Source organism: uncultured Bacteroides sp., assembly GCF_949298305.1.
Lineage (GTDB): Bacteria > Bacteroidota > Bacteroidia > Bacteroidales > Bacteroidaceae > Bacteroides.
The window spans coordinates 1-57,671 of record NZ_CASFWU010000013.1 but is presented as its reverse complement, the minus strand read 5'-3'; the positions used below and the strand labels follow the sequence as shown (position 1 = coordinate 57,671).

35 protein-coding genes (1 of these 35 running past the window's edge) are annotated in these 57,671 nt (G+C 54.0%); 17 read left to right on the top strand and 18 right to left on the bottom strand.

Features of this window, described 5'->3' with window-relative positions; genetic code table 11:
- The 9 genes from Q1Y74_RS02990 to Q1Y74_RS02950 form a co-directional block, all read right to left on the bottom strand.
- Nucleotides 1-3,391: the 5' portion of a glycosyl hydrolase gene (locus tag Q1Y74_RS02990; RefSeq protein WP_300812240.1), read on the bottom strand. It extends 158 nt beyond the left edge of the window; 3,391 of the gene's 3,549 nt are visible here — the first part of the coding sequence; it begins with the start codon at nucleotides 3,389-3,391; the stop codon falls past the left edge of the window.
- A 25-nt stretch (nucleotides 3,392-3,416) separates the two neighbouring features.
- Entirely contained in the window at nucleotides 3,417-5,186 is a 1,770-nt protein-coding gene (locus Q1Y74_RS02985; protein WP_300812239.1) for a hypothetical protein, read from the bottom strand.
- 186 nt (nucleotides 5,187-5,372) lie between these two features.
- Nucleotides 5,373-7,271, bottom strand: a complete 1,899-nt coding sequence (locus Q1Y74_RS02980) for an arabinan endo-1,5-alpha-L-arabinosidase (RefSeq protein ID WP_300812238.1) — start codon at nucleotides 7,269-7,271, stop codon at nucleotides 5,373-5,375.
- Nucleotides 7,272-7,287: 16 nt separating this feature from the next.
- Entirely contained in the window at nucleotides 7,288-8,538 is a 1,251-nt protein-coding gene (locus Q1Y74_RS02975; RefSeq protein WP_300812237.1) for a DUF4998 domain-containing protein, read from the bottom strand.
- 11 nt (nucleotides 8,539-8,549) lie between these two features.
- A complete protein-coding gene (locus Q1Y74_RS02970; RefSeq protein WP_300812236.1) occupies nucleotides 8,550-9,776 on the bottom strand; it encodes a DUF5000 domain-containing lipoprotein in 1,227 nt (408 codons plus the stop codon).
- The gene (locus Q1Y74_RS02965; RefSeq protein WP_300812235.1) at nucleotides 9,770-11,710 is read right to left on the bottom strand and encodes a RagB/SusD family nutrient uptake outer membrane protein; all 1,941 of its coding nucleotides are present in this window, start codon (nucleotides 11,708-11,710) and stop codon (nucleotides 9,770-9,772) included. The genes Q1Y74_RS02970 and Q1Y74_RS02965 overlap by 7 nt, the downstream gene beginning before the upstream one ends.
- Before the next feature lie 10 nt (nucleotides 11,711-11,720).
- Nucleotides 11,721-14,885: a TonB-dependent receptor gene (locus Q1Y74_RS02960; RefSeq protein WP_300812234.1), complete on the bottom strand. Its 3,165-nt coding sequence runs from the start codon at nucleotides 14,883-14,885 to the stop codon at nucleotides 11,721-11,723.
- A 324-nt stretch (nucleotides 14,886-15,209) separates the two neighbouring features.
- The gene (locus tag Q1Y74_RS02955) at nucleotides 15,210-16,850 is read right to left on the bottom strand and encodes an alpha-L-fucosidase (RefSeq protein WP_300812233.1); all 1,641 of its coding nucleotides are present in this window, start codon (nucleotides 16,848-16,850) and stop codon (nucleotides 15,210-15,212) included.
- Nucleotides 16,851-17,245: 395 nt separating this feature from the next.
- Nucleotides 17,246-19,780, bottom strand: coding sequence for an alpha-L-arabinofuranosidase C-terminal domain-containing protein (locus Q1Y74_RS02950; RefSeq protein ID WP_300812232.1), 2,535 nt, complete (start codon nucleotides 19,778-19,780; stop codon nucleotides 17,246-17,248).
- Between the two features lie 307 nt (nucleotides 19,781-20,087).
- Here Q1Y74_RS02950 and Q1Y74_RS02945 point away from each other — a divergent pair, with 307 nt between their 5' ends.
- Together Q1Y74_RS02945 and Q1Y74_RS02940 are read left to right on the top strand one after the other, a co-directional pair.
- On the top strand, nucleotides 20,088-20,945 hold the full coding sequence (locus Q1Y74_RS02945) for an AraC family transcriptional regulator (protein ID WP_300812231.1): 858 nt from the start codon (nucleotides 20,088-20,090) through the stop codon (nucleotides 20,943-20,945).
- Nucleotides 20,946-20,982: 37 nt separating this feature from the next.
- Nucleotides 20,983-21,315, top strand: coding sequence for a hypothetical protein (locus Q1Y74_RS02940; protein ID WP_300812230.1), 333 nt, complete (start codon nucleotides 20,983-20,985; stop codon nucleotides 21,313-21,315).
- Between the two features lie 122 nt (nucleotides 21,316-21,437).
- Here Q1Y74_RS02940 and yaaA read toward each other — a convergent pair whose 3' ends face one another.
- Entirely contained in the window at nucleotides 21,438-22,202 is a 765-nt protein-coding gene (yaaA, locus tag Q1Y74_RS02935; RefSeq protein WP_300812229.1) for a peroxide stress protein YaaA, read from the bottom strand.
- Nucleotides 22,203-22,768: 566 nt separating this feature from the next.
- Here yaaA and recJ point away from each other — a divergent pair.
- Together recJ and Q1Y74_RS02925 are read left to right on the top strand one after the other, a co-directional pair.
- Complete coding sequence (gene recJ, locus Q1Y74_RS02930; protein ID WP_300812227.1) at nucleotides 22,769-24,490, top strand: single-stranded-DNA-specific exonuclease RecJ; 1,722 nt, start codon at nucleotides 22,769-22,771, stop codon at nucleotides 24,488-24,490.
- Nucleotides 24,491-24,510: 20 nt separating this feature from the next.
- On the top strand, nucleotides 24,511-26,451 hold the full coding sequence (locus tag Q1Y74_RS02925) for an ATP-dependent DNA helicase RecQ (protein ID WP_300812226.1): 1,941 nt from the start codon (nucleotides 24,511-24,513) through the stop codon (nucleotides 26,449-26,451).
- 9 nt (nucleotides 26,452-26,460) lie between these two features.
- On the opposite strand, the gene Q1Y74_RS02920 is transcribed toward Q1Y74_RS02925, so the two are convergent.
- Nucleotides 26,461-27,813, bottom strand: coding sequence for an alanine/glycine:cation symporter family protein (locus tag Q1Y74_RS02920; RefSeq protein ID WP_300812225.1), 1,353 nt, complete (start codon nucleotides 27,811-27,813; stop codon nucleotides 26,461-26,463).
- Nucleotides 27,814-27,944: 131 nt separating this feature from the next.
- On the opposite strand from Q1Y74_RS02920, the gene Q1Y74_RS02915 reads away from it, so the two are divergent.
- The 8 genes from Q1Y74_RS02915 to Q1Y74_RS02880 all read left to right on the top strand — a co-directional run bounded on the left by Q1Y74_RS02915 (nucleotide 27,945) and on the right by Q1Y74_RS02880 (nucleotide 39,381).
- On the top strand, nucleotides 27,945-28,904 hold the full coding sequence (locus Q1Y74_RS02915; RefSeq protein ID WP_300812224.1) for a tetratricopeptide repeat protein: 960 nt from the start codon (nucleotides 27,945-27,947) through the stop codon (nucleotides 28,902-28,904).
- A gap of 92 nt (nucleotides 28,905-28,996) precedes the next feature.
- The gene (locus Q1Y74_RS02910) at nucleotides 28,997-29,995 is read left to right on the top strand and encodes a Gfo/Idh/MocA family oxidoreductase (protein WP_300812223.1); all 999 of its coding nucleotides are present in this window, start codon (nucleotides 28,997-28,999) and stop codon (nucleotides 29,993-29,995) included.
- A 355-nt stretch (nucleotides 29,996-30,350) separates the two neighbouring features.
- Nucleotides 30,351-31,199, top strand: coding sequence for a prephenate dehydratase (locus Q1Y74_RS02905; protein ID WP_300812222.1), 849 nt, complete (start codon nucleotides 30,351-30,353; stop codon nucleotides 31,197-31,199).
- Nucleotides 31,174-32,397, top strand: a complete 1,224-nt coding sequence (locus Q1Y74_RS02900) for an aminotransferase class I/II-fold pyridoxal phosphate-dependent enzyme (RefSeq protein WP_300812221.1) — start codon at nucleotides 31,174-31,176, stop codon at nucleotides 32,395-32,397. Before Q1Y74_RS02905 ends, Q1Y74_RS02900 begins: the two co-directional genes overlap by 26 nt.
- Before the next feature lie 146 nt (nucleotides 32,398-32,543).
- Nucleotides 32,544-33,611: a bifunctional 3-deoxy-7-phosphoheptulonate synthase/chorismate mutase type II gene (locus Q1Y74_RS02895; protein WP_300812220.1), complete on the top strand. Its 1,068-nt coding sequence runs from the start codon at nucleotides 32,544-32,546 to the stop codon at nucleotides 33,609-33,611.
- Between the two features lie 177 nt (nucleotides 33,612-33,788).
- Nucleotides 33,789-34,532, top strand: coding sequence for a prephenate dehydrogenase/arogenate dehydrogenase family protein (locus Q1Y74_RS02890; protein ID WP_300812219.1), 744 nt, complete (start codon nucleotides 33,789-33,791; stop codon nucleotides 34,530-34,532).
- A 232-nt stretch (nucleotides 34,533-34,764) separates the two neighbouring features.
- Nucleotides 34,765-36,882: a DNA primase gene (gene dnaG, locus Q1Y74_RS02885; RefSeq protein WP_300812218.1), complete on the top strand. Its 2,118-nt coding sequence runs from the start codon at nucleotides 34,765-34,767 to the stop codon at nucleotides 36,880-36,882.
- Nucleotides 36,883-37,872: 990 nt separating this feature from the next.
- Nucleotides 37,873-39,381, top strand: a complete 1,509-nt coding sequence (locus Q1Y74_RS02880; protein ID WP_300812217.1) for a hypothetical protein — start codon at nucleotides 37,873-37,875, stop codon at nucleotides 39,379-39,381.
- A gap of 9 nt (nucleotides 39,382-39,390) precedes the next feature.
- Here the strand turns inward: Q1Y74_RS02880 and meaB are convergent, their stop codons facing one another.
- From meaB to Q1Y74_RS14010, 4 genes are all read right to left on the bottom strand, one after another.
- Nucleotides 39,391-40,494 (bottom strand): methylmalonyl Co-A mutase-associated GTPase MeaB, encoded by a 1,104-nt coding sequence (meaB, locus tag Q1Y74_RS02875; protein ID WP_300812216.1) that lies wholly within the window; start codon nucleotides 40,492-40,494, stop codon nucleotides 39,391-39,393.
- A 2-nt stretch (nucleotides 40,495-40,496) separates the two neighbouring features.
- On the bottom strand, nucleotides 40,497-41,567 hold the full coding sequence (locus tag Q1Y74_RS02870) for a DUF1573 domain-containing protein (protein ID WP_300812215.1): 1,071 nt from the start codon (nucleotides 41,565-41,567) through the stop codon (nucleotides 40,497-40,499).
- A gap of 320 nt (nucleotides 41,568-41,887) precedes the next feature.
- Complete coding sequence (locus Q1Y74_RS02865; protein WP_366914071.1) at nucleotides 41,888-47,347, bottom strand: alpha-2-macroglobulin family protein; 5,460 nt, start codon at nucleotides 47,345-47,347, stop codon at nucleotides 41,888-41,890.
- Nucleotides 47,331-47,690 (bottom strand): hypothetical protein, encoded by a 360-nt coding sequence (locus tag Q1Y74_RS14010; RefSeq protein ID WP_366914070.1) that lies wholly within the window; start codon nucleotides 47,688-47,690, stop codon nucleotides 47,331-47,333. The genes Q1Y74_RS02865 and Q1Y74_RS14010 overlap by 17 nt, the downstream gene beginning before the upstream one ends.
- A gap of 419 nt (nucleotides 47,691-48,109) precedes the next feature.
- Between Q1Y74_RS14010 and Q1Y74_RS02860 the strand changes: the two genes are divergently transcribed.
- Nucleotides 48,110-48,307: a hypothetical protein gene (locus tag Q1Y74_RS02860; protein WP_300812214.1), complete on the top strand. Its 198-nt coding sequence runs from the start codon at nucleotides 48,110-48,112 to the stop codon at nucleotides 48,305-48,307.
- Nucleotides 48,304-48,714, top strand: coding sequence for a DUF5053 domain-containing protein (locus tag Q1Y74_RS02855; protein WP_300812213.1), 411 nt, complete (start codon nucleotides 48,304-48,306; stop codon nucleotides 48,712-48,714). The genes Q1Y74_RS02860 and Q1Y74_RS02855 overlap by 4 nt, the downstream gene beginning before the upstream one ends.
- A gap of 1,269 nt (nucleotides 48,715-49,983) precedes the next feature.
- Here the strand turns inward: Q1Y74_RS02855 and Q1Y74_RS02850 are convergent.
- Nucleotides 49,984-51,441: an aminoacyl-histidine dipeptidase gene (locus Q1Y74_RS02850; protein WP_300812263.1), complete on the bottom strand. Its 1,458-nt coding sequence runs from the start codon at nucleotides 51,439-51,441 to the stop codon at nucleotides 49,984-49,986.
- A 302-nt stretch (nucleotides 51,442-51,743) separates the two neighbouring features.
- The gene (locus tag Q1Y74_RS02845; protein WP_300812212.1) at nucleotides 51,744-52,730 is read right to left on the bottom strand and encodes a lysylphosphatidylglycerol synthase transmembrane domain-containing protein; all 987 of its coding nucleotides are present in this window, start codon (nucleotides 52,728-52,730) and stop codon (nucleotides 51,744-51,746) included.
- 128 nt (nucleotides 52,731-52,858) lie between these two features.
- Between Q1Y74_RS02845 and rsmA the strand changes: the two genes are divergently transcribed.
- From rsmA to Q1Y74_RS02830, 3 genes are all read left to right on the top strand, one after another.
- A complete protein-coding gene (rsmA, locus tag Q1Y74_RS02840; RefSeq protein WP_300812210.1) occupies nucleotides 52,859-53,650 on the top strand; it encodes a 16S rRNA (adenine(1518)-N(6)/adenine(1519)-N(6))-dimethyltransferase RsmA in 792 nt (263 codons plus the stop codon).
- Nucleotides 53,651-53,785: 135 nt separating this feature from the next.
- Nucleotides 53,786-55,129 (top strand): magnesium transporter, encoded by a 1,344-nt coding sequence (mgtE, locus tag Q1Y74_RS02835; RefSeq protein ID WP_300812262.1) that lies wholly within the window; start codon nucleotides 53,786-53,788, stop codon nucleotides 55,127-55,129.
- A 156-nt stretch (nucleotides 55,130-55,285) separates the two neighbouring features.
- Complete coding sequence (locus Q1Y74_RS02830) at nucleotides 55,286-57,142, top strand: DUF349 domain-containing protein (protein WP_300812209.1); 1,857 nt, start codon at nucleotides 55,286-55,288, stop codon at nucleotides 57,140-57,142.
- 402 nt (nucleotides 57,143-57,544) lie between these two features.
- On the opposite strand, the gene Q1Y74_RS14005 is transcribed toward Q1Y74_RS02830, so the two are convergent.
- Nucleotides 57,545-57,671, bottom strand: a 127-nt coding sequence (locus Q1Y74_RS14005; RefSeq protein ID WP_366914073.1) for a DUF3874 domain-containing protein, incomplete at its 5' end; no start/stop codon positions are given.

Here is a 57,671-nt window from a genome sequence, read left to right as displayed (position 1 = left end):
CCAACCGATAAGGAGACTGCATCAGCACATCCACCGGATTGCCGTTTATCCGAACCTCGCAGGTAGCATTCACACCTCCCAAATCAAGAACAGTCTTCATCCGGGAAGTTTCTTCCGAGATACGGATTTCCTTCCGATAAATGACACCGCCCGAATAGAACTTCAGAGCACCATAACCGGCCCAATTGCCCACGGGCATCTTACCACCCCTGCAATCCAACTTAACCGGCTCTGCAAAACAGGCAGCGCCGACAAATCCCGGCTCCGGTTCGACCGTCATGGTCACCATACAGATGCCGGACGAGTAGTTCTTGCCAAAATCCAGCAAATAAGAATCTGCTGCCGTCTGTTTCAGCCGACGTAACGAAACTTGGCTGCCGTCTATCCACAGTCTCCGCACTTTCCCTTTCAGCTTTATCGTCATCCGTTCCGTACCAGGAGCCGTCTGGAAACGGAATGCCCACACCCCTTTACTGCCACCCTGTACGCTATACTGAAGATATCCCGTCCGATACCACTTCATGGCCACAATTGTGTCGTAGGGATTGTTCTCTTTCGGAGCAAGGCAGTTTTCCGGATAAAACACGACCGCACTGCGCTTGCGGGTGTCGATGCTGTTGCTCTTCTTTTCGGACAATACGTAACTGCCCTTCGGAGTATGCTCATAGACCAGCAACAAGCTGTGCCAGCCTTTTGTCAGAACCGGCTTTTCTGTCTCCAGCAGTTCTCCGTCCAGATAGCAATAGCCGGGTTCCTCGCCTTCCTGCCGAATCCGATACACGCCGTCGGCAGGAACATAAACCTGCGTTCTGAAGAGTTGCAGTCCGTCTTTGTCCAAAATCAGGAAACAGTTGTCCACCTTCCCTTTCAGCCCGTGATAGCCCTGACTGCCCGGCTGATCGAATACACCATATTGCCATGAATAACAATAAGGCTCCCAAGAGCAATCGGGTATTCCGGCCAAACAGCCCCAATGCCAGGAAACCGTATCGGGCAGGGTTACAGTCTCCATGTAGGGGGCATAGCCATAGATAGCGGAACAGTCAGCCTCCATCTCCGTATCTGCCGCAAACCGCTCGTCTGCCGGAATGAACCGGTAAGTAAACTGACGTACCTCGGGACCTATACATTCATCGGCAGCCGGCAAACGGAAGTCTCCCCACTTGTTGTTCATAGTAGGCAGGAACTCAACGTCCCAATCACCGTCAAGCAAAGTTTCATCGGCCAGCCGATATTCCGGTCCTTCCGAACCTGCATAGACCGCTTCACCCGGAGAAAAGACAAACAGCTGCGACTCGTTATATTCGGCATCATACCTGATCCATGTGCCCTGTTTAGTCTGTCGGAGAATGGGCACTTGCGAACAAAGACCGTTCTTCGCATTCCAGCATTCGAGCCGTCCTTTGCTTCTGAAAAACACTTCTTCCCCCTTACGGACATTCATCACCATATAGATATCCTGATTGCCCACCCGCCGATGGAGCACCCGTCCTTTGCCGTCCGAGGTCCGGAAATCGGGAACGGCAAGCAACGAAATCACCAATTCCGGCATCCGGTCGGCATCGGACAACAGACGACCGTTGCTTCCGAACATTTCCTGCAACATCGCACTGACTTCGCTATTCTTCTCGCCCGTCAAGGTTGTAGCCTCGGGCAAAGTCCCGACAGCCAAGACGATGCCGCCCTGTTTATAGAAATCATAAACCTTCTGCAACGTTTCGTGGTGCATGGCACGCATGTCGGCCAAGACCAATATCTTGTATTCCTCGTCTGCCATACGTAGAATACCGGAATCCACCTCTGCCCGTTGCAGCGATTGATAATCGATAAAATCGTAATCCAGTCCGTGTTCACCCAATAAGTCAGCCACTTTCCAGAAATTATCCACCTGTGCGTCCGGATATGCCTGCAGCGATTCGGTGGGGTACATCACAGCAATGTCGCACACATGGCTGCCCTGACTCAGCAGGAAACACATGCGCTGCGCATACTTCAGCCAACGCTTCATGTGCGGCCAATAAGGCATACGGAAATGAAAACAAGGTGGAGCCCACTCCCACCAGCCACCGTGGGTGGAGTAATAGAGTCCATGCAGGCAAAGCAGATTGCCGCCTGCTATGAGGTGAAGATCCAGTTGAGAGGTAAGCCACTCGCCGTTGCTGTCCCATCCCATGCTATGAAAGGCTTCCAACCAGGTGCGCGGACGGCCATACAGATGCGTCACCGAGCTGGAGACTTTAGTCTGCCGATAACTGGAGCCACGGGCAGGAGCATCATTGCCCGGAGCGGTATACCAACTGATGGCCCTGAAATAATCAAGATACTGCAAAGGTTCAAGTCCGCGGCCATTATTGTCACAGCCGTATATCAGTCCGCGCTCGTTGTGCCAGTCGAAAATGGGTTTAAAATAACGTTCTTCGGCCAGTTCCGTCACCACTTGGGCATAATCCAAACGCACTTTAGGAGTAACTTCGCCTACATGTTCCCATAAAGCAGGCAGGTAGGGAAGCACATCGTACCCCTTCCGTTTCAGGAACTCGCCGCGCATGTCCTCGCACCAGGAATAGAGGTTTAAGTCGTAATGCAATTCGTCTTGAAAAAAGTAGTTCAGTCCTTTCCGTCCCTGTTCGTCCAGTTTCTCCTCGAAACGGTTGAAATAAGCCTCAACCAATCGCTTGCCGTAGTCGGGATGCAACTCTGGCGAAGCAGAGGTGGAAATGATAAATACTTTGCAGTCCTTACCGGTAGGAGCCGTCCATTCCAGCTTTCCCGATTTCACACAATCGGTCAGATTGGTTTGTTCGGGATAGGCAACAGCCAGCAGTGTATGTTGGGGCACATCTGCCTCCAACCGTTCGCCAGCCGCCACGGAATAACTGCGGCAATGCAAGCGTCCCTGGTAATCACGGAATTCCTCCGACTGAAGGACTTCATCTACATAGAAGCCGTTTCCAGCCCAACCTACCACATAATCGTCCACTCCAAGGCCTATCCCGCGACGGGCACACTCACCCGAGAATCGATTCCACAGGTTCCACCATTCTTCCGAGTAAAAGGCTGGAATACCTGCGTCGGCACGGCCGAAACTACCATACCCTTGCGCATTGATTTCAACATCCACCAGCGGATGGGTATGAATGTAGCTGACGGAAAGACCATCCGTCGTAGCATCGTCCAAAAGAGATAGCTGTTCAACCAGACGCTCGTACTTCAGCGAATCACCATTCCACCAATAAAAAGGAACATTGCCATACCCACGCGGAGGATTGGCAAACCCCGACCTCAACCCGACATATTCCTCGTATGACGGAAGCGGCTGGGCATTGGATGACAAAAACATACTTCCGAACCCCAGCATACATAAACAAACATACAGAGCAGCCCTTTTCATAATTTCTTATCTTCTTTATCAGATTTCAATCTTTACTTATCCGCTCTCTCCACGCATCGACCAGTTCACCGATGCTGCCTTTCTTCTGATTGCGGAAAGCCATATCGGTATAAAGAGTGGCACACCAACGGCTGGACAGCTTCAATGCCCTCCACTCCTGCCACAAGCCGTCGTAACGGTTAATGACTTCAGCCACAGTTTTCATATCCATCGGCTGCCCAAGCCGATACCGGCCTTCTTCCAGCATCAGCCGCCACATCTGTTCTATCAGCTGGTACTTGATACGTCCATAGGTGCAAGACACCCTTACAGCTTCCTGCAAATCGGCATCGGTACAACAGAACTGCTGCGAGAGTGCCTCTATCTGCTGCCAGATGGCTACGGCTTCACGTTTTTCTGCCAGGACCTTATCTTGAAGGTTGTTCTTCAGCATATCGTTCACTATCGGCGCGTTGGCGACAGCACTGAAGAATTCGTCTCGCGTCCACCAGACATCATTCCAGGTATAACTGTTGCAATGTCCTTTCCGCACACCCTCTACACTGAGCAAGGCAATTTGCCTGAAAAGGTCGGCATTGAAATCATCCAGCCCGAGGCTGTCGGTAAAGGCGCGGAAAAGTTCCTCCTCTGTGCAGGCAGGATTCTGCGCCCAATGTGACACCACGTATGTATTCAGGTCGGTCCAAATCTCGTGTGTGATGTAAGGCCCTTGCCAACCGCCTCCGTTGGACCATGTCATGACTCCCTGCAACTGGTCGCCAGACAGTATGTCGCGGATGCCCCGCGGAGCACCGGCTTCGTTCAGCCTGCCCGTGAAGCAGTGACGGCCAAACTCAATCTCATACCTTGTTTCCGGCCAACCTTCGATGACACCTTTGGCCGTATAGTAAGGATGCGCCCCCTTGCCATAAGCCTCCATGCGCGACTGCGACTCCACAATCTGCTGATGTCGGCCGATACCCAACGTTGGATTGAAAGGCGTCATGCGATGATAGTCGTCCTGCTGGTACTTGACGGAGAAGATGAGATTGGGATGCGGTTCTACCCGTTCGGTAACGGCCAGATAATACTGTGGATTGGTATGAAAATTGTAACCGAAATCCCAAGTGCGATAAAAGAGTTTCTTGTTGTGCTTCACGCAAATTTCCTCGCGCAAGATGTTCAGCAACAGAATATGGTCTTCAATACCAGCCTCGCCCACACGGATCGGACTGCCTCCCATATGATAGGGCGTATCGTGCAGATAAGTTTCGCCAAAACGCAAGGTAAGTCCGTCCAACTGTGGGAAACGACGGAAAATTCCGTCAATCTGCGCTACGAGCAGTTCCTGCGTCCGCTTGCTTTGCAAGTCGGGCTTACGGGCTCGTTCGTCCGAACCTCCGGTCCCGACAACAGCTCCCTGCCCGGTAATCTCGCCACCGTACTCCTTCCACACCGAACGGGGGAAGACTATAAAGTCGGTAAAAGGATAAACGGCTATGCCTGCCCGATGGAATTCGGCCAGCTTCCGGTCGATGTCGGCCGCACGTGACTCAATCCATTCCCGCTCCTCGCCTTGCGGCAAAAGGTTCTTCCGATAATTGTCGTACGTAATGGCGCAATTGATGTGCCAGTGCGTAACGGCTCCCGTAAAACCCTGGCTTTTCAGAAAATCCGGGTCGTTGTATTTGGTCACATAAGGTTTCTCACCCGGATTGTTATGAACCATATCGAGGATGTAGGGCAGGGAGTTTTGGGCAATTAAATGCTGAACACTGAAAAGAAACAGAAAAGTAAACAAGTATTTCTTACACATAGATGTTTATATTCTATTTACGTAGTTTTTTTAATCATATAACTATATACACTAATTGAGCCATTTTATTCTGCTGAGCCGTGCAAGTGTCGAACATATGAATCGCAAGTGTCGTTCACAAGCCATGCAGATACCTGTCCCAATACGTTCATACAGCTACACCCCGCAGGGCAGCAAGAGGAGCCTTTACTTGTTCCTCTTGCCCCAGTGGGTTGTCTGGCCTTCGTATCCGGCAAAGACAATGGTATGTGTACGGGGCTGGCGTTCCCAATCGACTTCGCGCACGACGTACAGCTTGACAGCATTGTCAATCAATAGCATCTGTTTCGACTCGTCAAAGCTCCACGATTTGCCTTCCCACGGACCGGCAGTCACTTTATGGTCGGCAGTCAAAGTCAGTCTGACTGAAGTCTGTTGGGTGCCATACTCATATTTCAGTTCGATATACTCCCAGTTTCCGGCCAATTCGTACTCCTCGACGGGAATGTCGGGAACGGCACCGTAGCGTTCGGGCATCACAAGCGGCCATCCGTCTTCTGTCCAAAGAATACGACGAACATGCCCCATCATTACGGCATTCGATGCATTGATGCCCGGTACGTCTTTGGGCAACCGCGCTTGTGAGGCATAGAACCAGTTGTCGGCCTCATCGCTGAATACACAGCAATGCGAGATGCCTACCCAGCCATTGCTATCGCTGAACTTGTATGGGTGAGTCACCAACGGGAAGGCTTCTCCCCCACTGGCCTCGCTCACATTCGTACCATCGATGCCATAATAAGGCCCCAGAATGCTGGTAGAACGCACAACGCGGGTGTTATAAGGCACATCTACCGCATCGTAAGCCAGGAACAGGTAGTAATAATTGTCGCGATAGACAATGTCCGGTCCTTCGGAACCCTGCCAGCGCGAGTCGTTGCGGCGGGCAATGGTAGTACCGTATGGAACGATGTCGTCAGCCGTTCCCCAAGGCAACGGAAGGGCTTCGACCGGCTTTCCCGTTTCGGGATCCAGTTCCACGGCAGCTATTCCGCTGTGCCATGAGCCATACACCAGCCAGTGCTGGCCTTCGGGCGTGATAATGTAAGAAGGATCTATCGCATTCCACTTGAAGTAACCGCTCCAATAGTCGTTGGGATTATGATACCAGTCGGTACCCTTGTCCGACGACGAGCATATCACAAAGCCCTTGTCCTGCCATACGTTCGAAGCCGGGTCGGAAGTTTCCATCAATCCGATGAAAGCCCGTTCGCCCCATGCCTCCGGATTGTGGTCCGGCTCAATCGGATTGTCAATCACAATGGAGTAATACAAACGGTAGAGCCCGTCGCGTACCTTCCTCGCCACAGGTGCCCAATAGCCATAATTAGGCGATTCGATAGGATCAAGTCCCAAGGTAGAGCGGTATTCATTCAGTTTCTCTTTCACCCAGGCGGGAACCTCTGGCATAGAGCCTCCTAAGTATTCCCAATAGACCAGATCCTTTGAGCGACGGCAATAGAAGTGCCCTCCGCCCTTCTCGGCAGCACCACCATAAGAAGCATCGGTCTGATACATATAGTAGTAACCGTCTTCGGCTTTGAAGACTGTGGGATCGTGCACATTGGCCAGATTCCATTGGTCGTGGTTGATCCAGTCGGCAATAGGCGTATAGTCGTCCGAATAAGTAGGCGGCTCGTAGTTTTCGAGTTCGTCGGGGATACCGGGGTCGAGAGTTGAGAAGGTCTGCACTTCGGAATAAACCAGTCCGGACTCCTTGTCAATAACGTATGCCTTGACGTAGTACATCGTATTCACCGCCAGTTCCTCCAGTGTGACGGAGAAACTGTCCTCGGTGCCAGTGTATTTCACCACGTTGCTCAATGTGTTCGGATTGGGAGCCGTGCTATAACAGACTCCTCTTTCGGTAATGGAAGGAGCAGAAGAAGATATCGTAACACTGACCCGGGCAGAGCTATAAGTGATGTCCTCCACTACAGGTTTATCAACTGCTATTACGACATCTTCCACCACTTCCACCTTGTCACTGCATGCCCCCAAAAGGAGCATGCAGCCTGACAAAATGATGTATAAAAAGGTTTTCATGGTATAGTTTCTATTTTTATTGAGCAGATGCCGGATCTACCACTCCATAGAATGTCACTTCCTTTACATAACAGGACGACATATTGCCAAAGTTCTCCAGTAGTTTAAATCGAATGTAGCGGACAGCCGGCAAACCTTCTGGGAAAATAAACTCGTGTCCCTCCTTGGCAACCTCAATATCTTCATCAGTCACAGTGCCGAGAGGTGATCCGGAAGGTTTCGTAATCTCGCATGTTGCCAGTTTGGTCCATCCGTCCCAACTTCCGTCTTCAGCAGGAGTTTCTTCACATCCCCATACTTCCCACTTCTTGAAGTTGGCTTTGTTGTACAGGTAGACTGTTCCATCAACCAAGTCATAGCTTCTTTGCCAAAAGATGAAACGGGTCAGATTGGACACGACACCCAGATCGAACGTGAACCAGATGGGCAATTCGCTGAAATCATTCGAGTGGTTGATGTCATCCACATCGTACGAATACTCGCCGTTCCACATGTTGCTCATGCTTTTGCCCCAGGCATTCATCGGCATGTCGCCAGGCAGAATAACTTCCTTGAATTTAGACTTATCCAGTTCTCTTTCTACATAGAAAGAATAAGTCTCTTCATCATATTCCGAATAAAACTCATCAATGGCATCAGTTTCGGGTAAATATACCGTCCGCCAACGGATGCTTCCTTCGTAAGCACAATCGGTAATGCGGGTTTGTGTTTCGGCAATGGGCACTTCGATCATCTTCTCTTCACCGTCCAAACCAGTATAATAGACCTCACTCTTCAAAGCGTCGTCTGCCGGACGCCAGGTGATTACAATATCGGTACCGTCTACCACAAACTGATCCATACGACGATTAGTCAGGTTGCTTTCATATAATTCGCCATAAGCATAACCTTCGATAATCGATTCAATGGAGGAATTGCCTTGTGCATCGTAAGTCACAATAGTAAATTCGTATTGGCCTTCATCCAGATTGTCAATCATAGCTTCAAACGGTTCCACACTCTCCACACGATTCACTTCCAATTCCTTTTGCTGCAATTCATTGTCCTGCGAATACCAACTGACGACACACTTCTTCTGTGTTACGCCATACATGTACAGTCCCTTCAATAAAATCCGGTTCTTACCCGAAAAAGCTTCCAAAGAATCGACTTTTCCCACATAAATCTTTTCACCTTTGTCCAAATACGGCTGGATATTCTCAAGCATATCGCCACAAGAGGAAAGCAGGCTTACAAGTACACATATCAATAAATATATCTTTTTCATAACACTACCTTTTAATTTTCAACCGGAATACCATAGAAAGTCACTTCCATCAGATGAATAAACGCAACTCCTGTAAATGTGCTCAAAGCTTTGAAACGAATGTATCTGACCGCCGGAGCATCAACAGGGAACATAAACTCCTCACCAGCTGTAGCATACTCTTTATCTTCGTTCGAGAATTGTCCTACCGGAAGTCCTGAAGGCTTATAACTCTCGCAAGTAGTAAGCAAAGTCCAGCCATCCCAACTACCATCCTGTGATGGTTTGTCAGCTCGTCCCCAGACTTCCCACTCTTTCATATTACCGTGCTGATACAAATAGTCATCATCCAAACGCTGCCAATACAGATAGCGGCTCAAATGTGCTGTTACACCTAAGTCGAATGTGAACCAGATGGGCATCGTAGAATTTTCCTGAGGCGAATGAGCCATATCTCCCCCATCACCATAGTTATGCGAGCCGTTCCATATTTTTGCCATCCAATGCCCCCATGCATTCATCGGAATATCATTATCCAAAATCACTTGTTGAAATTTATTTTTATCCAACTCATATTCTTCCCACGGTATTACAGATGTAAACACCGTATCAGTAGAATTATCCCACCTGTCTCTTACAATCACTCCGAATACTCTTTCTACAGATTCATATCCGCGCACAGTGATACTGATATTTTTAGCCGAAGTATAATTCGTTTGAGCTGTAGTCCACTGGTTCAGTGAATCGGTCGTAATGATTTCTACTGTCAAATCACTTGCTGAAGGATTTTCCATTGTAACCGCTATACCACCAAAGGTTTCAGAAGTTTCCAATGTATTGTATGCTTCTAAATAAGAAGGTGTTAAAGGTTGTATGGTATATTTAGTTGTTTCACCGGCATTCTCCATACGGTCAACCGCATAAAAAGTTATCTCTTTCGGTTCTGTATCACCAAATCCTTCCACTAACAATTTGTTGGAATAAGCCGAAGCACGACTTTCCATTTCTTGTCCGGATGCTAATGTATATTTAGCAACAACGTACATCAAATCTTCATCAGCCGGACCACGGAAATTTATTTCAGCTCCTCCAGCCAACGGAGTATAAGAAAGAATCTCCACTTTTCCGGGAGGTACATTATCATTTGGTCCATAAGGGACGTGCAAATCATCTTCTTTACAACTCATCAGTGAGACTATCATAATCAGTCCCAATAAACAGATATTTTTCATTTTTAATCCTCCTGTTACTTTTACCATCCCGGATTTTGTTTCAAATTCGGATTAATAATTATATCATCATACTTCAACGGCCACAAATAATCTTTTTGCGAATATTTCATTTGGGCAATACTTTGAAGTACATAATAATCTTCGGTAGCTTCCTGATCGACACTCCAACCTTTAACAACAGCATTATTATAAGTATCACGCGCCAATTTCCAACGACGTAAATCATGATAACGTGAACCTTCCAAAGCCAATTCAATCTGTCTTTCCTTACGGATAATCTCTCTCATACCCTCTTTTGTTGAAGGTTTATTCGGATTTATAGAATATTTCTTCCACGACTCCACCACTCCTTCCAAACCGGAACGTTCGCGCACAATATCAATATTATCATATACTTCTTGTGGAACATATTCTCCATTATCGGTCGCTTCATTCAGAGCTTCGGCATACATCAGATACAAATCGGCCAAACGAACAATCGGGAAAGGATATTCCTCGATAACATCGGAAGTTTCTGAAATAATATTCTTATAATAAACCAGTTTCTTTGCATAATATCCCGTAATAGAATACAGAGAGAGCATTGCCATTCCACTAACCTGTCCTTTTTTAGCTTCAATATAATACATATCGTTTGCATCTTCTTTGCCATGACCGTACCAACTTGAGCCATCAAATCCTAATGTTCCATAAAAACGCGGTTCCCGATTGAAGTGTAATTTGGCTGTTGTATATCCTTGCTTAATGAAATACTTGTCGGTTTCCGTAGCAGTCTGTAGCTCGTAACGAGTTGCATAATCGTTACTGTTCGCCACCCAATCCACATCTTCATCAATAGGCACCCCATTTTTCGAGTAAAACATTTCTGCTATATCCAATGTCGGCGCATACAGGCTCTTGCAAGTAAACTGTTTGGCTGCCTGCGACAACAACAATTTGGGTTGACAATTGCATTGCAAGTCATAAGTCCAAGATTTACCACATCCCCAAACCAATTCTTTATTAAAACGTTCAGTTACTGCCTGACGAACATTCATTGAATAGATCAATTGTTCCGGTAGATTGGAAAAGGTTTCTTCTTTAAAATCATACAAACCATGCCCAGCTTCCAAAGCTACGTCCAATGCTTCTTTACAAGCATCAGCTGCAAGCTTCCACTTATTGATGTCGTAAGTTTGTGGGAAATAAGGTTCTCCATCCCAATCTTTAAAGTTTGCATAGTCAGTATTGCCATTAAACAAAGGACTTGCAGCAAGCAGTAAAGTCTTAGCTTTAATAGCCAAAGCTGCCGGTTGTGTCAAACGTCCTAATTCGGTAGCCTCACTATTTATCTTCAACGGCAAATCACCCACCGATTCATCAATCAAGTTCACAATATAATCGACCACCTTCTCTACCTTATCACGCATCACCCGAACTTCATCGGCTGGAGTTGATATAGGCAAATTCTCATCAACAATGGGAATAGGGCCATATAGCTGTAACAGATAAAAATGATAATAAGCCTTCATTACTTTTATTTCAGCAAGCCATCTTCTGCGTTCAGTTTCCTCCAAATCAACAACGCGGCTACGATCTGATACATTTTCAATAAAGATATTACAATCGCGAATGGCCTGATACAAAGCCTTACCACCATAACCGCCATCCCAATAGTTATTTAAAGGGTCGTTTACATTCTGCAAGCCATTGGCTATGCCAAAAGACCACTTGTTGTCAAAATACTGGTCTTCCATCGTGTAGAACCACACATCATTTCCAGCCGTCAGTCCCGGATTATCGCGCAAAGCTCCATACAAAGGAACATACGAATAACAGGTAGCCAAATATTTTTCGGCATTCACTTTATTATTGAATGCCATATCAATTGTAGCTATATTGTCAGGAACAACATCCAGATAGTCCGAACATCCGCAAAGAGATCCGGCTATCAGCAAAGATATTATACTCTTAAGTTTCATACTGCAGTTTTTAGAAATTTACGTTTAAACCGATATTATATACCCTTTGGATAGGATATCCAAGGCCATTACCTCCCATTTCCGGATCCCAAAGCTTAAATTTACTGAAAGTCAACAAGTTCGTTCCACTCAAATAGATACGTACATTGCCTAAACGAACTTTTTTTGTCCATTGCTCTGGTAAAGTATATCCTATTTCCAAGGACTTCAGACGCATGAAAGAACCATCCTGCATCCACCAGGTACTATCCTGAATATTATTGGATATCAATTCGTTTGCCAAGCGTGGCCAGAATGCATAAATGTTTCTGTTGGATTCAGACCAATGGTTGTCGGCAATCACGGACAACAAAGCATTAGAAGACAAAGAAGCATCGCTGTCTGTATCGATAAAAGGAGAAATAGCCTTAGGATCTATCCAAAATGAAGTACGCGCATTTCCTTGGAAAAATACAGACAAGTCAAAGTTCTTATATCCGGCAGAAACACCAAATCCGTATGTAATCTCCGGAGTAGCTGGATAACCAATAGGAACTTTGTCCGCTTCCGTAATTTGTCCGTCACCATCAATATCTTTGTATTTGATGTCTCCAGCCATTACCCGGTCACCGAAGTTCTGTGTCGGCGAGTTGGCTATGTCTTCATCATCTACAAACAAACGTTCGGCTATAAAGCCCCAACGCTGACTCAGATTCTGACCTACCTGACTACGCCACGGAGTACCTGCACCTACATAATCGGGCTCTTCAACTTCCTCGTACCGACTCGTTGCATACGTAAAATTGGCACGACCAGTAATCCACAAATCTTTGTTGATGGAATGAGAATAATCGGCCGACAAATCAATACCTCTACCCGAAGCAGCTCCCACATTGGCACGAACTGCGGCAGTCAGACCCATTGTAGAAGGTATGTAAGAACGGGTCATCAGAATACTATTTCGTTTTTCATAAAACAAGTCTGCCTGAATTTCAAGTTTGTTAAACAATCCTAACTCAATACCGAAATTAGCCTTATGAGCGGTTTCCCATGTAATCAGTTCATTGGCATAGCGTGTGACAGTGATACCATTAATATGATTACCCCAGTTAGTACCAAAGTCCTGGCCTTTTCCGCTGTCATCCATATTGACGTTGGACAGATAGAAGAAACGGTCGTTTACATCACCAATCTGATCGTTACCCACCAATCCATAAGTCACTTTCCACTTTAATTTATTGACTACATTTTCCAACGGCTTCCAGAACTTTTCGTTCGACATCAGATAACCAAGACCGAATGAAGGGAAAAAACCATAGCGTTCATTCTTGGAAAAACGTTCGGAACCATTGTAACCGAAATTGAATTCTGCAAAGTAACGCTGATCGTACGAATAAGTAAAACGCCCAGACAATCCCTGATTTTTCGACGGTAAGGATGCTTGCAAATCACCGGCGTTACTATTCTGCTGTGTACGACGGGTAAACACCAACAAACCGCTTACACCGTGTGCTCCAAACTCACGGTTATAGTTGGCTGCTATTTCCATATAATTGGTAGTCGTCACATCTTTGGCTCCTTCATTATAATTCAAATATTCAGTACCACCTTCAGGATTAAGTAATGTCAGACTGTAAGTATCATTTGCCTGATCGTAAGCACCCAAGCCATAATAATATGGATTGTAATAACGCGACACGTCCGAATAAACATAACGGGTAGTACTAATCAGTCCACGGACACTCAGGCCTTTGGTTATGAAGTCCAGATTTTGTTTCAACTCTCCCTGAGCTACAATAGAGGAACGGTTGTACTCCTTGTAACCTTTCACCATATCGGCATAAGGATTAATATAACTTCCGTCTCCATAATTACCAAACATGATATGAGTATTACCTGCATATTCTCCTACATTGGGATAAGTTTTCGGAAACAATACAGGACTGGTTTTCATTACTTTATTGTACAAAGCATCACCACCGTCAATCGGACCACGGTAATCATCGAACGAACCGTTTACACGAATAATTGCTTCCGTCGTCTTGGTCAGGTTGATGTTGATATTCGAACGAACCGTATATTGACGTAAATTGATGTTACTGTTAAAATCGTTTTGGTTATCCACATTCAGCACACCGTTGTCTTTGTAATAAGAAGCTGCAATATAGTATTTAGCAACAGTACCACCACCACTGATATTAGCAGTAACACGCTGATTCATGGTGTAGTCCTTGAACATTTCGCTATACCAGTCTACGGCAGGGAAGGCATAAGGATTGACGCCTTTGATAGTATTGTCTATTTTCGACTGTGAATAAGGCAATACTCCCAACGGATTACGAGTACGAACGGCTTCGTTATGCAGCTGCATGTAAGTTATCGGGTCAGCCAATTCGATAGTTCGGGCAGGAGCCGATATGGAGTTCTCCACACGTACATTTACCGAAGCCTTACCTTCACGTCCTTCCTTAGTCGTTACCAGAATGACACCGTTTGCACCACGAGCACCATACAAGGCTGTAGCCGTAGCATCTTTCATGATGGAAAAGCTGGCAATATCATCCACATTCAGACGTGCCAAGTCGGCCGTAGTCAGTTCGACGTTATCAATCAGGATCAACGGACTGGCGGCATAGCCGAATGTCGTAACACCACGAATGAAGAAACTGGCATCGTCGTTGCCCGGCTCACCGCTGGTCTGATAGGCTATCACACCCGACATTCTTCCGGCCAGGGCATTGGTCAGGTTGCTGACCGGTACTTTCAGTTCGGTAGGTTTCACTGTGGTAACGGAACTGATGACACTCTCTTTCTTCTGCTTGGCAAAGGCCACAACCGTCACTTCTTCCAATTCATCGATTTTCTGTTTCAGATGGACTTCGTAGTTCTTGGCCGAGCCGACCTTGATAGTTTCCGTCTGATAGCCCAAAAAGCTAACTTCAAGTTCGTCGCCTACACTGACAGAGATTGTAAACTTACCGTCTATATCGGTAATGCAACCTCGCGTAGAGTTTTTGACGATAATCGTGGCACCTGCTACCGGAGCACCAGTTTCATCGAAAATGGTTCCGGTCACTTCCTTTTTCTGTTGTTCTATAACGTTGGCTTCATCGGCACCACTTACCCGCTCTGTGGCATAGGTTCCTAACGGAGCACTTAACAACACACATAAAATCAAAAGAATTTTCTTTCTCATGGCATTAGTTATTATATTCTCTTCAAAATGTTATCCTAAAAACTTCTTTATTCCTTAAATTCCTTTTACCCTTCACACGTTATTCATTATGTACATAACATTCGCTAAAACAACCTTTATTTACCTGACAATCATTATTATATAAAACTACACATCGTATTATGTCTCCTCGCGAAAAAGACATAAAGAGGGCTATCGACGCATATTCCGGACACGGCTTCAACAGGTTGGTTCCCTGCCGGAAGCACAATGGCTTCCGGACCGGGAGATACCTGCCGAACCGGCCTTCATGGCCGACCAATCTTTAAACCTTAATAAACTGTATTATTTCCTGATTCTGAACACCGGCGCAATCTCGTTCAGCCGTTTGGCGGGGAGCTCGATTTCCAGGCCGGCGGAGGTGCGGGTGAACTTCACTTTGCCGTAGCCCAGCAGTTCGACTTTCTTTATCTCGTCGGGGTAGAGTTCGTTGCCGGTAGAGAGGGATTTCACAGTGACTTTACCATTCTCGGGCCATGCCAGAACGGTGACATATAGGTATTTTTTGGTTTGTGTAAAACGGATCTCCTGCGCTGTGGCCTGTCCGTAAGATCCTTCGTTGAAGCCCTGGGCATTGATTTTGATGTCGGCACTGGCAATGGGGCCTTCGCCGAATACTTTCCAGGGACGGGTGTCGTAAATGGCTTCCTTGTTGATATTCATCCAGTCGCCAAACTCATTGAGGATGGCTTCTTCTTTCTCATCGAACGTACCGTCGGCGCGCAGGGGGACACTCAGCAGCAGATTGCCGTTCTTACTGACTACGTCCATCAGCAGTTTCACTACGTTGGCAGCAGACTTGTAGCCGTTGTTCTCGTAGATAGAGGTATTGTAGTGCCAGCCGCCGATGCAGGTACAGGTCTGCCACGGCTCGGCGACGATTTCATTGGGCGCGCCGCGTTCCACGTCCCATACCAGGGCTTTGCGCTGGTTCTCGTCGAGTATCTTGCCGAACATGACGGCTTCCAGCTTGCCCTTGTGGGTGGCCATGCTGTGGTTGTAGAAGTGGGCGGCTATCTTCAGTCCGGCGTCGCTGATGGGATAGAACGGGGCTACCGTCACATCGAAGTACAGCAAGTCGGGATTGTAGCGGTTGATGACGTCGAGCGTACGGTTGTAGAAGTTGGTGACGTACTTCTGCGTGGGGATGCAGACTCCGTTGCCCCAGGCCCACTGTCTGTGAATCATGCCGTTGTCCCAACTGTTCTCGCTCATGGGGTGGTTCTGGGCGTAGAGGTCCTGCGGGTCGTAACCTTCCCACCACTTGCCCTTGCCGTCTTCCTTGGTCAGCTTGCCGTCGTAGGGGATGCCTTTCTTGGGGCCTTTCGTGTCGTGGCGCTGCGAAGGTTCGTACCAGCTCCAGGCATGGTCGGCGTGCAGGCTGACGCCGAAATAGAGGCCGTGCTTGCGGGCTGCCTTGGCCCAACCTTCAAGAATATCCTTTTTCGGGCCCATGTTCACCGAGTTCCACGGCTGGTACTGGCTGTTCCACAGGTCGAAGTTGTCGTGATGGTTGCCCAGGGCGAAAAAGTACTGGGCACCTATCTTCTTATAGAACCCTACGAGCTTGTCGGGGTCCCACTTTTCGGCCTTGAACAGAGGGATGATGTCCTTGAAGCCCACCTCGGACGGATGTCCGTAGTTCTTCACGTGGTGGTTATACTCATTGGTCCCTTCCATGTAGAGGCTGCGTGCCATCCAGTCGCCGGAGCCTTCGACACATTGCGGCCCCCAGTGCGCCCAGATGCCGAACTTCACGTTGCGGAACCATTCGGGCACCTCGTAGTTTTCCAGCGACTGCCACGTGGGCTCGAACTTTCCCGTTGCCATCGGCTCGTCCGCCTCCGACACGGGTACTTGATAGGTCTGCGCCGAAGCGATGCTGGCAGAAAACAACAATGACAATAACAGAATTTTGTTCTTCATAAGTAACAATCCTTTAGGGTTAATATACAAGCGTTATTTCTTTCTGGTACAAAGATAGGAATAAGATTATAAATCAGATAGGACTATCCCGGTCTCCTATCGTACAAAATCGACTATTGAACTGATAATCTATCGCATAAATGCGACAATATCGACAACTAATAGTAACATATCGGCAAATTTGCGCTATCAAGCTTAAAACGGCCTCATTTCCGCCTCCTCAAACTCCCTCGACCTGGGTCCAACGCCTTCCTAAAACAATCGGGCACGGAATTGCATGATACAACACAATAATAAGGTATATAACCACAAGCATCATGCAACCCGTGCCCCAAGCGACACTTTGCCGAGATTCATCATCTCAAATCATTTGTCTTCCGTTCTCTGTCCGGCCGTCATTTTTTCTTTATTCTTAATATGTTGACCGAATTGGGTTTGAATTCATACTGGAACGAAGAAGCGAAACCGTCGTATTCCGTTTCTTGAGGAACAATCTTCAGCGGCTCCTCAAAAGAATTCTCGTCGAGTTTGGAAGCGGCACTCAACGTGATTACACGTCCCACAGGACTGACATCGCCTCCGTTCAGATTGATTTGGGCAAGGCTGGGACGGTCGGAAGCGTTGACCACTTTCAAAACCACTTCATTGGCAGCCTCGTCATAGCCGGCTACATAGAACTTACGCTTCAGCGGACCATTCTGATGAGACAGTATCAGTTTGTCGTCCAGATAATAGTCGGCCCCGTTGTCGGCGATGCGAACACGCACCTTATGCCAGTTTCCTTCATCCAAACAATCGTTTATCTGCTCCGAGAAGACGGACGACCCGCCGTTTTGAAGTTTTTCGATGGCGGTTGCCGTGTTTCCCCATCCGCCGGCATTGAGCATGTATCCGCTCTTCAGGTCGGCATTTTCCAAACCCAGATAGAACAGGAAACCTTCTTGTCCGCCCAGCTTCTTCACCTCAAACTCAACGGTACTTCCCGGCCCGGCTTTGCCCGCCTTCCAAATCAGGGCCGTACGGTTTTCATTTCTGCTCTGCGTATAGGCACCGTCTTCCAGTGTCCACTCGCCTCGCAACGCCTCCCATTGCAGCGAGTCTGCCAGGTCGGCTTCCATCGCTTTTCCGGCAGCGTCGGTCACCTTCAGGTTGCGGAACTGGATTTGCGTGCTCCAGGTTCCCACGCCGACATATCCGTCCTTATCCACAAAAGGCTCGATGGCCTCCGGCGTTACGCTGCCCTCCAGTTTCAGGTTATAGGTAGGCTTGTTCTCGGCAAACATCTTCTGGACATAATAAGAGGTACGGCCCACCACCTGATGGTTGGACATCCATATCAGGTTCGTCGGCCAGCCACGGTCGTTCCTGTTCTCAAGCAACGGCGCATAAGACGCCATCTTCACCAAGTCGCAGTTGCGCTCCATGCCGGTGATGAAGGCGGCTTCACTCAGAGCGGCCAGCATGTTTCCGCCGCCTACACCCTGGTTGCAGGCATATTCTCCCACGTAGACGTCGTACTTGCCCCGTTCGTGCTTGTCGAAGATGCTGTCATTCTTGAAGAAATATTCGGGTTCCACATACCAGTGCGGGTCTATCATATCCGGCTGACAGGTTGTGCCGACGCCTCCCAGCCCGTGGTTGGAGATAAGGGTCAACTGGGGATATTTGGCTTTGATGGCCCCGTAGAACATGTCGAAACGACGGTCGTAGACGGGTCCCGAGTTTTCATTGCCTATCTCCACATAAGCCAACGGATAGGGGGCGGGGTGTCCCTCACTGGCGCGTACGGCTCCCCAGCGGGTGTCCGTATCGCCGATGGCATATTCGATGGCATCGAGCGCATCTTGCAGATAGGCCTCGGCTTCCTTGTCCGTGCAGGCCTCGCCGCTGCGTGCCTGGCAGGAGATGCCCACGTTGCACACGTACATGCCCTTGGCTCCTATGTCTTCGCAGAATTGCAGGAACTCCTTGTAGCCGAAGCCGTAGGTGTTGCGGTAGCCCCAAGTGTCATACTGCCCCGGACGGGCGGCAGGGTCGCTCAACGTTTTCTTCCACTCCACGCGGTTCACCAACGTAATGCCTTCCACGATGCAGCCTCCCGGCCAGCGGATGAACGCCGGATGCAACCCTTCCAGCATACGGGCCACGTCGACCCTCATTCCGTTCTCGCGGTTCTTGTAGGTCTCAGCCGGGAAGAGGGAGACATAGTCAAAATAATAGGTTCCCTCCGCCGGCAGGTCGATGGCAAGGCGGCCGGCGGTAGTCGTGTCGGCAGCCGTCAGAGCTGCCTTATACTCGTGCCACCGGTTGTCGGCCCGAAGGTCGAAACTGCTCTTCCCCAACTCGCGGCCATCGGAGGCCAACAGGCGCACGGCCAGCTGCCCTTCTGCCTTCGGGCTGCGGACGTACATGCGCAGGTTGTAGGAAGCGTCTTTCTGCAACGCTACGCCCCAATAGCCCTTGTTGACCAACGAGACACCTCCGTCCAGCCGCTTTACATCCACCTGCAACGAAGTGGGAGCCGTTGCGAAATTGGGCTGGTCGGTCACCAGCCGCATGTCGGCCTCAGCCTGTCCCTGTCTGGAGAGCTCCCAGCCCGGACAAGGGTCGGTGCCCCAACGATAACGGCCCGGTGTAGGCCGGCCGGCCATGTGGTTCATCACGGAAGGAGCCACCAGTTCCCCGTTCTCCACCCGGTAGCCTTCGGGCAGTACCCGCTCCTCGAAGCTGCGGTTCATCAGCATCTCCGCATAGAGCCCGCCGTCGCCGGCGTGGTTGATTTCCTCAAAAAAGATTCCATACATGGTGGACGGAAAGTCCGCCTCATGCGAAGCCAGGTCTACATTCAGAGTCATGTCCGGCTCAGGCGACTGGCAGGCGCCCAGCCCCGACAGGAGCGCGGCGCACAAATAGACAGATACTTTTTTCATGGCAGAAACTAAATGATGTGTTTTTAAGTCAAAGGTCAAACATGTACATTTCCTCTTTCCGGCCGTCGGGCCGGAAGGAACATCAACAGATTCTCTCTCTTGCAAATTCCACCCCAAAAATAGCAATAAAAGCGCAAATTGCGTAGGATTATTCCGACCAATCACTGCATAAAATCGGCATCAGCATGACTAAAACCATCCAAACACACGACATTATCGGCAATCGATGGAAATATATCGACATTCGCTTTGACAATAAAGCAAGAAAGCCTATCTTTACCCTATCCTTAAACCAACAACCGAAGCCATGAGCATATCCATCGACCAACTGCACCCGCTGGTTCTGAACGTTGGCCTGGCCATACACAACGCAGACTGGAACTGGAAGAACGTGAACAGCCCCTTCATGCGCCTTTACTATGTGACCGAAGGCTACGCACAAATAGAACTTCCCACAGGCATCTTCCAACTGAAGCCCAACCACATGTACTTCATCCCGGCTTTCACCAGCCACAGCTACATCTGCAACGCATACTTCTGCCACTATTACCTGCACATCTACGAAGAGCACCAACAGGGAAGCAGCATTCTGGACGAATGGGACTTTCCCATAGAAATCCCCGCAGGCGAACTGGACCTGGCCCTCATCAAGCGCCTCTGCACCATCAACCCGCACATGCGCCTGCCCAAGTCGGACCCTACGTCGTATGACAACGACCCCACACTGATGCAGAATGTACTGAAGAACAAACAGCGCGCCTTCTGCGACAAGGTGGAGTCGCGCGGCATCGTCTACCAACTGCTGTCCCACTTCATGAAGCGGGCGCAGGAAAAAGTCCGGAACAAGGACGAACGGATAGAAAAAGCACTCGGCTACATACACAACCACATCTACGAAAGCATAGAGCTGGACGGGCTGGCCAATGACACCTGCCTGTCCAAGGACCACTTCATCCGCCTCTTCAAGCAGGAGACCGGCATCACCCCCCTGCAATACATCAACCAGAAGAAGATTGAAAAGGCACAGCTGATACTGGTCACCGACGAAATGTCGGTGAAGAACGTGGCCTTCACACTGGGATTCGACGACTACTCTTACTTCAACCGCCTGTTCAAGAAGCTGACGGGCGTCACCCCGCAGGAATACCGCCACTCCTATCACTGATGACATTCTGACACTTTGCATTTCCTACCGCCCGAGAATGGCGTATTTCGACCCGCAGGAAAGGCCGGTACGGAAAAACGAAGAAGCAAGAGCCTATTCCGCTACCCATCAGCAGAATAGCGAAATCCTTACATTTGAAAGAGAAGAAAAAGCGGGCGGAAGAAGGCGGACAAGCGGTGTTTTCCGCTCCCCGAAGGCAAGTTTTCCACAACAACAAGCATTGCGATTGCTCCGCACAAGCATGGGTGCCGAACCGTGCAAGCATTGTGGCAGCACGGGACAAGCAATGTCCGCAGAAAAAACAAGCATTGTCCATGTCACAAAACGTATAATTCCTGCATTCCAAAGCGGTTTTCCTGCATATTTATGAAAGTCATACATCCCGATCTCTCCTATTTTGGAAGCAAGCGGAAACAGCCATGTCAGCCCATCGTGCCAATTCACGTCCGAAAGAAAGCGGAACCAGCCGAAAGGCGACAAAACGTCAGCCGCCTATTGCAAGGTAAACAGCCAGTGGTCTCCGGTGCTGCGCTCCTCGTCCAGACTGAATCCCTCCCAAGTGAACGCACGCAGACCGTCGGGCGAGTCGATACGGTTCTTCAGAATGAAACGCGTCATCTCGCCACGGCACATTTTGGCATAGATGACAACAGTCTTCAGCCCGCCGTCCTTCCACACGCGGAAGTCGGGCGTCACCACCCGCACCTCGGCCTCCACCCGTTTCCAGTCGAAGAGTTCCTTCATTTCGGCACTGGCCAGATTGACCAGCACCCCGCCCTGCCGTTTCACCTCGCCGATGAAGAAGTCCGTCAGCAGCGGTTTCCAGTAGTCGAACAGGGTCTTTCCTCCCCTTTCGGGCAGGCGGACGTCGCCCTCCAGCCGATAAGGGCGGATGCCGTCCAGCGGGCGGAGCAGACCGTAGAGGAAAGAAGTGATGAACAGATGCTGCTGGGCATAAAGAAAGTCATCCGCCGTAAAAGTCTTGGGAGCGATGCGCTTGAACACCGCACCGGTATAGGCACACAGGGCAGGCATCGGACGGTTGTCCTCGGAGCAGAAGTCGTGGTAGCGCAGGCGGTTCTCGGCAGCAATCTTCGCATTGACACGAAGCAGGCTCTCCAGCTCGGAGGCGGAATATTTGGACATGGCCAACGCGTTCTGCAAGGCTTCGGCCTCGAAACGGGGAACGGTTACTTCAGGCACTGAAAGCGTACAGCGCGACGCCATGGTCTTGGCACAGGAGATGAATGTAAGCATAGCGGGTATATCAATTTGTTTCTTAAGTTTCAGATTTAATATTTCTCTGGTAGTTAAGCAGTTAAGAAGTTAAGGAGTTAAGCCAATACATTGTGAGTTGTTTGTTTTTCTATTGGCTTTTAACTCCTAAGCCCGTCCAAGACGGGCGATAACTCCTTTAAGCCCTTTAACTCCTGGAAGTTTCGCACTTGCGAAACTTGAGTCAATTTATAATGCTTGATACTGTAAGTCTCTTCACATTGGTTGTTACGGCCAAGGACAACTCCTTGAAAACGTATCAGGGACAAAGATAATGCAAACCCGCGGAAAGGCAAGCAAAACAGACAGGTTTTGGCATCGTGTGCCAACACCTGCCAACCGCTCTTCCGGACGCATAAAATCTGCATACAGGAAAGATTTTCTTTAGAACTATTCTACATTTCAAGACTTTTTTATACCTTTACAGCTTGTTGAGAAAGAACGACCTTGCCAACAGTAAGCCAGGTCCCGGAACATGCAGCCCGAACTGGCAACGACCCGCCCCCAGAGGGCACCTGAGAAAGAAGAAAGAAAAATAATATATAATAATGACTCACAAATGGAATTATTTGCCCATTACACCCGAACAGACAGAAGCAAGCCAGAAACTGGCCCAAGCGCTGGGGATTAGCCCCATACTTGGCAAACTGCTGGTGGAGCGGGGAATAACGACCGAAGCCGAAGCCCGGAAGTTCTTCCGCCCGCAACTGCCTGACCTATACGACCCTTTCCTGATGAAGGACATGAATGTGGCCGTGGAACGCCTGAACAAGGCAATGGGAAAGAAAGAAAGAATACTGATTTACGGAGACTATGACGTAGACGGCACCACCGCCGTGGCACTGGTCTACAAGTTTATCCAACAGTTCTATTCGAACATAGACTACTACATCCCCGACCGCTACAATGAAGGCTACGGGGTGTCACTCAAGGGAGTGGACTATGCCGCAAGCACAGGAGTGGGGCTGGTCATCGTGCTGGACTGCGGCATCAAAGCCGTAGAGGAGATTGCGTATGCCAAGGAAAAAGGCATCGACTTCATCATCTGCGACCACCACGTACCCGACGACGTGCTGCCGTCCGCCGTGGCCATCCTGAATGCCAAACGGGCCGACAACACCTATCCCTACGAGCACCTGTCGGGTTGCGGCGTGGGCTTCAAGTTCATGCAGGCCTTTGCCCTCAGCAACGGCATTGAGTTCCATCACCTCATCCCCCTGCTGGACCTGGTAGCCGTCAGCATTGCCTCGGACATCGTGCCCATCATGGGCGAGAACCGCATCCTGGCCTACCACGGCCTGAAGCAGCTGAACAGCAATCCCAGCGTGGGCCTGAAAGCCATCATCGACGTGTGCGGACTGACGGAGAAGGAAATCACCATCAGCGACATCGTGTTCAAGATTGGCCCGCGCATCAACGCCTCGGGACGCATCCAGAACGGGAAGGAAGCTGTGGACCTGCTCACGGAGAAAGACTTCTTGCTGGCGCTGGAAAAGGCGGGGCAAATCAACCAGTACAACGAAACGCGCAAAGACCTGGACAAAAGCATGACCGAAGAGGCCAACCGCATTGTGGCAGGACTGGACAGCCTGGCCGACCGCCGCTCCATTGTGCTCTACAACAAAGACTGGCACAAGGGGGTCATCGGCATCGTGGCCTCGCGCCTGACGGAAATCTACTACCGGCCTGCCGTGGTGCTGACACGCACCAACGACATGGCCACCGGCTCGGCACGCTCCGTCTCGGGGTTCGATGTCTACAAGGCCATCGAGTACTGCCGCGACCTGCTGGAGAACTTCGGCGGGCATACCTATGCCGCAGGCCTCTCCATGAAGGTAGAGAACGTGCCCGAATTCTCGCGCCGCTTCGAGGAGTTTGTGTCTCAGAACATCCTGCCCGAACAGATGAGCGCCGTCATAGACATCCATGCGGAAATTGACTTCAAGGACATCACCCCCAAGTTCTTCAGCGACCTGAAGAAGTTCAACCCCTTCGGGCCGGACAATGTCAAGCCGGTGTTCTGCACGCACAACGTCTACGACTACGGCACCAGCAAGGTAGTGGGCCGCGACCAGGAGCACATCAAGCTGGAACTGGTGGACAACAAGTCGAACAACGTGATGAACGGCATTGCCTTCGGACAAAGCTCGCACGTGCGCTTCATCAAGACCAAGCGCTCGTTCGACATTTGCTACACCATCGAGGAGAACACCCACAAGCGGGGCGAGGTGCAGCTGCAGATTGAAGACATCAAACCCAACCGGAACTGAACCGCCTGTCCACACACCTCATGAGCAGCACCGGCACACAACCGTCATCGGCCAGCACCTACCTGCAAATATTGAAGCAGTATTGGGGCTATGACGCCTTCCGCGGCATACAGGAAGAAATCATCGGGAGCATCGGTTCCGGCAAAGACACGCTAGGACTGATGCCCACGGGCGGCGGAAAATCCATCACCTTCCAGGTACCTGCCCTGGCCCGCGACGGACTCTGCCTGGTAATCACCCCGCTGATAGCCCTGATGAAGGACCAGGTACAGAACCTGAAGAAACGGGGCATACGGGCACTGGCCATCCACTCCGGCATGAGCAGGCAGGAAATACTCAACACGCTGGATAACTGCATCTTCGGCAACTACAAGTTTCTCTACATCTCCCCCGAGCGGCTGGGAACGGAAATCTTCCGCATCAAGGTGCAGAAGATGAACGTCAGCATGATTACGGTAGACGAGAGCCACTGCATCTCACAATGGGGCTACGACTTCCGCCCCGCCTACCTGAAGATAGCCGAAATACGCGACCTGCTACCGGATGTCCCCGTACTGGCACTGACGGCTACCGCCACCCCCGAAGTGGTGAAGGACATCCAGCTGCGCCTGCACTTCCGCCGGGAAAACGTGTTCCGCATGAGTTTCGAACGCACCAATCTGGCCTACATCGTCCGACGCACGGAGAACAAGCCGGCCGAACTGCTCCACATCCTGAGACGCCTGGAAGGAAGCGCCATCGTGTACGTGCGCAACCGGCGCCGCACCAAGGAAGTGACCGAACTGCTGAACCAGGAACACATCACCGCCGACTTCTACCACGCCGGACTGGACGACGCGACAAAGGACATCCGCCAGCAACGCTGGCAGACGGGCGAGAGCCGCGTCATTGTGGCCACCAACGCCTTCGGCATGGGCATCGACAAGCCCGACGTTCGTCTGGTCGTCCACCTCGACCTGCCCGATTCCATCGAAGCCTACTTTCAGGAAGCGGGCCGGGCCGGACGCGACGGACAGAAGGCCTACGCCGTCATCCTCTACTCGGAAACAGACAAGACAACCCTGCACAAACGCATTCCGGACACCTTCCCCGAAAAGGACTATATCAAGGAAGTGTACGAACACCTGCAATACTATTACCAGATGGCCATGGGCGACGGGATGGGCTGCATACGCGAATTTAACATCGAGGACTTCTGCCGGAAGTTCAAGCACTTCCCCGTACCGGTAGACAGTGCGCTGAAAATACTGACGCAGGCAGGCTACCTGGAGTACACCGACGAACAGGACAACGCCTCGCGCCTGCTGTTTACCGTCCGCAAAGACGAATTGTACAAGCTGAAGGGACTGGGCGAAGATACAGACAAACTCATACAAATCATTCTCCGTTCCTACACCGGTCTGTTCACAGACTACGCCTTCATCAACGAAGAGTCACTGTCCGTACGCACAGGAATGACCCGCGTACAGGTGTACAACTCGCTGGTACAGCTGGCCAGACTACACATCGTGAGCTACATTCCCCGCAAAAAGACACCTTATATAATATATACGCGCGAAAGGGTTGAAACCAAACACCTCCTCATTCCGCCAAGTGTTTATGAAGAACGGAAGGAACGCTACGTCCGACGCATAGAAGCCATGCTGGACTATGCCACCAATGAATCGGCCTGCCGCAGCCGCAAACTCCTCTACTATTTCGGCGAGAAGAACAATCACGAATGCGGCCTGTGCGACACCTGCCTGGGCAGGCAGGGAAAACCGCTCGAACAGTCTCCTTCCGACGATGAGCTCCGCAACGAAATTCTCAAGCAAGTCAGCGGAGAGCCTATCAGTCCGGGAACACTCGCCGAACGGATTACAACGGCAGACAAGGACGCCATCTGCAAGGTTTTGGGAAAGTTGCTGGACGAAAGGGCCGTCATCGCTACCAACGGAATGCTGCAAGCCGCCCAAAAGTAAACAAGAGAATCAGTCTCCGTGCTCGTCGAGCCTGTTGTTCCACAAATACTTGCGCGTCTCGGAAGCAGCCACGCCGGACAGCAGGAGCAAAGATATCAGATTGGGAATGGCCATCAGTGCATTCATGCCGTCAGCCAGATTCCACACCAGCGAAAGGTTCATCACCGACCCTGCATAAATAGCCACAATCCACAGCACACGGTAAACCTTAATCCAACGCCTGCCGCCCAAATACTCCACCGCCTTCTCGGCATAGTAGCTCCAACCCAATATGGTGGAAAAGGCAAACGTCAAGATACCTACAGTAAGAATAGCGGTACCTACGACAGGAATTTTTCCAAAGGCCGCCTTGGTCAATGCACCGCCCTGCGTGTAGTCTATGTCGGGATGTGCAATGATACTGCTCACCAGCACCAGCCCGGTCAACGCACAGATGACCACTGTATCCCAAAACGTTCCCGTTGAAGAGACCAACGCCTGCCGCACGGGATTGCGCGTCTGCGCGGCAGCAGCCACAATGGGAGCCGAGCCGAGTCCCGACTCATTGGAGAACAAGCCGCGCGCAATGCCATAACGGGCGGCCAGCATCACGGTAGTTCCTGCAAAACCGCCGCCGGCTGCACGGGCCGAAAAGGCCGAATCCACAATCAGCCTCAACGACTCCAGCAGATAGGCCGAATTGAGCCACAAGATGTAAAGGCAGCCCAGCACATAGAACAACGCCATGAACGGAACCAGCCCCATACAGACACGGGCTATTCCCTTGACCCCAAACAGGATGACCAGCGCCACCAGCAGGCTGACAACCACCCCCGTAACGTGAGGCGAAAGGCCGCAGGCCTCGTCCATCAGCAACGAAATGGAATTGGCCTGTACCGTATTTCCTATTCCGAAAGCAGCCACCGCCGTAAAGACACAGAACAAGACGGCCAGCCATCGCATGCCCAGCCCGCGTTCCAGGGCATACATAGGCCCGCCCAGCATCTCTCCGTCGGCCTTCCTTACCCGGTACTTGATGGCCAGCAGCCCCTCGGCATACTTGGTAGAGATACCCAGCACACCGGTCAGCCAGCACCATAGAACCGCACCCGGTCCGCCCAACGCTACGGCGGTTGCCACCCCGATAATGTTGCCCGTACCGATAGTGGCCGCCAACGATGTGGCCAGCGCCCCGAACTGGCTGACGTCCCCCTTGGCACCATGATCGCGGGTGACCGAAAGGCGGATAGCTGTCAGTATTTTGCGTTGGGGAACTCTCAGACGTATCGTCAGAAACAGATGAGTGCCCAGCAACATCACAATCATGGGCCACCCCCACAACCATGTGCTTACCTGGGCCAGGAAATTAGTAACAGATTCCATGATGTCAGTACCTTGTTTGATTGTATTTGCGCACGAAGGTAAATATTTTCTGCAAAAAAGGCAATAAATTTTCTTACTCACACCTATTTACACTATTTTTGTCAGGGAAAACAAATCAATATATAACAGACATGGGATTCTTCAAATCTTTCTTTTCCGGCAAAACGGAAACACCGGAAACGCTGAAACAAAAAAACGACCAGAAAAACTTTGAGATATTCAAGTACGACGGAATGCGTGCCCAGCGCATGGGACGGAACGACTACGCCATCAAGTGCTTCAAAGAAGCCCTGAAGCTTCAGGAGGACTTCGAGACGATGAGCTACCTGGCACAGGTCTACATCCAGACCAACCAACTGGAAGATGCACGCCGTCTGCTGGAGACCATGACCCGGCACGAAGCCAACCACACAGCCACCTACCTCACGCTGGCCAACGTGTGCTACATGCTGGAAGACTATCCCGCCATGGCCGAAGCCGCACAAAAAGCCATCTCCATCGAGGAAGGCAACGCCATGGCACACTACCTGCTGGGCAAGGCCGACAACGGACAGGGAGACGACCTGATGTGCATAGCCCACCTTACCAAAGCCATCGTACTGAAAGACGACTTTACCGAGGCCCGCCTGATGCGTGCCGAAGCGCTGACAAAAATGCACCAATACAAAGAGGCCATGGAAGACATCGAAGCCATCCTGGCACAGAACAACGAGGACGAAAGCGCCCTCCTGCTGCGCGGCAAGATAAAGGAAGCCAACGGAGACACCGCCGGAGCCGAAACCGACTACACCCACGTCACCGGACTGAATCCTTTCAACGAACAGGGTTTCCTCTACCTGGGGCAGCTTTACATCGGCCAAAAGAAGCTGACCGAAGCCATTGCCCTCTTCGACGAAGCCATCGAACTGAACCCCAACTTCGTACAAGCCTATCACGAGCGCGGACGCGCCAAATTGCTGAACGGCGACAAGGAAGGTGCCACCGAAGACATGAAGAAAGAACTCGAACTGAATCCCAAGGAAAGCGAAGCCTTCAACGGCCAGTACAACAACCAGCCCGGCGGACGGCAGACGGACATACTGGGACTATGACTCACGCATGACTCAGAAGCATCACAAGACTCCAGAGTAAACAGGATACTCAAATTCAAGCAATCAAATCAACCCAAACAAACCTGAACATTATGAGTAAAGAAAAAAACAACATTGCAATATTGGGCACAGGATGGATAGCCGTCCAAATGGCAGCGACCCTGCAACAGATGAAAGACGTGAACTGCTACGCCGTTGCTTCGCGCGAACTGCAGCGCGCACAGGCTTTTGCCAAAGAGTGGGGTTTCAAACAGGCCTACGGTTCGTACGAAGAACTGGCAGCCGACCCGGAAGTAGACCTTGTGTACGTGGCAACTCCGCATTCGCACCACTACGAACATTCCCGCCTCTGCATCCTGCAAGGCAAAGCCGTACTCTGCGAAAAGGCCTTCACGGCCAATGCCCGCGAGGCAGAAAGCCTGCTGCAACTGGCCAAAGAGCACAACGTTTATATTGCCGAAGCCATCTGGACACGTTACATGCCTTTCTCCTCTACCATCCGCGAACTGGTACACAGCGGCATCATCGGCACTCCGGACCTGCTGTCGGCCAGCCTGGGTTATCCTTCTACCTTCAAGGAACGCATCATCAAACCCGAACTGTGCGGAGGCGCCCTGCTCGACCTCGGCGTCTACCCCATCAACTTTGCCCGCATGATTTTCGGCACCGACATCGAGGACATCCAGTCGCATTGCGTGAAGAACGAATACGGTGTAGACATCCAGGAAAGCATCTCTTTCCGCTATACCGACGGCAAAATAGCAACCCTGCAAGCCACAGTCAGCTGCGCCAACACCCGCCAGGGAATCATTTCGGGCGACAAAGGATACATCATCGTAGACAACATCAACAACCCGCACCAGGCGGCCGTTTACAACGCCGACCACCAGCTGGTAAAGATATACGACTGCCCTACCCAAATCAGCGGTTACGAGTACGAAGTACAGGCCTGCATCGACGACCTGCAACGGGGAAGTCTCGAACCGGCCGCCATGCCACACGCCGAGACACTGGCCATCATGCGCCTGCTCGACCGGTTGCGGGCCGAATGGGGAGTTGTCTATCCGGCCGACAAGGCCACAACCTTGTAACCCCGGCAAGGAAAACGGACTTTCTTCGCAAAACACGCCTGTCCGGCAGAAGCAAAACAAAAGGAGAGAATATAAAATAGAAACTCTTTCCAAAAAAAACATGGAACATTGTTTGCTTTTAAAAGAAAAGTATTACTTTTGCCGCGTAATCAAGAACAAAAAGAAAACAAAAGCATGAATCTGTTTACTTTCGCATATTACTTCTTCTTTTACTTTTACTTTAGCAACAAAGTAGAGCGGGAGTTTGTATGTGTCAAGTGACAGTGACGCTTAAGAACTGAATCAAGAACTTAAAATTAAAGATATGAATCCCGCTCCCATGTATGGAAGCGGGATTTTTTGTTAAGACAAGGATATGAAAAGAATAGCCATTCAGGGAACACTGGGTTCCTTCCACGACATTGCAGCCCACCGATACTTCGAAGGCGAAGACATCGAACTGATATGCTGCGCTACGTTTGAAGACGTGTTCAAGTCCATCCGCCAGGACAGTCAGGTCATCGGCATGCTGGCCATCGAAAACACCATTGCCGGCAGCCTGCTCTACAACAACGAACTGCTGCGCCAAAGCGGCACGCAAATCATAGGCGAACACAAACTGCGCATCTCGCACAGCTTCGTCTGCCTGCCCGAAGAGGACTGGAACGACATCACCGAGGTCAACTCACACCCCATCGCACTGATGCAGTGCCGCGAGTTCCTGAGCCAGCACCCCAACATCAAGGTTGTAGAAGGCGAAGATACGGCCCTCAGCGCCGAGATTATCCAGAAGGAACACCTGAAAGGACACGCTGCCATCTGCTCGAAAGCCGCAGCCGAACGCTACGGTATGAAAATACTGCAGGAAGGCATCGAAACGAACAAACACAACTTCACCCGCTTCCTCGTCGTGGCCGACCCCTGGCAGGTGGACGAACTGAACCGCCACCGCTCGCACGACGTGAACAAGGCAAGCATGGTATTCACCCTGCCCCACACCGAAGGAAGCCTGTCGCAAGTGCTGTCCATCCTGTCGTTCTACCGCATCAACCTGACGAAGATACAGTCGCTGCCCATCATCGGACGGGAATGGGAGTACCAGTTCTACGTAGACGTGGTATTCGACAACGTATTGAAATACAAACAATCCATCGCGGCCATCACACCGCTTACCAAAGAACTTAAAATACTGGGAGAATATGAAGAAGGAAAATCTACACTGTGATACAGTTACGAGTGACAAGCTACGAGCTACGAGTTACAGGCCGGCGGACCGGTTGTCTTCCGTCAGCGAATACTACTTCTCGCGCAAGCTGAAGGAAGTGGCACAGATGAACGCTCAGGGGATGGACGTCATCAGCCTGGGCATCGGCAGTCCCGACATGCCGCCCTCCGAAAAGACGATAAAGACCCTGTGCGAAGCCGCCCAAGACCCCAACGGCCACGGCTACATGCCCTACGTCGGAATTCCCGAACTGCGTTCGGCCTTTGCCGCATGGTACAAGCGCTGGTACGGCGTAGAGCTCGACCCGAAGACCGAGATACAGCCGCTCATCGGCTCGAAGGAAGGCATCCTGCACGTCACGCTGGCCTTCGTCAACCCCGGCGAACAGGTACTGGTGCCCAACCCCGGCTACCCTACCTACACGTCACTGAGCAAGATTCTGGGTGCCGAGGTGGTGAACTACAACCTGCGCGAAGACAACGGCTGGATGCCCGACTGGGAACAGCTGGAAGCCATGGACACGAGCCGTGTCAAGCTGATGTGGACCAACTACCCCAACATGCCGACCGGCGCACCCGCCACACCCGAACTGTACGAACACCTGGTTGACTTTGCCCGCCGCCGTGGCATCATCATCGTGAACGACAACCCCTACAGCTTCATTCTGAACGACCATCCGCTCAGCATCCTCGCCGTACCCGGCGCCAAGGACTGCTGCATCGAGTTCAACTCCATGAGCAAGAGCCACAACATGCCCGGCTGGCGCATCGGCATGCTGGCCTCGAACCCGCAATTCGTGCAGTGGGTGCTGAAGGTGAAGAGCAACATCGACAGCGGCATGTTCCGCGCCATGCAGCTGGCAGCCGCCACTGCCCTCGACGCCGACGCCGACTGGTACGAAGGCAACAACCGCAATTACCTGAACCGTCGCCGGCTGGCCGGAGAAATCATGCACACCCTGGGCTGCACCTACGACGAACGCCAGGCAGGCATGTTCCTCTGGGGACGCATCCCCGATTCGTGCAAGGACGTGGAGGAACTGACCGAGCGCGTGCTGCACGAGGCCCGTGTCTTCATCACCCCCGGCTTCATCTTCGGTTCCAACGGCGCACGCTACATCCGCATCTCGCTCTGCTGCAAAGACGCGAAGCTGGCGGAGGCGCTGGAGAGAATCAGGAAAATGAAGAACGAAGAATGAAGAACGAAGAATTTTAGACTGCTTCATTCGTAAACCACAGAAACAATTAATAAACATAAGAACCTACAATGATGAATCCGTAAGAACGAGAATGCCACCGCAGATAAATTCTTCATTCTTCATTCATCATGCTTAATTCAATCGTTATGGAACTCGAATTACAAAAAATTACCCTTCCGGGAGTGGACGACAAACGTCCCCTGGTGATTGCAGGCCCCTGTAGCGCCGAGACCGAAGAACAAGTAATGAACACTGCCAGGCAACTGGCCAATAAGGGAATCAAGATATTCCGTGCCGGCATCTGGAAGCCGCGCACCAAACCCGGAGGCTTTGAAGGCATCGGCATCGAAGGCCTGGCCTGGATGAAGGAAGTGAAGAAAGAGACGGGCATGTACGTAGCCACCGAAGTGGCCACCGCCAAGCACGTGTTCGAGGCACTGAAGGCCGGCATCGACATCCTTTGGATAGGCGCACGCACCACGGCCAACCCCTTCGCCATGCAGGAGATAGCCGACGCACTGCGCGGCGTAGATATTCCCGTGCTGGTGAAGAACCCCGTCAACCCCGACCTCGAACTGTGGATAGGCGCCCTGGAGCGCATCAACCAGGCCGGACTGAAGCAGCTGGCGGCCATCCACCGCGGATTCTCATCGTACGACAAGAAGCTCTACCGCAACCTGCCCCAGTGGCACATCCCCATCGAGCTGCGCCGCCGCATCCCCAACCTGCCCATTCTGTGCGACCCCAGCCACATAGGCGGCAAGCGCGAACTGGTGGCCCCGCTGTGCCAGCAGGCCATGGACCTGGGCTTCGACGGCCTCATCGTGGAGAGCCACTGCAACCCCGACCAGGCCTGGAGCGACGCCTCGCAGCAGGTGACGCCCGACGTGCTGGACTACATTCTGAACCTGCTCGTCATCCGCGACACCAAGCAGACCACCGAGAACCTGAACGAACTGCGCAAGCAGATTGACGAGTGCGACGACGACCTCATCCAGATTCTGGCCAAGCGTATGCGTGTGGCCCGCGAGATAGGTACCTACAAGAAGGAGCACGACATGACCATCCTGCAGACCGGCCGCTACAACGAGATTCTGGACAAGCGCGGCTCGCAGGGCGCCCTCTGCGGCATGGACTCCGACTTCATCAAGAAGGTATTCGAGGCCATACACGAGGAGAGCGTACGGCAGCAGATGGAAATCATCAATAAATAAGGAGCCTCACCCCGACCCTCTCCCAAGGAGAGGGAGAAGGGAAAAGAATGCTCCGGCTGATACCACAATTGTCTAATATATATAATAATGTTTAATGTCCGCCTCCCCCTCCCCTCCCTTTGGGAGCAAGGTTGAAGGGTGAGGCCTTAAAACATCCTAATCCTCGGAGCCGGCAAGATGGGCTCCTTCTTCAACGACGTACTGAGTTTCCAGCACGAGACGGCCGTGTTCGACGTCAACCCGCACCAGTTGCGCTTCGTCTACAACACCTACCGCTTCACCACGCTGGACGAGATAAAAGAGTTTGAACCCGAACTGGTGATCAACGCCGCCACGGTGAAATACACCCTCGACGCCTTCCGCCAGGTATTACCCGTATTGCCCAAGGACTGCATCCTGAGCGACATCGCCTCCGTAAAGACCGGACTGAAGGCCTTCTACCAGCAGAGCGGCTTCCGCTACGTGTCCACCCACCCCATGTTCGGACCCACATTTGCCAGCCTCAACAACCTCAGCACGGAGAATGCCATCATCATCAGCGAGGGCGACCACCTGGGCAAGGTCTTCTTCAAGGACCTCTACCAGACGCTGAAACTGAACATCTTCGAGTACACCTTCGACGGTCACGACGAGACGGTGGCCTATTCGCTGTCCATCCCCTTCGTCTCCACCCTGGTCTTTGCCTCGGTGATGAAGCACCAGGACGCGCCGGGCACCACCTTCAAGAAGCACATGGCCATTGCCCGCGGACTGATGAGCGAGGACGACTACCTCTTGCAGGAAATCCTCTTCAACCCCCGCACGCCCGCCCAGGTGGCCAACATCCGCACCGAGCTGAAGAACCTGCTCGGCATCATCGAAGCCAAGGACGCCGACGGCATGAAGCAATACCTGACCCGCCTGCGCGAGAAGCTGAAGTAATGGGGGCTTCCGGAGCGGAAGATGGCACACAGATGACACAGATTGGGACAGATTTTCACAGACGATATACTTCTGACGAACAAGCAAATATATCCTGTGGTCATCTGTCCCAATCTGTGTCATCAGTGTGCCATCCCGATTCGCCGCCCCCACACCAGCCGTCCACTCTCCCCCATTAAATCCGTCCCAAGCGGACGAAATGTCGGAAATAACCCGTACATTTGTGCTCCGTATGATAGACCAAGCCACCATAGACCGTATACTGGACGCGGCGCAGATTTACGACGTCGTGTCGGACTTCGTCACCCTGCGCAAGCGCGGCGTGAACTACGTGGGCCTCTGCCCCTTCCACGACGACAAGACGCCCTCGTTCTACGTCTCGCCCGCCAAAGGCCTCTGCAAGTGCTTCGCCTGCGGCAAGGGCGGCAATGCTGTCCACTTCATCATGGAACACGAACAGCTGACCTACCCCGAAGCCCTGCGCTTCCTGGCCAAGAAGTACGGCATCGAAATCAAGGAACGCGAACTCTCTGACGAAGAGAAGGCCGCGCAAAGCGAGCGCGAGAGCCTGTTCGTCGTCAACCAGTGGGCCAACGACTACTTCCGCCGCACCCTGCGGCAGACCGACGAAGGGCGCAACATCGGCATGGCCTACTTCCGCAACCGCGGCTTCCGCGACGACATCATCGAGAAATTCCAGCTGGGCTACTGCACCGAGAGCCACGACGCCATGGCCCGCGAAGCCCTGGCCAAAGGATACAAGAAGGAATACCTGGTAAAGACCGGCCTCTGCTACGAAACGGACGACCACCGCCTGCGCGACCGTTTCTGGGGACGTGTCATCTTCCCCGTCCACACCCTCTCGGGCAAGGTCGTGGCCTTCGGCGGACGCGTGCTGGCCGCCGCCACCAAGGGCGTCAAGGTGAAGTACGTCAACTCGCCCGAGTCGGACATCTATCACAAGAGCAACGAACTCTATGGCATCTACCAGGCCAAACAGGCCATCGTGAAGCAGGACCGCTGCTTCCTGGTGGAAGGCTACACGGATGTCATCTCCATGCACCAGAGCGGGGTGGAGAACGTGGTAGCTTCGTCGGGTACAGCGCTCACCACGCAGCAAATCAAGATGATACACCGCTTCACCAACAACATGACCGTGCTCTACGACGGCGACGCGGCCGGCATCAAAGCCTCCCTGCGAGGCATCGACATGCTGCTCGAAGAGGGAATGAACATCAAGGTCTGCCTCCTGCCCGACGGCGACGACCCCGACTCCTTTGCCCGCAAGCACAACTCGGCGGAATTCCAGGACTTCATCCGCGAACACGAGACGGACTTCATCCGCTTCAAGACCAACCTGCTGCTGGAGGACGCCGGACGCGACCCCATCAAGCGGGCCGAACTCATCGGCAACCTGGTGCAAAGCATCTCGGTCATCCCCGAAGCCATCGTACGCGACGTCTACATCAAGGAGTGTGCCCAGCTGCTGCGCGTGGAAGACCGCCTGCTGGTGTCTGAGGTGGCCAAACGCCGCGAGAAGCAGGCCGAGCAACAGGCCGAGCGCATCGAGCGCGAACGCCGCGCCGCAGCCGCCCGCACCGCTGCCGCCAACACCGCCGCCCCGCAGACGGCCGCCGAACCGGGCACAGACGAGATACCCGCCCCGACAGACCTTCCGCCCGCACAGGAAGGCGACACGGCAGCCTATCCCCCGCCCGGCTTCCCGCCGGAAACCGCACTGCCGCCCGACGCTTACGAGTCTTTCATCCCGCAGGAGGGCAAGGAAGGACGCGAGTTCTACCGCTACGAAAGGCTCATCTTGCAGATGGTGGTGCGCTACGGCGAACGCATCATGTGCAACGCCACCACCGAGGAGGGCGAAGAGGTGCCCGTCAGCGTGACGGAATACGTGGTGAACGACCTGAAGGAAGACGAGCTCAGTTTCCACAACCCGCTGCACCGCCGCATGCTGGCCGAAGCCGCCGCCCACCTGCACGACGAAGGGTTCCGGGCCGAACACTACTTCCTGACCCATCCCGACCCCGACATCAGCCGCCTGAGCATGGAACTCATCAGCAACCGCTACCAGCTCAGCAAGTACCACTCCAAGAACCAGAAGATAGTGACGGACGAGGAACGCCTCTACGAACTGGTGCCCACGCTGATGATCAACTTCAAGTATGCCATCGTCAGCGAGGAGCTGAAGCATATCATGTCCGCCCTGCAAGACCCCGCTGTGGCCCGCGACGACGAGAAATGCAACGCCATCATGAAGCGTTACAGCGAACTGCGCGAAGTGCAGAGCATCATGGCCAAGCGGCTGGGCGACCGCGTGGTGCTGAGCCTGTAGCCCCGGTTTGCCTCCTCCGCACGCCACTTGAACAAGCCCATCATGCCATCCGGGAATCGCCCTGATTTCCCGATAAAGATGCCGACAGAGATTGCACTCCGCACGGCAGACACCTGCACGGCCCGCGGACGACGCTTGCACGGACTGTGGACAATGCCTGCACGGCCCGCGAACGGTGCCAGCACGGATTGCGGCGCACAGGAGAACACCCGCATCCGGCCGGTGAAACGGAATCCGTTGCCGGAACAGGAGGAGATTGACTTCACACATGCCATTTTCCCATTTCCTCCGGACTGCCTTCACGCATTCACTTTTCATCTTTCACACTGATATCCTGCGGTTTTCGGTGAACCTTCAGCCTTCATCGAGGAGACGCTTACCGCAAGATGTGTGTTTTCCTGAATCAGGTTGACTACTTTTAGCCAGATTACTACTATAGGTTTACTCACAAAGAGGCAACACGCGACTGAAGCGGAAGCATCTCCTTTTCGAGAGCAGGAATACAGGTGAAAGGAAGCCGATGTAACATACACAAAAGTGTACATGTAACATAGAGAAAAGTGAAACCGGCCAACGGAAAGGAGAAAGCATGTTTCACGCCGGTGCAAGACTGCGGGAGACAAGGTGCAGGCAGGGAAGTACGAGTGACGGGCGACGTGAGATACCTATTTCACAAGAAAAGATTGACAGCCAGCGGCTTGCGGTGCATTGAAAGGGTGAAAGCATTTTCAGGAACACGGCCGGAGGGGGGGGATGAAACATCCGTATGCGCTCAGCCAGCCTGAAGTGCCAACAGGCAAGCGTACACGAAGCGTATCACCTCCGGAAGAACAGCAAATCCGCCTTCCGGTTTTCGGGCATGTTACAGCCGAATGAACGTACCGACGACATTTCCTCGCACCCGAATGCCGATTATTGGGGGAATTTGCATATATTTGCAGATTATATGAACTTTGTTATTCACCATCCACGGCCCAAAACCTGACTGTTATGAGAGACCGTCCACTGTTATTCATCCTGCTTGCCTTGTGCCTCAGCGCCTGTACATCCCGACACGAAGACATCCCGAATGAACTTTGGGACAGCATCGCCCTGCACGATTCCATCAGCCTGCCCGACAGCCTGCTGGACTGCGGCCTCCGCCAGGCCCTCCGCGACGACGACTCGCTGCACACCGCCCTGCTCTACTTCCTTCAGGGCAAGAAGCTGCACCGGGAGTTCTTCCTGCTGCGCGCGCAGGAACATTATGAAAAGGCCGGGCAATACCTGCCGGCCGACGCCCCGCCCCGGCTGCGCATGGAGCTGGACATAGCCCGCGCAGACCTCTGCCGCTTCAACCACTTCGACCAGCAGGAGACACAACTGCTGGACGATGCCCTCCGGCTGGCCGTACAGCAGCAGGACAGCCCCATGGCGGTGCGCATCGGCCTCATCCGCAGCAAACGGCTAAAGAACAAGAAAATGTTTGGAGAGGCGCTGGAAGAGCTGCACACCGCCAACCGCTATGCGGCAGCTGTGGACGAAGGCCGGCGGGCCGACCTACAGGCCGAAATAGCCGTGCTGCACCTCTATCTGGAGCAACCCGACTCGGCACTGATACATACCGCCCGGGCCATAGAGACCCGTGCCGGCAGACAGGACTACTACCGGGCACTCGACAAGGGCATCCGCTTTCACATAACCCGCAACGACTCGGCCCTCTGCTACTTCCGCCAAATAGCCGAAATGTTTCCCCTGCGCCGCAAGACCGACGCCTACCGCTACATGGCCGAAGCCTTGTATCACCAAGGACGGCTGGAAACTTCCCTCGAGTTCCTGCGCGAACACGTACGCTACCGCGACTCGCTGGACGATGACAAGAAGGCCGAACTGCTGGACAAAATCAACGCCATACGCGAGTACCGAAAACAGAAACAGCAGATTGAGGAAAGCGAACACCAACTGACACGCCGGATGCTCCAGGTGTACCGTCTGGCGGCGGCGGTCGGCCTGCTCGTCATCCTGTGGGGAGCCTACTACATCTACACCCGCCGCCGGCAGGCACGGCTCAACCGCGACCTGATGCAGGCCCGGCTCTCGCAGCAGGAAATGGAGATTCGCTACCTGCGCGAACAGGAGGCGAAGGAGCAGCTGGAGAACGCCCAACTGACCCAACGGCTGGAGTACTTCAAGCAGCTGAACGAAATCACCATCCCCCTGCTGATGCGCAGCCGCAACCGGACGGGCGCGCTGCACCTCACACCCGAGGACTGGCAGACCCTGCGCAACAACACCGACGCCTGCTTCGACGGCTTCACCCGCCGCCTGAAGGAAGCCTACCCGCAACTGAACGAAGAGGAGACCGACTTCTGCTGCCTGGTCAAAATGGAACTTCCCCTGGCCATACTGGCAGAAATCTACCACATAGCCAAGGGAAGCATATCGCGCAAAAAGATGCGGCTGAAAGAAAAGATAGGAGTCACCGACATCAGCTTCGACGACTTCGTGGCAGGATTCTAAAATCGCGCCTCAGCGCTTCATGTCCTCAAAGTAGGTGTCCAGCAGCGATTTGGCGGCCACAAACGAGGTCAGGTTGCCCTGCAGCACCTGCTGCTCGCGCTCGCCCAGCATGGCCTCTATCTTCGGGTTGTGGTAGAAGCTGTCGCGCAACTGCTCGTTGATGCTCTCGTACATCCAGTACTTGCTCTGCTCGTTGCGGCGGTACTCAAAGTAACCGTTCTCCTTCACAAAGTCCATGTACTTGTACACCATGTCCCAAATCTCCTTCACGCCCAGGTTGTAGAAGCCTGAGTAGGTGAGCACCTGCGGTGTCCATCCGCTCTCGGGGGCCGGAAAGAGGTGGAGCGCGTTGCGGAACTGGGTGGCAGCCAGCTTGGCGCGCTCCAGGTTGTCGCCGTCGGCCTTGTTGATGACAATGCCGTCGGCCATCTCCATGATGCCGCGCTTGATGCCCTGCAGCTCGTCGCCCGTGCCGGCCAACTGGATGAGCAGGAAGAAGTCCACCATCGAGTGTACGGCGGTCTCGCTCTGGCCCACGCCCACGGTCTCAACGAATATCTTGTCGTAGCCGGCGGCTTCGCAGAGGATGATGGTCTCACGCGTCTTGCGGGCCACACCGCCCAGCGACCCGGCCGACGGGCTGGGACGGATGAACGACTTGGGATGTACGGAGAGTTTCTCCATGCGGGTCTTGTCGCCCAGGATGCTGCCCTTGCTGCGCTCGCTGCTGGGGTCGATGGCCAGCACGGCCAGCTTGCCGCCGTACTGCTCCAGCACGTGCAGTCCGAAGACATCGATGGACGTACTCTTGCCGGCTCCCGGCACACCGCTGATGCCCACACGGATGGAACTCCCGGCATAGGGCAGGCATTTCTCGATGACTTCCTGCGCCACTGCCTGGTGTTCGGGCTTCAGGCTCTCCACCAGGGTCACGGCCTGGCTCAATATGGTTGTTTCACCTTTCACAATGCCGTCCACATAGTCGGCCACAGAGAGTTCGCGCTTCTTGTGGCGCGGACGGTTCTTCAGATAGGGGTTCACGGAAGCGGGCTGTTCGATGCCGGCATTCACGGTCAGGCCCTTGTACTCGGCACAATTCTCGGGATGTTCCATGGTTATTTCGCTTTAATGTTAATTTCTACTTTGGGATGCATCGGGTCGTTGGTTATCATCAGCAGACGCAGGTGGCGGCGGTGCTTGCCGATGCTCTTCTTCACTATCGTCACACGCAGGCGGGTAGACTCGCCGGGCTGCAGCATGGCCTTCTTCAAGCTGACGCCCACCGCGGGATGGAACACTTGCAGTTTGCTGATAATCAGCGGCGAGCGGCCGTTGTTGGTCAGTGTAATGTCGGCTTTGGCTTTCCGTTTCTTGGCCAGCACCGTGCTGAAGTCCAAGGCATTGGACGAGAGCTGGACAGAGGGAACATTCAGCTTCTCCGTCTCGGTCAGGTTGGAGAAGTCGGGCAGCAGGACGGCCGATACCGGCAATTCACTTTCCTCGCTCACCTTGTCGCCGGCAAAGCGCGACAGGTAGACCGAGGCCTGCGTCAGTCCCAGGTCGGTGAGCCGCTCCGTATTCAGGGTCAGGGTGATGACACCCTTCTCGCCTTGCTGCAGCACAGCGGGCTTCACCTCCATGTCGATGTAGGGAGGCAGGTGCATCAGCACCGGTTCATACGGACGGTCTGACAGATTCACAACCCCCACATGCAGCACAGGACGCTCGCCCCGGCATACATCGGGGAAGGCCAGCTCATCCCTGTCAATACGTATCTGCCCTATCTGGTAAGGATGTGTCTTCGTATAATCTTTGATTTCCCGCACCACTTCACCACTGAAGTTCAGGTAAACCAGGTGAGGCTCCGCATTGTTGTAGACGGCTACTGATTTCTGGAAATGTCCCAACGCCTCGGCATCGAAGGTGACGTTGATGGTGCCTTTCGCTCCGGGGGCAATGGGCGTCTGCGTCCACTGCGCCACGGTGCAGGCACAGTCCGGCTCCACCTCGGTCAGCACCAGCGGGTCGGTACCTGTATTGGTGACGGTGTACTCCACGTTCACCGGATGTTTCCACTCTATCTGCCCCAGGCTGTACTGGCTGGTGTTCGACGTGAAGCGCGGCTGTGCCGCCACGCCACCCAGCAGGCAGACGAGCAATGTAAATATGCTTACTGTTCGTTTCATGTCTATGGTCATTATGCCTATTATCATATTTCTGCGAGTCATCGCATGCAAGAAAGGTTTGCAAATGTACAAAATTCATATAGAAGAAAAAGACAAAGGCCGGCTTTTTAGGTAAGATTTGCATTACTTGCCGTAAACCCTGCCCGTCCCTCCGAGCCTCTTTGGCATCACCTCCGAGCCTCTTTGATCTTGCCTCCGAGCCTCTTTGACCTTGCCTCCGAGCCTCTTTGGGAAAAGCACTTACGCAACAATGCCGTTCCTCCGGCCAACATTCCGGAGGGACGGCATTGATGAGGTGACATTCCTTGTCGGCCGTTTCCCTACTCAATCACCAACTGCTCCAGCGCTGCGGAGTGGGAGGCAAATTCGGGGGCGTAGGCACTTTGGAGGATGGCTATGCCCGGTTCGTACCGTCCGGAACGGGCAATGCGGCAGGCGTATTCCAGCACGTAGGTGCCCTTGTCCAGGTGGTCGAAGTAGAAGCGGGTGGAGGCATCCTTGATGTCGGTGTAGGCACCGTAGCCGTTGTACCAACGATAGCCGGAGAGGGCGGACGTCGGTTCGAGGCAGGCGGCGCGGCTATCCTTGAGCTGGAGGAAGTCCATGGCGCGGTCCAGGCGCAAGACGAGGCGGATGACCACCTTATCCCCCACCCTGGGGGCCGTGGCGGCATCGAGCGGTTTCAGGGACTTGCGGCCGGAGGCATCCACAGCCTCCAGGTAGAGCTGCTTCTCCACACCCAACGCACCCGCCTGCCCGCGTACATCGGACATCGGAGTGAAGTATTGGGCATAGACGGCTCCCCAGGCCATGCCTTCGTCGCGCTTCTCCACCTTCACCTGTCCGGCCTTGAGGGCGGCATCGCCCTGCGTAAAGGTCTGCTTCACGTAACCCAGGCCCTGCCATGCAGGAGTACCGGCGGTGTCGGATGCGGTCTCGACGACGGTCTTTCCCAGCGTGATGCGCACGTCGCCCCGCGACTCGAGTGCAGTGCCGTCGGCCAGGAGGGCATAGACGGCATCGGCCGTGGTGACGGGCGAATTCCAGGCGGTGGTCTGCTTCTGCTTCAGGAGCCAACGCTTCATGTCGTCCACCAGGTCCTTGTTTCCGCCCAGACGGGTCAGGGCCTCCATCACCGCCACGTGAGTGGAAACAGGCTGCATGTTCAGGCTGTAGAGACCGTCGTTGAAGGCGAAGTGTGCCCCCACCTCATCCTCGCGTATCAGATGCTCCTTCATCGAAGCCCCGAACTCGGCCGCCTCGGCCTTGCGTCCGGCAGCCAGCAGGATGACGGCTGCTCTGGCCTGACGCTGCATCCAGGACTCGTCCAGCAGGGAGGGCACGCAGGAGAGGAAGTAACGGTAGGCCTCCTTGTCGGCCGAGGGTTGTTCATCGGCGTCCAGCGCCAACAGGTAGAGGTAGTTGAGGATGTCGTCGGAGAGGCGGTAGTCCTTGAGCCCGTCCTTCTTCAGGCGCAGGTATGCTTCGCGGGCTTCCTTGTGCAGGCAGGCAAACGCCTTCCGCTTCATCTGCAAGGCGTCGCCCTCCAGCGGCGTACCCGTCAGGACGGAAAGGCGCACCAACATGCCGGTGATGTAAGTGGTGAGAGATGTACTGCCCGACATGCCTTCGTACCAGCCCCAGGCACCGTCCTCGCCCTGCAACTCCTTCAGGCGGGAGAGGGCGGCAAAGCGGTTGTTCTGCTGACGGTTGAGGTCGAAGAGCAGGCCGAGGCGGCGCATCTGTTCAGTCTCGTCCGTAGCCTCCATGACCCAAGGCGATTCGTTGAGCAGGATGTTCTTCAGCTCCTGATTCTGCTCCAGGCGGCTGAGAAGCGTCTGTTCAGACGTGCCCGAAGCCTGCCAGGCGTCGAACACCGCCTTGATGCGGGGCTGCGTGCGGAGGATGTAGGCTGCCAGTTCGTTGGCATAGTAGGCCGTGGCCCACGATACGGCATTTTCCTCCGTGGGCAGGCTGAACGAAGGCAACGCCTGTACGGCCAGCCAGGCCGGATTGGCGGTGAACTCTACGGTCAGCCGGCGTCCGGTGGCCGTGCGGCTGTCGGCGTTGAACAGACTGTCCAGCGGGAACACACGGGTCTCACCGCCCTGAACGTTGAGCGGGAGAGTCTCGACGATGTATTCCTCGTTGCTGAGCACGGGCAGCAGGTGCTGCTCGCCGTCGCTGAAACTGCCTCCGTCGGCCACCAGGCGCACACCCAGCAGGCTGTAGCGTCCGTCGGCCTCGAAGCTGAAGCTGACGGCGGCATTGCGCCCGGCCTCAGCCCGGAACTTCTCCCGGCGGGTAAGCAGTACTTTCTCGGTAGCGGGGTCGAAGACTTCCAGCTTCACCTTCCCGCTGACCGTACGTCCGGTCAGGTTGGAGACGGTGGCCGAGATGCCGGTGAGGTCGCCCACCCGGACAAAGCGCGGCAGGTTGGGACGGAGCATGAACTCCTTGGCCGTCACCGCCTGTGCCTCCAGCGTGCCGGTGCGCATCCCGCGGGTATGCGCATAGCCGCGTACATTCCAGCGCGTCAGGCTCTGGGGCGCCGTAAAGGCCAGCACCACCTCGCCCCGCTCGTTGGTGCGGAGCTGCGGATAGAAGAAGGCGGTCTCGGCAAAGTTGGTGCGAAGGTCGGCCCCGTCCGGTTGGGCAGCCTGCGGAACATCCTCGTGCAGTTCGGAGGAGAGTGCCATCTCCTCCTCGAACACGAGATCGCTTACGTCGGCGTCATTCACCACAACCGTCTCGTTCAGTTCAAAGCCGTTTGCCACGGCCGCCCGCTTCAGGTTGCCGGCCAGCACCGCGTTGGAGGACATGGAGTAGCCCCGCACAACCACGTCGTTCCCGGTCATGAAGAACACCCCGCCCTCGGCGCCACTCCCCATCGAAGGAGTGCTGAAGCGGTCGTAGTCCCAGCCGGGCACCTTCCAGTCGGGGACGGTGAAGTAGGGAGACAGGTAGAGGCTGCCGCCGTTGTTCAGGCGGGCATAGTACCAGTCTGTGCGGCGGTTGAAGAGGACACCCCACCAGGGCTGGTTGCGGTAGAGCTTGTCGAGCGAGGCGTCGTACATCAGCGCCAGCACCTCGGCGGCGGCAGGCTGCCCGTCGGGCGTGCTGACCACCATCCGCCACTCTTCCTGCTGACCCGGCAGCAGGCGGTCACGGAAGACCTCCCAACGCAGGTGGAGGCGGGTGTCGGGCGCCTTCTTCTTGAGATAGGCCTGCTGGCTGTACAACTTGCCGTCGCGCACGGTATTGAACAAGATGCTGGCCGACTCCCCGTAGCTTTCCAGATAGGGAATCTCCATACACATCAATGTATCTGTCAGCTGCAGCACGCGGCTCTCCACCCGCTTGCCGCCGGCAAAGATGTCCATCAGCACGTAGGCGTCCTGCAGCGAAGTGCCCAGGTAGAAGGAGGCCTTCTGGCCCACGCCTACCTCCAGCTGCCCGTCATAATAGAATATCGGCAGGGGGATGGGCGGACGGCGGTCGGCCTTGGAGAAGAGGGTGAACACGGTGCTTTCCTCCACCCGGTGGCCCAGGGAGTCGGTGGCGGTGGCGGTCAGGCGGTAGCTGCCCGAAGGAACCCCGGCCCAGACGGACAGCGGATGCTGCACGCCGGCCAGACAACGGCCGCTGAGCACGGGCTTGCCGTCGGCCGCGCGGCCCTCCTCCGGGTCTATGCGCCAGTCAATCTCCAGCCGCTGCCGCACCTGCTGCCCGTTGAAGGCGCTGATGCCCCACTGCACGGTATCTTCCTTGCAGAACAGCGAGGGGAGGTCGATATACAAATCAAAGGCCTCCTCGCCGGCCGTGAGGCTGAAGGTAGCGGTCTGCGTCTCGCCGGCCTCGTCGGTGACGGACGCCTCCACTTCGTAGGTCACACTCCCGTACAGGCCGTAGCCCTGCGCCTCCAGCGCCTCTTCGCTCTCCAGCTCCAGGCTGAAGGAGAAGCGTCCGTCGGCATCCAGCTGCACAGTGTCGGCCAGGAGTGTCCGGCCGGCCCCGAAGCGGTAAGGCATGGAGCGCGTCACCCGGTAGGCCAGCGGCATCTGTTGCACCGTAGCCCCGCTGAAGGACCGGACCTGCCCGCCGAGGGTGACGGTCTCGCCCAGGCAATAGGGCGCGGTGACGGGATTGAAGGTGATTTCAAACGTAGGACGCTTGTATTCTTCCACCCGGAAACTGACACTGGACTCCGCCTTGCCGCGGGCACTGATGGAGAAGTCGCCGTTGAGACAGGCCGAAGGCAGGGCAAACTCTGCCACAAACGAGCCGAAATCGCCCGTGCTGACCTGCTGCGTGCTGACCTGCTTGCCGTTGGCGTCGAGCAGTTCCAGGTCGAAACGTTCGCCCTCCAGCGCCTGCGCCTGGTCGGTCTCCTGGCGGTAGACCACGCCTTTCAGGCAGACCGTCTGTCCCGGGCGGTAGATGCTGCGGTCGGTGAGCAGCAGCAGGCCGTAGCGGGTGGCGTCGGCTTCGCGGGTGCCCTTATTCTGGTAGAAATTTTGCGGTATCATGGACTTGTCGTCGTCCTTGCAGGCCACGTAGCAGCGGATGGCCTTGTCCCAGGCCACAAGGGTACGGCCGTCGGCTCCGGTCACGACCGTAGAGAGTTTCCGGGCCTGAGTGAGGTCTGTGCCGGAATAGAAGTCCACGGTGACCTGCGGGACGGGATGCCCGCTGCGGCCGTCCAGCGTCAGCACTTCGGTACGGCCGTCGCCCAGGTCGAGGGTCAATACCCGCAGGCGCGTCACCGACAGCAGGCCGCGGACGATGCGCACGTTCTTGCCCCGGGGCGCCACTTCCACGACATAGAGGCCCGGCTCGCTGGGGACGGGCAGCAGCAGCGTGGTGTCGCTGGGCAGGTAGGGTACGTCGGCCTCCGCCTTACCCACGCCGGGCAGGGGCGTCAGTACGTGGGTGGCCGTATAGACGCGGCGCGGGCTGCAACGGCGGAACTCCTTGTCCGAATTGAGGTTCAGATTGCTCCGATAGGTGTCCAGAGAGGTGGCATAGAGGTTGACGGTGACGGGATCCTGCACCGTGCGATAACGGACGCTGAAGGAGAGGCTGTCGCCGGGATAGGCAGTGGCCGTGGCCGAGAGGTTGACCTGCGGACGGAGCAGCTCGGCACGGAGCTGCTTCAGGTTGCCGATGCGGCTGTAGGAAGGATAGCGGCGGATGGCCTCGTCGCAGAGGCGGATGGCCTCGGCCACGCTGCGTCCCTCGCCCCCGGTCCTCATCCACTGCGCCTTGCGCAAGTAAGCCTCGGCACACAGGGGAAGGTCGGCGAAGCGCTCCATCAGTTCGTCGAGCGCACGCAGGCAGGCTTCCTGCTCTTGTCCGCCCGACCAGCTGCTCTTCCACTTCCAGTAGTCGAGGGTGCAGAGCAGCAGGGCGTCGCGGCGGTCGTCACGCCGGGCGTATGTGTCCATCATCTGCCGGTAGATGCCCTCCACACCGGCCTGCAACAGCGAGTCGGCATCGGCGCCGTCCAAACAGATGAGTGCCATTACCGCCCGCTTGGCCAGCAGGTGGTAAAGGTCGTGACCGTAGTAGGCGCTGGCGTCGCCCTGCTCGATGAAGGGCTTGTAATCGGCCGTGGACGTGTCCAGCAGCCGTTCCACATCCTGCAGCGAGGCCCGGCTGTGAAGCATCACGCGGTCAACGAACTGCGCTCCCGTCCAGACACGGATGTCGGCAGGTGCCTCGTCCTCGGCCAGCGCGGTGCGTCCGGCCAGTTCGTGGGCATTACCCAGCCAGTTCATCGGCCAACAGCGAGTGCAGGATGGCCTTGTCCACCGGCCGCGTTTCGGCAGCCACCCAGCGCTCCATGTATTGCAGGCTGGCGTAGAGGCTGTCAGGCGTCAGCCGTTGCTTGTAAGCCTCGCGGCTGAGGTAGGCTTTCAGCAACTGGGGCGAGTTCTTCTCCTCCAGGGCCTTGCGGTAAATCTCGTCGGTCAGCTTCACCACGGTCTGCGGCAGATTCTTCTGCTGTGCCTGTTCCACTTGTTTCCACAACTTGGCATACGACTGTGCCCGTAGCGCGGGTATGCCCAACCAAACTGCCAGTACCAGCAGCACACTTCCAAATTTCCATGCTCTATTCATAATCCCTCCGTTTTTTCAAGTGTTTTTTCAAGTTCATGTTCCGGCCGCAACCTTTGCGGGCCATGCTCCCCCTCCCCGACTCTCTCCGCCTCGCCGCATGGCACAGCCTGCAACAGCACCGACAGACGACGGCAGATGCAAAAAACCGCGACACACGAATCGTAAGAACAAAGAAAAGAAATAAAGTCTAAACGAATGTAGATTTTGCCCTAAAAAAACTTGCAAACGGGTAGAAATAAGGCTAAAAGCAAAGGGGAAGCAGTCCATACAGGCAAGGAACGCCCTCCGGCACATGCCGGCAAGACGCCCGGCTCCGTTTCGGAAAGAAAACCGCACGATCCCCTTGCACATAATAAAAATAGTACGTATCTTTACAGGCAGGAAACGGACTTCCATGGGAATCACCATCACCACCAACGATGAAAAACGAAGAACTGAATAAAGAGATAGAAAGAGTCAAACAGAAACTTGCCGACTATGAAAGGGTGGCGCCCTACTTGGGTATCAGCCCGGAAGAAAAAGAAAGGCAGGTCAACCTGATGCTGGACGATTTGTCCAAATTGCTTAAACAACAGCGGATGCCCGACAAGGACAACCCTACAAACCCTACCGAATGATGAGAAAAATTGAAGACATCCTGAAAGAAATGAAGCCCCTGATGGGTTCGGCAGATGCCGAAGAGCGCAAACGGCTGGAAGACTTGATGAAAGAGCTGGAAAGCCGCCCGCTCAGCGACGAAGAGAAAGCCCTGGCCGCCGGCTGGTGGAGCGAGGGTATGGACGAAGTGCACAGGGACATTGACGCCATCCGCCGCCAGATAGACGATGACAGCTACAAGCTGATACCCATGTCCTACATAGCCCGACACTACTTCGGCAAGAGTGCCTCGTGGCTATACCAGCGCATCAACGGCTACAAGGTGCGCGGCAAGGTCTACAAGCTCAACCGCGAAGAAGCCGACCTCTTCAACCGCGCCCTCAAAGAAGTGGGTGAGCGCATCAGTTCCCTGTCCATCACCGTTTAACCGGGAAGGCAGGCCACTGCCCGTCCGTCCGCCCCGATGAAAACAGGAGGGTAGACGGTTAAATATCCATACAAATCCATAACCATACGCGACAGAGGCAGCCTCAGTCGTATACAGAGGGTACCTCAGTCGTATAGAGAGGCACCCTCTGTCGTATAGAGAGGGGGCCTCTGTCGTATAGGGAGACCGGACGGTTTCTAACAGGTTTATATCCAAGCAGTTACAAGTGCTCCGCAGAAGCAATGACGGATTGCGAAATCTTTTTACAGTCGGAGCGGAAAAGAACGGGAGAAAGAGGGCACGGAGACACCTCCCTGCGGGCGGACGGACTGCCCGCCCAGCCGCCGGGAACGCAGGGCAGCGGCAGAAAAAGAGAGAGGATGCACCCTTTGTACGGATACACCCTCTCCACGGATTTTGCGTTCAGCCAGTGTGCTTACATCTGCAGGCTGTAGTAACGCATGGATTCCATCCAATTCTTAGCGGCCATGACAAGAATGGACTTCACCGAGTTAACAATCTTCTTTTTCATAACCTTAAATCTTAAACTAATACCTGAATCAGGTTCCGCCGCCGTCCACGTGGTGCGGACAAAAGGCGAAGGGCGGAACTTGAAAATTCCTAAACTTTTCTCCTTATGCTTAGTCCTGGACCATGTAGCCCATTTTCAGCATTTCGTTCCGGCCTACTTCGGCCAGAATGCGTTTTACCGTATCAAGTACCTTGCTCTTTTTCATAATCTTCTCAATTTACTGTTACCTAAAAACTAACCTTTTTACTCGTTTCATTTGCTTTTTTCTCAGAGGGTATGCATGCTAAGCATGGAGCAACCCCAAACATCAGCATTGGTCTTACCCAAATGCTTCATGATCTTCTTTAACATTTTCATTTTGTTATCCTCCTAAATTAAGTTTGTTATCCTGTTGAATCCCCTCGGATTCATGTTATACAACACAAAAATAGGGCCTTTGTTCTAAACAGGGAGCCATTTTAGGTCAAAAAACATGTTTTATAACACATTTCTTGACCTGCATCAAGAAATGAGGGGCAGCCGGCGGGGAAAGCGGCGATTCAGAGGGGAAAGAAGCGCAGTTCTGACATGACAGGTGACAATCTGGCAGAAAACGTCTGCCAAAATGGGAAAAATAAACGCAAACGGACACAGATTTGCGCAAGGATTGGGAGAATCTGCGTAAATCTGTGTCCGTCTGCGTTTCAGGAAAGCCCCTCAGAAGCCCGCAGGAGGCCGATGCGCCGGCCGCCGGGCCGTCACTTCACCGGAGTCTGCTCCAGCGTGGCCACCAGGAAGTCGTAGAACTTGCTGACGGAGGGGATATAGGCGCGTTCGTCCGGCGAATGGGGCGAACGCAGGGTGGGTCCGAAGGAAATCATGTCCAAATCCTTGTAGACGGCACCGATGATGCCACACTCCAGGCCGGCGTGTATCACCTTGACGGCGGGCTCGGCACCGAACTGCTGCTGGTAGGAGCGCTTCATGGCGTGGAGGATGGGCGAGTCGACGTTGGGCTGCCAGCCGGAGTAGGCTCCGCTCAGCTCCACCTTCATGCCGGCCATGGAGAAGCAGGCGCTGAGGCTGTCGGCCAGGAAGTCCTTCATCGTGTCGCACGAGCTGCGGGCCAGGATGCGCACCTCGGCCTTGCCGCCGGCAAGGATGACAATGGCCAGGTTGGACGAGGTCTCTACGGTGTCGGGGACGGTGGGAATCATGCGCATCACGCCGTCCTGGCAGGCCATGAGCACGCTGACCATGTTGTCCTGTATCTCTTCGGGCACCACAGCGGCGGGCAGGGCCGTCTCTTCCAGCTTCAGGCTGATGCCGCTCTCGATGGTGGCATATTCGGAAGCAATCTGTGCCTCGTATTCGTGGATGTATTCGTCCAGCCCGTCCATGTCTTCGGGGTTGAACAGAAGCACGGCATGGGCCTCGCGGGGAATGGCGTTGCGCATGTTGCCGCCCTCGAAGGAGGCCAGCTGACAGTCGAACTCGATGAGCAGGTCGTGAACCACGCGTGCCAGCAACTTGTTGGCGTTGCCTCGTCCCTGGTTGATTTCCAGTCCCGAGTGTCCGCCGCGCAGTCCCTTCAACGTCAGCTTGCGGGCCACGAATCCCTCGGCGGGCGCCTCTTCCTTATACTCCAGGGTGGCGGTGATGTCTATGCCGCCCGCACAGCCTATGTAGAGCTCGCCCTCGTCCTCGGAGTCGAGGTTCAGCAGGATTTCGCCTTGCAGGGTGCCCGGCTTCAGTCCGAAGGCACCGTACATGCCCGTCTCTTCGTCCTTGGTAATCAATACCTCCAGCGGTCCGTGTTTCAGGTCGGCAGCCTCCAGCACCGCCATGGCGGCAGCCACACCCAGGCCGTTGTCGGCTCCCAGCGTCGTGCCGCGTGCCTTCACCCAGTCGCCGTCCACGTAGGTTTCGATGGGGTCTTTGGTGAAGTCGTGCACCGTGTCGTTGTTCTTCTGGGGCACCATGTCCATGTGTGCCTGCAGGATGACGCCCTTGCGGTTCTCCATGCCCGGCGTGGCGGGTTTGCGGATAATGACATTGCCGGCGTCGTCTACAAAGGTTTCAAGTCCCAGGCCCTTACCGAAGCCAACGAGGAACTCGGTCACTTTCTCCATGTGTCCCGAGGGACGGGGAATCTGCGTAAGTGAATGGAAATGCTTCCACACGTTCTGTGGAGCCAGTTGCAAAATATCGCTCATCATATATATAATATAGTATAGAAATTAGTTTTCGCAAAGATAAAATTATATTTCAAGAAAAAACATCCGCAAGGCTGTTTTTTCGCTTTAAGAGGGCATTTCCCCGCTCCTCACCGACGAAGCGGCCCCGATATGCTTACGTTTTGGTACGGGACAGGCGGAATCTCACGAAACTGCCGGGAAGGAGGGCATCCGATGCGGGCAGCGGCCGGCCTTCCGCTCCAAACGCAGAAGCCGTCCTCCCAAAACCGAAATATGAAATCTCAAATCTGAAACCTGAAATCCGAACTCAGGAATCCTCCTCAACCCTTGTGCCGCCGCCCCATCATCAGGTGCAGCCAGCCCCACAGTCCCAGGACGATGACAAGCAGCGTCTGGATGCCATGCACAATGAGGGCAAAGATGCCTGCATCGGCAGCGCTGACGCCGTAGAGCATCATCATGGTGATAACGGCAAAGTGCCACGGCCCCGCACCGTTGGGCGTGGGAACGATGACGGCAAACGTGCCGCCTACAAACATCACCAGTCCGGCCAGGACACCCAGATGGGCCGTAAAGGAGAAACAGTAGAAAGTCAGGTAGAAGTGGAAGAAGTAGCAGGCCCATATCAGCAGGGTGTAGACCACGAACAGGGGGACATTGCTGACAGAGCGGAGCGAAAGGATGCCTTCCCACACATTCAGCACCACCCCCTTCACCTTCTCGAAGAAGGCAAGCATGCGCAGCAGATAGTAGAGCAGCGCCAGCACGCCCGCCGCGCTGAACAGCACCACATAGAACCAGGGCGAAGTGAGCAGATGCACCAGGGAGGGAATCTTGGTGCCCGTCTCCTCGAAAAAGGTCAGGAAGACAGGCATCTGCAACAGGAAGGTGAGACCCGTTATCAGCACGATGCAGAGCGTGTCTATCAGCCGCTCGGTGACCACCGTACCCAGCGACTTGGCAAAAGGCACGTTGTCGTAGCGGGCCAGCACGCCGCAGCGCGACACCTCGCCCACACGGGGCACTACCAGACTGGCCGCGTAGGAGACAAAGATGGCATCCACGCAGTCCGAAGCATGGGGACGCACGCCCAGAGGCTCCAGCGTCTGCTTCCAGCGCCAGCCGCGAAAGACGTGGCTCATGACGCCGAAGAAGAGCGAGAACGACATCCACCACCAGTTCGTCTCGTGCAGAAGCACCCTCGTGACCCGCTGAAAGTCGAAATCCCGGTAGACCCAAAAGAGGACGAAGCCGCCCAACAGCAGGGACAGTACAACTTGTAGGGATTTCTTAACCGGTTTGTTCATACGCACTATAAAACAATTATACTTTCGCCGGCACGGGCTCGGGCAGAAAAATTCTCATACCTCCTTCTTCATTCTTCATGAAAAAGAGCTACCTTTGTGAACTGCAAAAGTAATAATTAACTTGATACATGAGATTAGTAAAGCCTAAAAAGTTTCTCGGCCAGCATTTCCTGAAGGACCTGAAGGTGGCACAGGACATAGCCGACACCATAGACGCCTGCCCCAACCTGCCCGTACTGGAGGTGGGGCCCGGCATGGGCGTGCTCACCCAGTTCCTGCTGCCTAAGGGACGACCGCTGAAGGTGGTGGAGGTGGACTACGAGTCGGTGGCCTATCTGCGTGAAGCCTACCCCCAACTGGAAGAGAACATCATAGAGGACGACTTCCTGAAGATGAACCTGACACGTCTGTTCGACGGGCAGCCCTTTGTGCTGACGGGCAACTATCCCTATAACATCTCCAGCCAAATCTTCTTCAAGATGCTGGACAACAAGGAACTGATTCCCTGCTGTACAGGCATGATACAGAAGGAAGTGGCCGAACGCATAGCCGCCGGACCGGGCAGCAAGACCTACGGCATCCTGAGCGTGCTGATACAGGCATGGTACAGGGTGGAGTACCTGTTCACGGTCAGTGAGCACGTGTTCAATCCGCCCCCCAAGGTAAAGAGCGCCGTCATCCGCATGACACGCAACGGCACGCAGGACCTGGGATGCGACGAGCAGCTGTTCAAGCAGGTGGTGAAAACCACCTTCAACCAGCGCCGCAAGACGCTGCGCAACTCCATCAAGCCCCTGCTGGGCAAAGACTGCCCCCTGACGCAGGATGCCCTCTTCGACCGCCGTCCCGAACAGCTGTCCGTACAGGAATTTATAGAACTGACCAACCGGGTGAAAGAGCATTTGACGGTGAACGGATAGTGTGAGCGGTCAGTGGTTAGTGGTCAGCGGTTAGCATTCTTTCCGGATTGCCACTAACCACTCACCGCCAACCACTAACCACTGATCACTCACCGTCAACCGCTAACTACGCCACTAACCACTATCAAAATGGAAATAGACGAAGAATATATTGACAAAGTCAAAGGCTTTATCGAGCAGAAAGACACACAGAATGTCAAGGCACTCCTGACCGGCCTGCATCCGGCCGACATTGCCGAGCTTTGCAACGACCTCGACCCGGAGGACGCCCGCTTCGTTTACCGCCTCCTCGACAACGAGACGGCAGCCGACGTACTGGTCGAAATGGACGAGGACGTCCGTAAGGAGTTCCTCGAACTGCTCCCCTCGGAAACCATCGCCAAGAAGTTCGTGGACTACATGGACACCGACGACGCCGTAGACCTGATGCGCGAACTGGACGAAGACAAACAGGAAGAGGTGCTCTCACACATCGAAGACATTGAGCAGGCAGGCGACATCGTAGACTTGTTGAAGTATGACGAGGACACCGCCGGCGGTCTGATGGGTACGGAAATGGTAACCGTGAACGAGAACTGGAGTATGCCCGAGTGCCTCAAGGAGATGCGCATGCAGGCCGAACAGCTGGACGAAATCTACTACGTCTACGTCATCGACGACGACGAACGCCTGCAAGGCGTTTTCCCTCTGAAGAAGATGATTACCTCGCCCTCCGTGTCAAAGGTGAAGCACGTGATGAAAAAGGATCCCATCTCCGTACACGTAGATACCCCCATTGACGAAGTGGTACAGATTATCGAGAAATACGACCTGGTGGCCGTGCCCGTTGTGGACAGCATTGGCCGCCTGGTGGGACAAATCACCGTAGATGACGTGATGGACGAGGTTCGCGAGCAATCGGAGCGCGACTACCAGTTGGCATCGGGTCTCTCGCAAGACGTGGAGACGGACGACAACCTGGTGCGTCAGACCAGTGCCCGCCTGCCCTGGCTGCTCATCGGCATGCTGGGCGGCATCGGCAACTCCATGATATTGGGCAACTTCGACGCCACCTTTGCCGCCCATCCCGAAATGGCGCTCTACATTCCCCTCATCGGCGGTACGGGCGGTAACGTGGGCACCCAGTCATCGGCCATCATCGTGCAGGGCCTGGCCAACAGTTCGCTGGACGCCAAGGACACGCTGAAGCAGGTAGCCAAGGAAGCCGTGGTGGCCAGCATCAACGCCACCATCATCTCCCTGCTGGTCTACATCTACAACTTCATCCGCTTCGGTGCCACGGCCACCGTGACCTACTCCGTATCCATCAGCCTGTTCGCCGTGGTCATGTTCGCCTCCATCTTCGGCACCCTGGTGCCCATGACGCTGGAGAAACTGAAGGTAGACCCCGCCATCGCCACCGGCCCGTTCATCTCCATCACCAACGACATCATCGGCATGATGCTTTACATGGGCATTACCGTGCTGCTGGCATCGTAAGGCAGGAATAACCGCCCGGGCAAGGCCGCTCCAGAGAAAAAAAAGGACTGATACGTAAAAAAAGAAGCAAAAAAGTATGAAGTAATCTTTTTATTTCATTAATTTGTAACCTAATGTAACCCAAACGGGGAATCCCGTTTCTAAAAAGTAAATACAATGACGGACACTCATGACACTAATCTCCCCGAAAAGCCGGTGGAATTAGAAGAAGAAAAGACAGCAGCAGAGGTTTCCGAACAGCCGGCCGCCACAGAGACTCCTGCTGAAGAACCCACACCCGAAAAGCCGGTAGAGACGACACAGAGGCTGAGCAAGGAAGAAATCCTGGCCAGGCTGAAAGCCATTGCCACGGACGTGGAGAACACGACCAAAACAGAAATAGACGGGTTGAAGCAAGCCTTCTACAAACTGCACAGCGCAGAGGTTGAAGCTGCCAGAAAACAATTCGTCGAAAACGGAGGAAACCCGGAAGACTTCGTGCCACAGTCCGATGCCCTGGAAGAAGACTTCAAGCAAATCATGTCCGTCATCAAGGAAAAGAGAGGTGCTGCCAACGCCGAACTGGAGAAGCAAAAGGAAATGAACCTGCAAATCAAGCTCTCCATCATCGAAGAACTGAAGGAACTGGTGGAATCGCCCGACGATGCCAACAAGTCGTACACCGAGTTCAAGAAGCTGCAACAGCAATGGAACGACGTGAAACTGGTGCCGCAGGCCAAAGTCAACGAACTGTGGAAGAACTACCAGCTCTACGTGGAGAAGTTCTACGACCTGCTGAAGCTGAACAATGAATTCCGCGAATATGACTTCAAGAAGAATCTCGAAATCAAGACCCGCCTCTGCGAAGCGGCCGAAAAGCTGGCCGATGAACCGGACGTGGTGTCTGCCTTCCACCAGTTGCAGAAGCTGCACCAGGAATTCCGCGACACAGGTCCTGTAGCCAAGGAGTTGCGCGAAGAAATCTGGGCGCGGTTCAAGGCAGCCTCAACCAACGTCAACCGCCGCCACCAGCAGCATTTCGAGGCGTTGAAGGAAGCCGAACAGCATAACCTGGACCAGAAAACCGTCATCTGCGAAATCATAGAGGCCATCGACTATAACGAACTGACCAGCTTCACGGCCTGGGAAAACAAGACTCAGGAAATCATTGCCCTGCAAAACAAATGGAAAACCATCGGCTTTGCACCGCAGAAAATGAATGTGAAGATATTCGAACGCTTCCGCAAGGCATGCGACAGCTTCTTCCAGAAAAAAGCCGAATTCTTCAAGTCCATGAAAGAAGGCATGAACGAGAATCTGGAGAAGAAACGTGCCCTGTGCGAGAAAGCCGAGGCCTTGAAAGACAGCACCGACTGGAAGGTCACAGCCGACGAGCTGACCAAACTCCAGAAGGAATGGAAGACCATCGGCCCCGTGGCCAAGAAGCATTCGGATGCCGTATGGAAACGTTTCATCGGCGCCTGCGACTACTTCTTCGAGCAGAAGAACAAGGCCACATCTTCCCAGCGCTCCGTCGAGCAGGAAAACCTGGCCGCCAAGAAAGCCATCATCGAGAAGCTGGAAGCCATCGGCGAGGACACCGACACGGACGAGGCCACACAGATGGTGCGCGACCTGATGAAGGAATGGAACAACGTGGGCCACGTCCCCTTCAAGGAGAAAGACAAGATTTACAAACAGTACCACGCGGCTGTAGACCGCCTGTTCGACCGCTTCCACATCAGCGCCTCCAACAAAAAGCTGAGCAACTTCAAGTCAGCCCTCAGCAACATCCCTGAAGGCAGCCAGCAAGCCCTCTATCGGGAACGCGAGAAGCTCGTCAGGACATTCGACAACATGAAGGCCGAACTCCAGACCTACGAAAACAATCTGGGCTTCCTGAACGCCTCGTCCAAGAAAGGCAACAGCCTGCTGACCGAACTGAACCGGAAGGTGGAAAAACTGAAAGGTGACATCGAACTGGTGAAGCAGAAGATTAAAGTGATTGACGAGAAAATCAAGAACGAAGGCTGAAACATCAGATACTGAAAGACAGACAATCCGTGAAATCCCCCACCCCAACCGTCCGCACCGGACGTTGGAGGTATGGATTTCACGGATTTTTGTTGTCCGGACAATCCATCATACACAGATATACGTTCTACAACAAACCTGCTCAACCTTTCTTAAGTTTCGCACTATATACTTCACTGAATATCACCATATTAGAAAGCATTCCGCTTTATTTTGCCACGTCAGAAGCGAAAGCCGATACGGTTAATGGGGCTCAGAAAGTGTTCCCTCTTCATTCCTCACTCTTCATTATCACATCCATTGGCCTTCAACACCCAATCCCGTCAGAGGGCGGGCGATAACTCCTCCGACTCCTGCAAACATGGCTTCGCCGATTTTCAATTCGCAAGGGTAAAACCTGTCTCATTTTCCATCAACCGCCTTCACCCAGTACCCGTTCCCGTACCTCGTATGCACCCTGCGGCCCAGCTGCGCCAGCAGGCGGGCAAAGGACGTACAGGTACAGTCCTTCAGGGCGGAGGGATTCTTG

Excerpts from the sequence above, each read along its gene's own strand:
- Q1Y74_RS02985 (WP_300812239.1), bottom strand. The coding sequence starts at position 5,186 with ATGTGTAAGAAATACTTGTTTACTTTTCTGTTTCTTTTCAGTGTTCAG.
- Q1Y74_RS02980 (WP_300812238.1), bottom strand. The coding sequence starts at position 7,271 with ATGAAAACCTTTTTATACATCATTTTGTCAGGCTGCATGCTCCTTTTG.
- Q1Y74_RS02975 (WP_300812237.1), bottom strand. The coding sequence starts at position 8,538 with ATGAAAAAGATATATTTATTGATATGTGTACTTGTAAGCCTGCTTTCC.
- Q1Y74_RS02970 (WP_300812236.1), bottom strand. The coding sequence starts at position 9,776 with ATGGTAAAAGTAACAGGAGGATTAAAAATGAAAAATATCTGTTTATTG.
- Q1Y74_RS02965 (WP_300812235.1), bottom strand. The coding sequence starts at position 11,710 with ATGAAACTTAAGAGTATAATATCTTTGCTGATAGCCGGATCTCTTTGC.
- Q1Y74_RS02960 (WP_300812234.1), bottom strand. The coding sequence starts at position 14,885 with ATGAGAAAGAAAATTCTTTTGATTTTATGTGTGTTGTTAAGTGCTCCG.
- Q1Y74_RS02955 (WP_300812233.1), bottom strand. The coding sequence starts at position 16,850 with ATGAAGAACAAAATTCTGTTATTGTCATTGTTGTTTTCTGCCAGCATC.
- Q1Y74_RS02950 (WP_300812232.1), bottom strand. The coding sequence starts at position 19,780 with ATGAAAAAAGTATCTGTCTATTTGTGCGCCGCGCTCCTGTCGGGGCTG.
- Q1Y74_RS02945 (WP_300812231.1), top strand. The coding sequence starts at position 20,088 with ATGAGCATATCCATCGACCAACTGCACCCGCTGGTTCTGAACGTTGGC.
- Q1Y74_RS02940 (WP_300812230.1), top strand. The coding sequence starts at position 20,983 with ATGGCGTATTTCGACCCGCAGGAAAGGCCGGTACGGAAAAACGAAGAA.
- yaaA (WP_300812229.1), bottom strand. The coding sequence starts at position 22,202 with ATGCTTACATTCATCTCCTGTGCCAAGACCATGGCGTCGCGCTGTACG.
- recJ (WP_300812227.1), top strand. The coding sequence starts at position 22,769 with ATGACTCACAAATGGAATTATTTGCCCATTACACCCGAACAGACAGAA.
- Q1Y74_RS02925 (WP_300812226.1), top strand. The coding sequence starts at position 24,511 with ATGAGCAGCACCGGCACACAACCGTCATCGGCCAGCACCTACCTGCAA.
- Q1Y74_RS02920 (WP_300812225.1), bottom strand. The coding sequence starts at position 27,813 with ATGGAATCTGTTACTAATTTCCTGGCCCAGGTAAGCACATGGTTGTGG.
- Q1Y74_RS02915 (WP_300812224.1), top strand. The coding sequence starts at position 27,945 with ATGGGATTCTTCAAATCTTTCTTTTCCGGCAAAACGGAAACACCGGAA.
- Q1Y74_RS02910 (WP_300812223.1), top strand. The coding sequence starts at position 28,997 with ATGAGTAAAGAAAAAAACAACATTGCAATATTGGGCACAGGATGGATA.
- Q1Y74_RS02905 (WP_300812222.1), top strand. The coding sequence starts at position 30,351 with ATGAAAAGAATAGCCATTCAGGGAACACTGGGTTCCTTCCACGACATT.
- Q1Y74_RS02900 (WP_300812221.1), top strand. The coding sequence starts at position 31,174 with ATGAAGAAGGAAAATCTACACTGTGATACAGTTACGAGTGACAAGCTA.
- Q1Y74_RS02895 (WP_300812220.1), top strand. The coding sequence starts at position 32,544 with ATGGAACTCGAATTACAAAAAATTACCCTTCCGGGAGTGGACGACAAA.
- Q1Y74_RS02890 (WP_300812219.1), top strand. The coding sequence starts at position 33,789 with ATGGGCTCCTTCTTCAACGACGTACTGAGTTTCCAGCACGAGACGGCC.
- dnaG (WP_300812218.1), top strand. The coding sequence starts at position 34,765 with ATGATAGACCAAGCCACCATAGACCGTATACTGGACGCGGCGCAGATT.
- Q1Y74_RS02880 (WP_300812217.1), top strand. The coding sequence starts at position 37,873 with ATGAGAGACCGTCCACTGTTATTCATCCTGCTTGCCTTGTGCCTCAGC.
- meaB (WP_300812216.1), bottom strand. The coding sequence starts at position 40,494 with ATGGAACATCCCGAGAATTGTGCCGAGTACAAGGGCCTGACCGTGAAT.
- Q1Y74_RS02870 (WP_300812215.1), bottom strand. The coding sequence starts at position 41,567 with ATGAAACGAACAGTAAGCATATTTACATTGCTCGTCTGCCTGCTGGGT.
- Q1Y74_RS02865 (WP_366914071.1), bottom strand. The coding sequence starts at position 47,347 with ATGAACTGGCTGGGTAATGCCCACGAACTGGCCGGACGCACCGCGCTG.
- Q1Y74_RS14010 (WP_366914070.1), bottom strand. The coding sequence starts at position 47,690 with ATGAATAGAGCATGGAAATTTGGAAGTGTGCTGCTGGTACTGGCAGTT.
- Q1Y74_RS02860 (WP_300812214.1), top strand. The coding sequence starts at position 48,110 with ATGAAAAACGAAGAACTGAATAAAGAGATAGAAAGAGTCAAACAGAAA.
- Q1Y74_RS02855 (WP_300812213.1), top strand. The coding sequence starts at position 48,304 with ATGATGAGAAAAATTGAAGACATCCTGAAAGAAATGAAGCCCCTGATG.
- Q1Y74_RS02850 (WP_300812263.1), bottom strand. The coding sequence starts at position 51,441 with ATGAGCGATATTTTGCAACTGGCTCCACAGAACGTGTGGAAGCATTTC.
- Q1Y74_RS02845 (WP_300812212.1), bottom strand. The coding sequence starts at position 52,730 with ATGAACAAACCGGTTAAGAAATCCCTACAAGTTGTACTGTCCCTGCTG.
- rsmA (WP_300812210.1), top strand. The coding sequence starts at position 52,859 with ATGAGATTAGTAAAGCCTAAAAAGTTTCTCGGCCAGCATTTCCTGAAG.
- Q1Y74_RS02830 (WP_300812209.1), top strand. The coding sequence starts at position 55,286 with ATGACGGACACTCATGACACTAATCTCCCCGAAAAGCCGGTGGAATTA.